General features: G+C 34.4%; 52 protein-coding genes and 1 pseudogene (1 of these 53 running past the window's edge). 41 read left to right on the plus strand and 12 right to left on the minus strand.

Annotated elements, in window-relative coordinates:
- From IR022_RS07125 to IR022_RS07165, 9 genes and pseudogenes are all read left to right on the plus strand, one after another.
- Window positions 1-236 (plus strand): annotated as a pseudogene (locus IR022_RS07125) (hypothetical protein); the annotation flags it as partial.
- Window positions 237-410: 174 nt separating this feature from the next.
- Complete coding sequence (locus tag IR022_RS19945) at window positions 411-665, plus strand: hypothetical protein (protein WP_242053124.1); 255 nt, start codon at window positions 411-413, stop codon at window positions 663-665.
- A gap of 21 nt (window positions 666-686) precedes the next feature.
- Entirely contained in the window at window positions 687-890 is a 204-nt protein-coding gene (locus tag IR022_RS07135; RefSeq protein WP_194203193.1) for a hypothetical protein, read from the plus strand.
- A gap of 145 nt (window positions 891-1,035) precedes the next feature.
- Window positions 1,036-1,317 (plus strand): HU family DNA-binding protein, encoded by a 282-nt coding sequence (locus tag IR022_RS07140; protein WP_194203194.1) that lies wholly within the window; start codon window positions 1,036-1,038, stop codon window positions 1,315-1,317.
- Between the two features lie 400 nt (window positions 1,318-1,717).
- Entirely contained in the window at window positions 1,718-2,575 is an 858-nt protein-coding gene (lipA, locus tag IR022_RS07145) for a lipoyl synthase (RefSeq protein WP_194203195.1), read from the plus strand.
- A gap of 4 nt (window positions 2,576-2,579) precedes the next feature.
- Window positions 2,580-3,251: a lipoyl(octanoyl) transferase LipB gene (lipB, locus tag IR022_RS07150; protein ID WP_194203196.1), complete on the plus strand. Its 672-nt coding sequence runs from the start codon at window positions 2,580-2,582 to the stop codon at window positions 3,249-3,251.
- 176 nt (window positions 3,252-3,427) lie between these two features.
- Window positions 3,428-4,204: a carbonic anhydrase family protein gene (locus IR022_RS07155; RefSeq protein WP_050710637.1), complete on the plus strand. Its 777-nt coding sequence runs from the start codon at window positions 3,428-3,430 to the stop codon at window positions 4,202-4,204.
- Window positions 4,205-4,450: 246 nt separating this feature from the next.
- A complete protein-coding gene (locus IR022_RS07160; protein WP_157258296.1) occupies window positions 4,451-4,660 on the plus strand; it encodes a hypothetical protein in 210 nt (69 codons plus the stop codon).
- 316 nt (window positions 4,661-4,976) lie between these two features.
- The gene (locus tag IR022_RS07165) at window positions 4,977-5,405 is read left to right on the plus strand and encodes an Hsp20/alpha crystallin family protein (RefSeq protein ID WP_194203197.1); all 429 of its coding nucleotides are present in this window, start codon (window positions 4,977-4,979) and stop codon (window positions 5,403-5,405) included.
- Between the two features lie 89 nt (window positions 5,406-5,494).
- Here the strand turns inward: IR022_RS07165 and IR022_RS07170 are convergent, their stop codons facing one another.
- Window positions 5,495-6,232, minus strand: a complete 738-nt coding sequence (locus IR022_RS07170) for an HAD family hydrolase (RefSeq protein WP_194203198.1) — start codon at window positions 6,230-6,232, stop codon at window positions 5,495-5,497.
- 139 nt (window positions 6,233-6,371) lie between these two features.
- On the opposite strand from IR022_RS07170, the gene kdsA reads away from it, so the two are divergent.
- From kdsA to IR022_RS07205, 7 genes are all read left to right on the plus strand, one after another.
- Window positions 6,372-7,169 (plus strand): 3-deoxy-8-phosphooctulonate synthase, encoded by a 798-nt coding sequence (kdsA, locus tag IR022_RS07175; protein ID WP_050708790.1) that lies wholly within the window; start codon window positions 6,372-6,374, stop codon window positions 7,167-7,169.
- A gap of 97 nt (window positions 7,170-7,266) precedes the next feature.
- A complete protein-coding gene (locus tag IR022_RS07180) occupies window positions 7,267-7,839 on the plus strand; it encodes a Maf-like protein (protein WP_194203199.1) in 573 nt (190 codons plus the stop codon).
- A 28-nt stretch (window positions 7,840-7,867) separates the two neighbouring features.
- A complete protein-coding gene (locus IR022_RS07185; RefSeq protein WP_194203200.1) occupies window positions 7,868-9,094 on the plus strand; it encodes a CinA family nicotinamide mononucleotide deamidase-related protein in 1,227 nt (408 codons plus the stop codon).
- A gap of 80 nt (window positions 9,095-9,174) precedes the next feature.
- On the plus strand, window positions 9,175-9,771 hold the full coding sequence (locus IR022_RS07190; protein ID WP_194203201.1) for a hypothetical protein: 597 nt from the start codon (window positions 9,175-9,177) through the stop codon (window positions 9,769-9,771).
- 121 nt (window positions 9,772-9,892) lie between these two features.
- Window positions 9,893-10,435 (plus strand): glutathione peroxidase, encoded by a 543-nt coding sequence (locus IR022_RS07195; RefSeq protein ID WP_194203202.1) that lies wholly within the window; start codon window positions 9,893-9,895, stop codon window positions 10,433-10,435.
- Window positions 10,436-10,575: 140 nt separating this feature from the next.
- Window positions 10,576-11,703: an OmpA family protein gene (locus tag IR022_RS07200; RefSeq protein ID WP_194203203.1), complete on the plus strand. Its 1,128-nt coding sequence runs from the start codon at window positions 10,576-10,578 to the stop codon at window positions 11,701-11,703.
- Between the two features lie 436 nt (window positions 11,704-12,139).
- A complete protein-coding gene (locus IR022_RS07205) occupies window positions 12,140-14,509 on the plus strand; it encodes a DUF5686 family protein (protein WP_194203204.1) in 2,370 nt (789 codons plus the stop codon).
- A 160-nt stretch (window positions 14,510-14,669) separates the two neighbouring features.
- Here IR022_RS07205 and scpA read toward each other — a convergent pair whose 3' ends face one another.
- The 5 genes from scpA to IR022_RS07225 form a co-directional block, all read right to left on the minus strand.
- Window positions 14,670-16,820 (minus strand): methylmalonyl-CoA mutase, encoded by a 2,151-nt coding sequence (scpA, locus tag IR022_RS07210; protein ID WP_194203205.1) that lies wholly within the window; start codon window positions 16,818-16,820, stop codon window positions 14,670-14,672.
- 18 nt (window positions 16,821-16,838) lie between these two features.
- Window positions 16,839-18,734, minus strand: coding sequence for a methylmalonyl-CoA mutase small subunit (gene mutA / locus IR022_RS07215; RefSeq protein WP_194203206.1), 1,896 nt, complete (start codon window positions 18,732-18,734; stop codon window positions 16,839-16,841).
- Between the two features lie 231 nt (window positions 18,735-18,965).
- Window positions 18,966-19,889 carry a glycosyltransferase family 2 protein gene (locus tag IR022_RS07220; RefSeq protein WP_194203207.1) on the minus strand — a complete coding sequence of 308 codons (924 nt, stop codon included), beginning with the start codon at window positions 19,887-19,889 and terminating at the stop codon, window positions 18,966-18,968.
- A gap of 31 nt (window positions 19,890-19,920) precedes the next feature.
- Window positions 19,921-20,265 (minus strand): PDZ domain-containing protein, encoded by a 345-nt coding sequence (locus tag IR022_RS19950; protein WP_242053127.1) that lies wholly within the window; start codon window positions 20,263-20,265, stop codon window positions 19,921-19,923.
- A gap of 5 nt (window positions 20,266-20,270) precedes the next feature.
- Window positions 20,271-22,292, minus strand: a complete 2,022-nt coding sequence (locus IR022_RS07225; protein ID WP_242053130.1) for a right-handed parallel beta-helix repeat-containing protein — start codon at window positions 22,290-22,292, stop codon at window positions 20,271-20,273.
- 233 nt (window positions 22,293-22,525) lie between these two features.
- Between IR022_RS07225 and IR022_RS07230 the strand changes: the two genes are divergently transcribed.
- From IR022_RS07230 to IR022_RS07270, 9 genes are all read left to right on the plus strand, one after another.
- Complete coding sequence (locus IR022_RS07230; RefSeq protein WP_194203208.1) at window positions 22,526-25,213, plus strand: DNA gyrase/topoisomerase IV subunit A; 2,688 nt, start codon at window positions 22,526-22,528, stop codon at window positions 25,211-25,213.
- Between the two features lie 17 nt (window positions 25,214-25,230).
- The gene (locus IR022_RS07235; protein ID WP_194203209.1) at window positions 25,231-26,076 is read left to right on the plus strand and encodes a DUF3316 domain-containing protein; all 846 of its coding nucleotides are present in this window, start codon (window positions 25,231-25,233) and stop codon (window positions 26,074-26,076) included.
- Between the two features lie 56 nt (window positions 26,077-26,132).
- On the plus strand, window positions 26,133-26,630 hold the full coding sequence (locus IR022_RS07240; RefSeq protein ID WP_050708849.1) for a DUF7000 family protein: 498 nt from the start codon (window positions 26,133-26,135) through the stop codon (window positions 26,628-26,630).
- Window positions 26,627-28,387 (plus strand): hypothetical protein, encoded by a 1,761-nt coding sequence (locus tag IR022_RS07245; protein ID WP_194203210.1) that lies wholly within the window; start codon window positions 26,627-26,629, stop codon window positions 28,385-28,387. The genes IR022_RS07240 and IR022_RS07245 overlap by 4 nt, the downstream gene beginning before the upstream one ends.
- A gap of 7 nt (window positions 28,388-28,394) precedes the next feature.
- Window positions 28,395-28,685 (plus strand): putative quinol monooxygenase, encoded by a 291-nt coding sequence (locus tag IR022_RS07250; RefSeq protein ID WP_194203211.1) that lies wholly within the window; start codon window positions 28,395-28,397, stop codon window positions 28,683-28,685.
- Window positions 28,686-28,688: 3 nt separating this feature from the next.
- Window positions 28,689-29,165 carry a pyridoxamine 5'-phosphate oxidase family protein gene (locus IR022_RS07255; RefSeq protein ID WP_050708852.1) on the plus strand — a complete coding sequence of 159 codons (477 nt, stop codon included), beginning with the start codon at window positions 28,689-28,691 and terminating at the stop codon, window positions 29,163-29,165.
- Between the two features lie 75 nt (window positions 29,166-29,240).
- On the plus strand, window positions 29,241-30,560 hold the full coding sequence (locus IR022_RS07260; RefSeq protein WP_194203212.1) for a hemolysin family protein: 1,320 nt from the start codon (window positions 29,241-29,243) through the stop codon (window positions 30,558-30,560).
- A gap of 31 nt (window positions 30,561-30,591) precedes the next feature.
- Entirely contained in the window at window positions 30,592-31,722 is a 1,131-nt protein-coding gene (tgt, locus tag IR022_RS07265) for a tRNA guanosine(34) transglycosylase Tgt (RefSeq protein ID WP_194203213.1), read from the plus strand.
- A 12-nt stretch (window positions 31,723-31,734) separates the two neighbouring features.
- The gene (locus IR022_RS07270) at window positions 31,735-32,811 is read left to right on the plus strand and encodes an LptF/LptG family permease (protein ID WP_050708855.1); all 1,077 of its coding nucleotides are present in this window, start codon (window positions 31,735-31,737) and stop codon (window positions 32,809-32,811) included.
- Between the two features lie 72 nt (window positions 32,812-32,883).
- On the opposite strand, the gene IR022_RS07275 is transcribed toward IR022_RS07270, so the two are convergent.
- The 4 genes from IR022_RS07275 to ileS all read right to left on the minus strand — a co-directional run bounded on the left by IR022_RS07275 (window position 32,884) and on the right by ileS (window position 38,281).
- On the minus strand, window positions 32,884-33,648 hold the full coding sequence (locus IR022_RS07275; RefSeq protein ID WP_194203214.1) for a DUF4296 domain-containing protein: 765 nt from the start codon (window positions 33,646-33,648) through the stop codon (window positions 32,884-32,886).
- The gene (locus IR022_RS07280; RefSeq protein WP_050708857.1) at window positions 33,645-34,274 is read right to left on the minus strand and encodes a lipoprotein signal peptidase; all 630 of its coding nucleotides are present in this window, start codon (window positions 34,272-34,274) and stop codon (window positions 33,645-33,647) included. Before IR022_RS07280 ends, IR022_RS07275 begins: the two co-directional genes overlap by 4 nt.
- Window positions 34,275-34,451: 177 nt before the next feature.
- Window positions 34,452-34,832: a TraR/DksA family transcriptional regulator gene (locus IR022_RS07285; RefSeq protein ID WP_050708858.1), complete on the minus strand. Its 381-nt coding sequence runs from the start codon at window positions 34,830-34,832 to the stop codon at window positions 34,452-34,454.
- A gap of 38 nt (window positions 34,833-34,870) precedes the next feature.
- Window positions 34,871-38,281, minus strand: a complete 3,411-nt coding sequence (gene ileS / locus IR022_RS07290; protein WP_194203215.1) for an isoleucine--tRNA ligase — start codon at window positions 38,279-38,281, stop codon at window positions 34,871-34,873.
- Window positions 38,282-38,471: 190 nt separating this feature from the next.
- Between ileS and IR022_RS07295 the strand changes: the two genes are divergently transcribed.
- From IR022_RS07295 to IR022_RS07325, 7 genes are all read left to right on the plus strand, one after another.
- A complete protein-coding gene (locus IR022_RS07295; RefSeq protein WP_194203216.1) occupies window positions 38,472-39,938 on the plus strand; it encodes a capsule assembly Wzi family protein in 1,467 nt (488 codons plus the stop codon).
- Between the two features lie 123 nt (window positions 39,939-40,061).
- On the plus strand, window positions 40,062-41,198 hold the full coding sequence (rfbB, locus tag IR022_RS07300; protein ID WP_194203217.1) for a dTDP-glucose 4,6-dehydratase: 1,137 nt from the start codon (window positions 40,062-40,064) through the stop codon (window positions 41,196-41,198).
- Window positions 41,199-41,294: 96 nt separating this feature from the next.
- Window positions 41,295-42,041 (plus strand): hypothetical protein, encoded by a 747-nt coding sequence (locus IR022_RS07305; protein WP_194203218.1) that lies wholly within the window; start codon window positions 41,295-41,297, stop codon window positions 42,039-42,041.
- 69 nt (window positions 42,042-42,110) lie between these two features.
- Window positions 42,111-43,115, plus strand: a complete 1,005-nt coding sequence (gene murB, locus IR022_RS07310; protein ID WP_194203219.1) for a UDP-N-acetylmuramate dehydrogenase — start codon at window positions 42,111-42,113, stop codon at window positions 43,113-43,115.
- Between the two features lie 97 nt (window positions 43,116-43,212).
- On the plus strand, window positions 43,213-44,517 hold the full coding sequence (gene murA / locus IR022_RS07315; RefSeq protein WP_194203220.1) for a UDP-N-acetylglucosamine 1-carboxyvinyltransferase: 1,305 nt from the start codon (window positions 43,213-43,215) through the stop codon (window positions 44,515-44,517).
- Window positions 44,518-44,560: 43 nt separating this feature from the next.
- Window positions 44,561-45,718 (plus strand): iron-containing alcohol dehydrogenase, encoded by a 1,158-nt coding sequence (locus IR022_RS07320; RefSeq protein WP_194203221.1) that lies wholly within the window; start codon window positions 44,561-44,563, stop codon window positions 45,716-45,718.
- A gap of 41 nt (window positions 45,719-45,759) precedes the next feature.
- Window positions 45,760-46,893, plus strand: a complete 1,134-nt coding sequence (locus tag IR022_RS07325) for an adenylyltransferase/cytidyltransferase family protein (protein ID WP_194203222.1) — start codon at window positions 45,760-45,762, stop codon at window positions 46,891-46,893.
- Window positions 46,894-46,957: 64 nt separating this feature from the next.
- Here IR022_RS07325 and IR022_RS07330 read toward each other — a convergent pair whose 3' ends face one another.
- Window positions 46,958-47,779 carry a tetratricopeptide repeat protein gene (locus tag IR022_RS07330; RefSeq protein ID WP_194203223.1) on the minus strand — a complete coding sequence of 274 codons (822 nt, stop codon included), beginning with the start codon at window positions 47,777-47,779 and terminating at the stop codon, window positions 46,958-46,960.
- A gap of 271 nt (window positions 47,780-48,050) precedes the next feature.
- Here IR022_RS07330 and IR022_RS07335 point away from each other — a divergent pair, with 271 nt between their 5' ends.
- The 4 genes from IR022_RS07335 (at window position 48,051) to rpiB (ending at window position 53,164) form a co-directional block, all read left to right on the plus strand.
- Window positions 48,051-49,136, plus strand: coding sequence for an aldose epimerase family protein (locus tag IR022_RS07335; protein WP_194203224.1), 1,086 nt, complete (start codon window positions 48,051-48,053; stop codon window positions 49,134-49,136).
- A gap of 45 nt (window positions 49,137-49,181) precedes the next feature.
- A complete protein-coding gene (locus IR022_RS07340) occupies window positions 49,182-50,477 on the plus strand; it encodes an MFS transporter (RefSeq protein ID WP_050708954.1) in 1,296 nt (431 codons plus the stop codon).
- Between the two features lie 173 nt (window positions 50,478-50,650).
- Entirely contained in the window at window positions 50,651-52,681 is a 2,031-nt protein-coding gene (locus IR022_RS07345; RefSeq protein ID WP_194203225.1) for a transketolase family protein, read from the plus strand.
- A 12-nt stretch (window positions 52,682-52,693) separates the two neighbouring features.
- Complete coding sequence (rpiB, locus tag IR022_RS07350; RefSeq protein WP_050708956.1) at window positions 52,694-53,164, plus strand: ribose 5-phosphate isomerase B; 471 nt, start codon at window positions 52,694-52,696, stop codon at window positions 53,162-53,164.
- A gap of 69 nt (window positions 53,165-53,233) precedes the next feature.
- Here rpiB and IR022_RS07355 read toward each other — a convergent pair whose 3' ends face one another.
- On the minus strand, window positions 53,234-53,977 hold the full coding sequence (locus IR022_RS07355; protein ID WP_194203226.1) for a hypothetical protein: 744 nt from the start codon (window positions 53,975-53,977) through the stop codon (window positions 53,234-53,236).
- A gap of 136 nt (window positions 53,978-54,113) precedes the next feature.
- Between IR022_RS07355 and rfbA the strand changes: the two genes are divergently transcribed.
- The 5 genes from rfbA to IR022_RS07380 all read left to right on the plus strand — a co-directional run.
- Window positions 54,114-54,974 carry a glucose-1-phosphate thymidylyltransferase RfbA gene (rfbA, locus tag IR022_RS07360; RefSeq protein WP_194203227.1) on the plus strand — a complete coding sequence of 287 codons (861 nt, stop codon included), beginning with the start codon at window positions 54,114-54,116 and terminating at the stop codon, window positions 54,972-54,974.
- A gap of 4 nt (window positions 54,975-54,978) precedes the next feature.
- Complete coding sequence (gene rfbC, locus IR022_RS07365; RefSeq protein ID WP_194203228.1) at window positions 54,979-55,527, plus strand: dTDP-4-dehydrorhamnose 3,5-epimerase; 549 nt, start codon at window positions 54,979-54,981, stop codon at window positions 55,525-55,527.
- Between the two features lie 3 nt (window positions 55,528-55,530).
- Window positions 55,531-56,292: a glycoside hydrolase family 25 protein gene (locus tag IR022_RS07370; protein WP_194203229.1), complete on the plus strand. Its 762-nt coding sequence runs from the start codon at window positions 55,531-55,533 to the stop codon at window positions 56,290-56,292.
- A gap of 117 nt (window positions 56,293-56,409) precedes the next feature.
- The gene (locus IR022_RS07375) at window positions 56,410-57,411 is read left to right on the plus strand and encodes a S41 family peptidase (protein WP_194203230.1); all 1,002 of its coding nucleotides are present in this window, start codon (window positions 56,410-56,412) and stop codon (window positions 57,409-57,411) included.
- A 161-nt stretch (window positions 57,412-57,572) separates the two neighbouring features.
- On the plus strand, window positions 57,573-57,671 hold the 5' portion of the coding sequence (locus IR022_RS07380) for a 30S ribosomal protein S16 (RefSeq protein ID WP_050708962.1). Its footprint extends 450 nt past the window's final position; 99 of the gene's 549 nt are visible here — the first part of the coding sequence; it begins with the start codon at window positions 57,573-57,575; the stop codon falls past the right edge of the window.

Raw genomic sequence — 57,671 nt, forward strand, 5'->3', positions numbered from 1 at the left:
AGACAGTATTAGTGTCAAAGGACATATATCAGGTCAAAATATCATTCGGCAATAAAACAATCTACTTTGACCCTAAAGATGGTAAATCTCCTTCTAGCCGTACCATTGACGGGGTAATCAGGGCATTGGCCATTCGAAAGGATATTGATGATTTAGAGAATCTTATTCTGGAATTCGGAGTACTGGCTAAAGAGGTAATCCGTAGGATGAAATCAGACGGGTATGATTTCGAATGAAATGGACAACTCCAGGAATCGCCACAGATACAGAACTCTCTACAATCACGGCGTACATCATACAGGGGAATAGACCTTAAAACGGGTGACCGCCTCTTCATGGAACATATAGGAAAACAAACTATAAATATTGGAGAATTTCCGGGTGTTACGCTAGCAATTAAATATATAATAGTGTATGACCTCCAGCCCAGAGTTGTTTATACTGACTGTATAACTGCAATTGATTGGCTAAGGAATAAGAAAACAGCATCCATGAAAAAAAATCCGGTGTTGAAAAAAGCGGAAGTATTCCTGAAAGCTATGGGATGTGAAGTCGATCAGATCAAAATTGTTTATTGGAATAATGACGTATGGGGGGAAATCCCGGTCGATTTCGAAAATATTATTATTAGATCAGTGCCTTTCTGTGAGGTTAGAAGGCGCTGATATTAACACCTGTGATATATTATGGCAAAACTAAAAACTGAACTTAATCAATTTGTCTGTTTAACTGAAAAAGATTACCTGACATTACTTGAAGATCATATGACTTTGAAGGCTTTAAAAATAGCCGGAATTGAGAATTTACCGATGTATAAAAGCCTGGTTAGCATTATTAACGATGGTAGAATTGAAATTCATATTAAACCCATAAAGCAGAAATACAGATAATATATATTTTGTATATTTCAACAAAGATGTATCAAATTAGTCAGGGGTATCTGCTTGATTGTATTTCTAGCTGTTCAGAATGGTATATAACAAGAACAAAAACAGGATAAGATACTAAATTCTACACTTACCTAAAATTTAAACAATGAACAAAAGAGACTTAATCAAAGCTGCTGCGCAAAGGAGTGGATTAACACAGAGTATTATTCAATCAAGCCTGGAAATGATTCTGGAAACGATTCGGGTGGCTTTATCTAAAGGTGATAAAATATCAATCCATAATTTTGGTACTTTTTCGATAAAGCAATTACCGGAACGTCAATCCAGAAATCCGAAAAGTGGTCAAACCATTATGGCCAGACCTAAAAAAGTGGTCAAATTTAAAGCTACACCTTTAATCGGAAGCGATAAATACATAAAGAAATAAGCTTTATTGATGTTATATAGATACCATGTTTGCCCATATGAATAGCCTTCATATGGGGCTTTTATTTATATATATTGTATATTCAAAAAAGAGTCTATTAATAGACTCTTTTATAAAAATAATCTATATATATTTGTTAGTGTTTAAATATTACTATAAACCCTGTCCATGTCGCGCTATATGTTGGTTTAGGCTTATTCAACAAAAACATACATTGATTTACAGATAGTTATATCTCAAACAGGGAGTGTCGGGATGACAACCATTTCTTTTGTGCATCAACTACTACTATTTTATAGAAGGAGGTTTTAATACAATACAATTCTTAGTTAAGAGAAAAACTATAAATAGTTCCTCTTATATTTGTTACTAATAATACTTTAAATAACGATTAAAATACATGGAAAGAGTAAAAAAACCAGAATGGTTAAAGATTAAACTTGGTGGAGGAAAAGGATATTCTCATACACAAAAATTAATTCATGACAACAGTCTAAATACTATATGCGTAAGTGGGAAGTGCCCAAATTTAGGACATTGCTGGAGTATGGGAACAGCTACATTTATGATATTAGGTGATATTTGTACGCGTTCTTGTAAATTTTGTGCAACTAAAAGTGGAAGACCTTTGCCTTTGGATGAGTCTGAAATTGGAAAAGTAGCTGACAGTATTCAAAAAATGAATTTGAGATATTGCGTAATAACTTCTGTTGACAGAGACGATTTAGCAGATCAGGGAGCTAATTATTGGGCTAGAATGATTAACGAAGTAAAGAGACGAAACCCAAATACTAAACTTGAGGTATTGATCCCTGACTTTGATGCTAAAACCGAGTTACTAGATATAGTATTCGAAGCTAAGCCTGATGTTCTAAGTCACAATATGGAGACTGTAAAGAGACTAACATCTCAAATCAGAAGCCGTGCACGATACGACAGAAGCTTAGAAGTACAAAAATATGCAGCTAGCAAAGGCTTCTTTACGAAATCGGGAATTATGCTTGGATTAGGTGAAACCGAAGAAGAGGTAATTGAGCTAATGCATGATTTACGAGACTCAGGTTGTCAACTACTCACTATCGGACAATATTTACAGCCAACCTTAAAACATATTCCTGTAAAAGAATATATACATCCCGATCAATTTGCCAAATACAAAACATTAGGTCTAGAAATTGGATTTAAATTTGTAGAAAGTGGTCCACTTGTTAGATCATCTTATATGGCAGAAACAACATTCAACCAAATTATACAATAATACTATGAAGTTTATAGATTGGGGTGTTATTGATTATAAAGAAGCTTGGGATAAGCAGAATGAAATCTTCACTCATTTGATCAATATAAAAAATACACCTGCCTATTTGGAGAATAAAGACCAATTACAACAAGTTATATTTTGTGAGCATCCACATGTATATACTCTGGGCAGGAATGGTAATGAAGGTAATATGCTTATTCAAAAAGATCGTTTAGATGCTTTAGGTGCCACCTACTATAAAACGGATAGAGGTGGTGATATTACATATCATGGTTACGGACAAATTGTTGTTTACCCGATTGTAGATTTAGATGCCTTAGGCTTATCTCTAAAACAATATGTATGTAATTTAGAAGAGGCTGTAATACAAACCTTGGCACACTATAATATAAAAGCTGGGCGAGCAGAAGGTGCTACCGGCGTGTGGTTTGACTATAATACCTCTACTGCCCGAAAGATTTGTGCAATTGGAGTACGTGCCTCACGTTATGTAACAATGCATGGTCTTGCATTTAATGTATCCACCGATTTATCGTATTATAACCATATAAATCCATGTGGATTTGTAGATAAGGGAGTTACTTCTCTGGAAAAAGAAATGAGAAAATCTGTAAATATAGAAGAAGTTAAAAATATCTTAAAAAAAGAGATAGAAAAGCTATTACACACGTAAAGTACTTGTTTTTGATCTAATTAGACATTCTTCTGATTGGTATTATATTGTATCAAATTCATAAATTTTATCCAAATATTACCTTCAGATTAAATAAAGCTTAATCTTATTCGAAAACTATTTTATTAGATGTTTGTTAATCTATATGTATTTAACTATATAAACTTTGATTATTTATGAAAAAGAAAGCTTTATTAGGATTACTATCCTTATGTTTAGTATTAGTATCAACTTCGTGTAAAGACAAGGCCAAAGTAGAAGAGAAACCTGCTACAACTACCGAAGGCACTGTTCAGATCCCAGAAGCCGAAGTTTTGACCAACACCGTTCTAACAGCAGCAGAACAAGCAGCTTTAACTCCTGCAGATGTACTTAATCTTCTTAAAGAAGGAAACAAAGAGTTTACAGAAGACAACCTTACAGTTCGTAACAACTCTCAACGTGTTAGAGATGCTGCAACAGGTCAATTTCCTAAAGCTGCTATCCTATCTTGTTTAGATTCTCGTGTACCTGTTGAAGATGTTTTCCATAGAGGTATCGGTGATCTTTTTGTTGCTCGTATCGCTGGTAATATCGTTAACGAAGATGTATTAGGTAGTTTCGAGTTTGCAACTAAAGTATCTGGCGCAAAAGTTATCGTTGTATTAGGTCACGAATATTGCGGTGCTGTTATGTCTGCAATCGATGATGTAAAACTAGGTAACATTACTGCTTTATTAGCAAAAATCAAACCTGCTGTTGCATCTGCTGGTAAAACATTTGAAGGCGAAAAAACTGCTGCAAACCCTGCATTCGTAGAAGCAGTTTGTGATCACAACGTTGAACTAGCTATCGAACAACTTCGCACTAAAAGTCCAATTTTGAAAGAAATGGAAGATAAAGGTGAATTATTAATCGTTGGTGGTGTATACGACATGAAAACTGGAAAGGTTAATTTCTTTGACAAGAAATAATTTAAACGACCTCCTTTTTGATACATCTAAAAATCAAAACATTACATTTTTTTCATAATTAAAGAACGTAAAACAAAATACTAACAAGCTACTAATAAGAGAATTATAGCTCAACACCATCACTTAACAATCATTACACTTAGAGCGTTTTTATTTAAACCAAATTAACGGTGAAATTCTCTAAAACCAGTATATATTTGATGCGTGTTTAACAAGTATGTTTCACTTATTTAATTGAAAAAAATTATGAAAAAAGTAGTTCTTTCATGCGTTATGATGTTTGCTCTTTTAGCATCTGTCAGTGTTATGGCTCAAGATTCAAAAAAAACTGCTGCTCCCGCTAAAGTGAAAACTGAAGCCAAAGCTACAACAGCTACAAAACCCGAATCGAAAAAGGATTCGAAGAAAGCTGAGGTAAAGACGGAGAAAAAAAGCAATTCGAGCATGAAGAAATAATTTTCAGAGAATTTTATAAAAGAAGATCGATACAACTTTGTATCGATCTTCTTCTTTTTTGAGATTATACGAAAATAAATTATGGAAAAAAGGACGACAAGAAAATGTCAAAATGTCATTAACTAAATATCAAGCGACAAAATGACTGTTATTTATAAGAATGAAATATAAAACAGTAATAAGCTGATTATAAACTAAATAAATAAAAAAAATCTATTCTTCTATAAATTTATAAGCTATAAAAACTGAATTGCACATTATTTGTACTTTTTCATATGAAAATTATGTAGAACTAAAATAATAGGAGGATTTTGAAATGAATAATAGATTAATGAAATTCGATTCTAGAAAAAGTTTTTTACCATCAATTTTTAATGATGATTTTTTCACAAATTTCTTTGAAGGTAGTGGTTTACCTGCTGCTAATGTTATAGAGAACAAAGATGAATTCAGAGTGGAGTTATCTGTACCCGGATTCAACAAAGACGATTTTAATGTTGAAGTTGAAAAGAATGTTTTAATCATTTCAGCTAAACAAGAAAGTAAACAAGAAGAAAAAGACAAAGAAGAGAAACTTATTCGTCAAGAATTCAGATCTTCATCATTTTCGAGAAGTTTTGTTTTACCAGAGAACGTTGATATGGAACAAATATCAGCTCAGTATAAAGATGGAGTACTAAAATTGTCTATTCCAAAACTAAATAAAACTCCAGAAGATAAAATTAAAAGAATTGAAATTGAATAAAACCCTTTCTTAATAATGAAAGCCTACTCTTGTTGAGTAGGCTTTCATTTTATATTCAATATAAGTAGGTAAATACAACTTAATCTCTTTTAGCCATTTATTCCTAAAAGAGAACAATAATCTGTCCAATTATCTAATAATGCCTTCATCGAAGGTAGTACAATATTAGCTCCCGCATTCCATAAAACCTGTTCATCTAAAGGCCCCGTATTTATAGCTATAGTGAAAATTCCGGCAGCCACAGCAGACTCTACCCCCATTGGCGCATTTTCTACAACAATTGCCTGATTAGGCTTTAAACCTTGTCCTTTCTCTAGTCCCATTAGATAAGGTTCGGGATGTGGTTTTCCATGCTTTACATCAAAAGCAGTCACCATTTTATCTTTTTGAAATATATCTGGGAAATTTTCATCCAGTTTTCCTAATAAAGAAGGCTGCCCTGATCCTGTAACAAGAATACAATCCAACCCTTTTTCCTTTACTGCACGAAGCATATCATAAGCATAAGGAATAGTATCTCCGTCATTATAGAGAGTAAATAGTTCCGATTTTCTTTTATAAATCCGTTCCTTCTCTTCTTCCGTAGCTTGTCTACCATGAGATCTTTCAATTAATAAATTGATCGTGTTTCCTCCTGTGCGCCCTTCATGTAAATAGAACTCTTCTGGAGTACAATCAAGTCCCTCTTCATTCATTGTTTGGTACCATGAGCGTGAATGGTATTTCATTGAATCATAGAGAACTCCATCCATATCGAAAAGGACGGCTTTAATATCAAAATTGTTATACTTATGCTTTGTTAAATATTCTTGGAATGCAGTAATCATCTTTTTTCTTTTTTGCAAAGGTACAGCTTTTATTCAAGCAATACAATTGACTCTATTTTTAGATATAAGCCACTCCTCTTTCGTTACATTTTTTCGTAACTTGCGAATCTTTTTGAATAACATAAAAAATAAATACGAAATGAATATATCTGAATTAAAAAGCGATAATTTTTTCCTTCTAGCAGGTCCTTGTGTTATCGAAGGAGAGGAAATGGCATTAAACATTGCCGAAAAGATATTGAATATTACATCAAAATTAAATATACCTTATGTATTTAAGGGCTCTTATCGCAAAGCAAATCGTTCACGCGTTGATTCTTTTACAGGAATTGGTGACGAAAAGGCTCTAAAGATTCTTAGAAAAGTACGTGAAACATTTGGTGTACCCGTAGTTACAGATATACACGAAGCACACGAAGCTGCTATGGCTGCCGAATATGTAGATGTGCTACAAATACCTGCATTTCTATGCCGCCAAACTGATCTTTTGATCGCAGCAGCAGAAACAGGCAAAATGGTTAACATCAAGAAAGGTCAGTTTCTAGCTCCGGGAGCAATGAAATTTGCAGCTCAAAAAATTATAGACTCGGGTAACAATAATGTAACACTCACCGAACGTGGTGTTTCGTATGGTTATGGCGATTTAGTTGTTGATTTTAGAGGTATCCCCGAAATGCAAGAATTTGGATTTCCTGTTGTTTTAGACGCTACCCATTGTCTACAAAAGCCTAACCAAGCTTCGGGCGTAACAGGAGGTCAACCACAATTGATCGAAACAATGTGCAAAGCAGCAATAGCTGTTGGTGTAGATGGTCTATTCATCGAAACTCATCCTAATACAGCAGAAGCAAAGTCTGATGGGGCAAATATGCTACCATTAGATCAACTAGAAGGATTACTGACCAAGCTAGTTCGAATAAGAGAAGCAATCAGATAAGATCACACACCTATATTATATACTTTGGGGAAAGTAATAGCTATAGGCTATTACTTTCCTTAAGGCAGATCATTAAATACTTTTGTTTATAATAATTATGGAGTTCAACTATAAAATCATTCTTGCATCCAATTCACCTCGCAGAAAAGAACTCTTATCAGGTCTTGACTTAGATTATGATATTGTAGTATTGCCCGATATAGATGAATCTTATCCTCAGGATATAAATAAGGAAGAGGTTGCCTTGTATATTGCTAAAAAGAAGGCTAACGCGTATAAATCATTACTAACTGAAAACACCTTAGTAATAACAGCCGATACCGTAGTTGTTTTAGAAGAAAAAGTATTTGGTAAACCTATCAATGAATCAGAAGCAAAAGATATGCTTCGCCAATTATCGGGTAAAACACATCAGGTTATAACAGGTGCTTGCCTTACAACACACGACAAACAGAAAACTTTCAGTGTAATCTCTGACGTTCGGTTTTCGAATCTTGAAAATTCTGAGATTGAATATTACGTTTCTAAATACAAACCACTAGACAAAGCCGGAGCATACGGCATACAAGAATGGATTGGGTATGTAGGTGTAGAATACATTGGAGGATCGTATTTTAATGTAATGGGATTACCTATACAACGACTCTATCAGGAATTAAAAAAATTCTAAGAATACAATCATTTTCACATATTAATAAATGAAAACAGCAATAATAACTATTGGAGATGAAATTCTGATAGGACAAATAGTGGACACAAACTCGGCATGGATGTCCAAAAAGCTAACTGAAGCAGGCTTTGAAGTAGAAGAGAAAATTTCTATTGCCGATAATGCACAACAAATAAAAGACACTATAAAAGAAGTTTTTCAACGTGTAGATGTTATATTGACTACCGGAGGAATAGGTCCTACTAAAGATGATATTACAAAGAAAACTTTGTGTGAGTATTTTGATACAGAGCTTGTTTTTGATGAATCGGTTCTTGAAAATATCAATAACGTAATTTCAAATTTCACAACTCTCAATGGTTTAACTCGCGATCAAGCATATGTGCCTAAAGATTGTACGGTTATTCAAAATAGAGTTGGCACTGCTCCTATTACATGGTTTGAAAGAGGTGACAAGGTATTAGCTTCTATGCCGGGAGTTCCATATGAGATGAAATACAATATGGAAAATGAAATTATACCTCGCCTACAATCGAAGTACAATGCAGAAGCCTACGTCTCTCGAGTATTGATAGTGGGAGGATATACTGAGTCCAATTTGGCAATACATTTAACTGATTTTGAAAATAATCTTCCTGAAGGATTTGGATTAGCATACCTTCCCTCCCCTCGTTTGATGAAATTGAGGCTCTTTGTAAAAGGAGAATATCGTACTTCTGAATTGGAAAATGAAGTTCAGAAACTAAGAATTCTATTGGGAAATGCTATTCTTACCGAAAAAGACATTCCTCTTGAAAAAATAATCGGAGAACTTTTATCGGAGCAAAAATTGACTCTAGGAACAGCTGAAAGCTGCACTGGAGGGTATATAGCCCATTTAATTACATCTATTTCGGGATCTTCTCAATACTTTAAAGGTAGTATTGTTTCATATTCAAATGAAATCAAATGCAGCATTTTGAATGTTTCTCAGTCTAATCTTGATGAATACGGAGCCGTTAGCGAATCGGTTGTTATTGAAATGGTGAGAGGTGCCCAAAAGGCGTTGAATGTAGATTGTGCAATTGCTGTTTCAGGAATAGCTGGACCTGATGGAGGAACTCCAGAAAAACCTGTTGGTACTGTATGGATTGCTACGGCAATTAAAGACAGAATAGAATCAAAAAAATACCAATTGGGAAAATATCGCGAAGCAAATATTGTAGGAGCCTCTAACACAGCCATGTTACAATTATTGCGAATGATAAATGAATAAAATCACTTTGAAAAGAATAATATTATTATACTTTTGTGCGTGCTAAAAATTAACTAACATTTTTAATTTATTAATAATTTATGAAAGCAATCAGTAAAATTTTCGGACTAATGCTTACTATAGCAGTCGCTTTTAGTTCTTGTAGCAGTGATGATGATGGACCTAGCCCCGTACGTCAAGAAAAAGATACAACATATGTTTATACAGCAGTAATTAAAGGTTTGGCCCCTTCTAATGGGGGAAAGATTGAATACAATCTGCCTGATATAACACTAGCTCAAATATTAGGAGAAACCAATGCTAAAAATTTCCTTAGTGGAGAATTCCAAAATACAGGTGGTTATCTTGAAGTTTCTGGATTAAAAAATATGACTACATCTCCTTCTCTGCAAAATTTCACTTTACAAGTAAATTCAAATACTCCAGTAAATTTTGGTACATGCAAAGTAAATGGAAGTGGCAATAATGAGTTTTCATCTGACACACAGCAATCTGGAAATAAATATATAACATTTATTAATCCTATTTTCAACAGTGTTGTGAGTAATTCGCGTAAAGCTTCTTTAAAGATATTCTTTACTCCAAGTGAAGATATACAAGAGTCAGATAAAATACTCTTAAAAATTGCTATAAGAGGAATATATAAATACAATACATATCCAACAACAGCGAAATAATATTTATCGTATAAATATCTAAATATCAAAGAGAGAATTGTCGAATTCTCTCTTTTTTTACAACTACTAAGAACTAAAAACCTTTTGATGTTGTTATATAACAGACTAAATAAATACTATTATGCATAAAATTATACTCACAATACTCCTTACTTTAATTATAAACTCTGCTATGGCACAACAAAAATCGTTATATGATTTTAAGGTAAAAGATATAGATGAAAAAGAGTTTGACATGTCTTCCTTAAAAGGGAAAAAAGTTTTAATCGTAAATGTGGCCTCTAAATGTGGTTTTACACCCCAATACGCTCAACTAGAAGAGCTATACAAAAAATATAAAGACCAGAATTTTATAGTTATCGGTTTTCCTTCTAATGACTTTAAAGGACAAGAACCAGGTACAAATGAAGAAATCAAAGAATTCTGTTCACTTAATTATGGAGTAACATTCCCTATAATGGACAAAGTGACTGTAATAGGTGATAATAAGGCTCCAATCTATAAATGGTTAACCGAGAAATCTGAAAACTCTAAATTTGATGCTGAAGTGCAATGGAATTTCCAAAAGTTCATGATAGATGAAAATGGTCAGTTAGTAGATTTTGCATTATCTAAAGAAAGCCCGCTTTCAGAGAGAATCGTTAATTGGATAGAGAAAAAATAAATCCCACACAAAGAATTAAACTCAATACATATAAAATACATTCAAAAAAGTTTCGATAATTTAACTTAAAATCGTAACATTGCAGTCTGGAATAGAGCACTCTATTCTGCATTAATGTAAACTTAATAGAAATTACAAATATGAAAAAGATTATTTTAGTAGTCGCAACAGCATTATTATCAATGACTGGATTTGCACAAGAAAAAGCAATAAAACAATACGGATTTTGGGATAACTGGTTCCTTCAAGGACAAGTTGGAGTTTCTCACACATTTAGTGAAAACTTCAAAAGAACAGATATGACCAACCTACTAAGCCCACACGTTGCTGTATCTGCTGGTAAATACTTTTCTCCAGAATTAGGAGCTCGTTTACAAGTGGGTGGATGGGATGCTAAAAGCTTTAATCCTGCACTGGACAGAACTTATAAAATAAATTATATTCAAGCTAGTGTTGACGGATTATTGAATCTTACAAATGTATTCTCAACTTATACTGAAGATCGTTTCTTCAACCTAACAGGTATATTAGGAGTTGGAGTAATGCATGGTTTTAAAAATGAAGATCACGACGTTCGCGTTACTAATAGTGTAGTTCCTCGTGTAGGTTTACAAGCCGATTTCAGACTGAATCAAGATATCAGCCTAAATATTGAAGGTATTGGTAATTTAATGAATGACGACTTCAACGGAGTTGTTGGAGGTACTAAATACGATGCAACATTGAATGTTCTTGCTGGTATCACATATCGATTCAACAATAAAGGATTTGAAGTGGTTGATATTATAGATCCTGCACAAATTCAATCTCTAAACGATCAGATTAATGCACAAAGATCTCAATTGAGAGACAAAGACAGAGACATTCAAAAATATCAATCAGAAATAGCTCGTCTAGCTGCTCAACCAGTAGTTGTAGAAGAAGTAAGAGGTGAAACTGAAGTATTGATGAATGCTGTAGTTGTATTCCGTTTAGGAAGTGCTAAACTTGAACAAAATCAAGATATTAACATCTACAATGCTGCTAAATATTTACAAGACAATCCTAAAGTAAATATCACAGTTACTGGATATGCTGATAAAGCAACAGGTACACCTGCTATCAACCAAAGATTATCAGAACAACGCGCTCAAGCAGTAGCTGATATCTTAACCAACAAATATGGTATTGCATCAAGCCGTATCAATGTACAAGCTAGTGGTGATAGAGAACAACCATTCGAAATCGATGCTTGGAATCGTGTAGTAATTTTTACTGCTAACAATTAATAAGCTCTATTCATTATAGAAAAGGAGTTGCTATAATAGCAACTCCTTTTTATTTCCCTATTTTCCTCGAAAAAACAGGTTAACACAAAACTTACAACTGAAAATAAGTATATTAAGTCAGATATATTCACTTATAGAGCTCTGATCTTAATAATAAAGACTTGTCTCCGAACTTTATGCTTTAGATGATTGTTTTTTAACAAGTGGTAGAAAAGAGTAAATTTTAGCCGAATACAAAATACGTAGACACTCTCTTGTAAAGAAATTAGAGCACTATAGAACTTTATACTAAACAGAGCTTAACGGTTAGAAAAATACAATTATATTTATACGAAATTGCTATAAATAAATTTCTGTTTTATTGCACTCATTATGAAGCTCCAATTACATACATATATTCAAAAATATATTAAGCACTTATAGCATTAAAAACAGGATGAAAGGAAAGATAAAAGACCGCTGGGCAATACATTGTCGCTGTTTGCTGATTACATGCCTACTACTATCAAGCCCACTTATTACAGCTCAGGAAGCAGAGGAAAGCAAACAGATAATAAAAGCAATCCAAGGCTTATCAGATAAGGACAACTTACCCGATGCACGTGAGATTGTACTAAAAATGATAGAAGGATATAACGAAAACAGTTATAAAAAAGAAGCTTTCTATTATTATAATCTCTATAGAAGAACATCTGTTGATGCAGTCTTACATCGAGATTCTATTCAAGCTCAGCTTAATCACATAAAAAACAGCTCCGATCTTATATCCAAGTTTGTAATACGTCCATTTGATTTCTCATTTAATTTTGCACGTCCTAACGGCGAATCCGATGAAGCAAATGTGACTATGTTATTATTTGAGGATTATAAATCTATTTTTACCGATAATCTCAATAAAAAAAGAGGGCAAACCATTCGTGCCTCACAGAATAATGGCATTTTCGAAACCATTGGACATAAGAATATTTCTTCTTTTTTAGACGAAATATTAGGAGATATCAATCTTTTTAAAGAAAACAGTAACATCATGTTACTTTCTTTTAAAGGACCGCTATACAAATCGAATACAAAAACTTACACTTACAAACTAATCGGACAAAAACAAGTAGATGGTATTCTATGCGATGAAATAGCTTTCTTTTGCAACAACATGAAAGAAAATGCATTTGCGGGAAACTTATATATTTCTATTGAAAAGAATCCCAAACTCATAAAGGCACAATTCACCTTCAATAATAGCGAAAGCACTAATTTCCTAAAAGACATACTTTTAGTTCATTCTTTTGGTTCTGAAGGCTCAATCGTTATGCCAATAAAGCAAGAGAGTATATTACTAGTAGGAGACGATGCAAACAGAATGATGGCTGTCAGGCGTACCGATATTTTTCTCAATTACAGCTTTAATGAATCGGACAATAATTTAAGATGGAGAATTCATAGAGAAAGAGACTACTTCAAAAGAGATTCAACTTACTGGACAGCCATAAGACCCATTCCTCTGACCGAATCGCAGATGCAAATAGGTAATTTAGAACAAGCTGCCGATAGTAGCAAAAGATTTAAACGTCTGGAAAGGATTATTTCCCTTGCTCTCAATGGCTCTTATAGTCTGGCTGGCATAGATGGTCCGGTAGAATTAGGTCCATTAACTCACTTTTTGAGTTACAATGATATGGAGGGATTAAGAGTTAGAGTTGGAGGAAATACTACTATCAGATTCTCTGATCAGCTTCAATTAGGAGGATACCTTGCTTATGGAACTAAAGATAATAGAGTTAAACATCAGGCAAATTTAGTATATTCTATTTACCCTAAACAAAAATATCTCTGGGAATATCCTAAAAAACTTGTCTCTTTTACATATGCATCTGATTTGAATATCCCCGGACAAGATATGTTACTAATGAACAGAGACCATTTTGCCCAATCGTTTACACATGCTCCAACAAACAACATGTCATTACAAAGAATCGGATTATTGACATTCGAAAGTGAAAATAGCCATAATCTAACTTATAAAATAGGAGGAAAAATCACTTATGACAGACCTATGGGTGTAGTTAAATATGCGCAGGCTATAAGTCCATCAGATACTACAATCATAGATAATATAACAAGTAGCGACCTTATATTATCTTTACGTTTTGCTCCGGGTGAAAGGTTTATTCAGAGAAAAGAAAAACGAACTGCTATCCGCAGGGCTACTTTTGAGCTTGATGTTACTTATCGCAAAGGGATGAAAGGTGTATTTGGAGCTGATTATGGATATGATGTTATTAATTTTGAGCTTTTTAAAAGATTTGATGTAACAAGAAATATTGCACAAATAGACACCTATTTATCTGGAGGTAAGATATGGGGGCGTGTACCATTCCCTTTACTATTTATACCTGAGGGGAATCAGAGTTATGTATTTAATAGCAGGGCATATAATGTTATGAACTTCTATGAATTTGCTACAGACCGATTTGTAGCGGGTAGTGTTAATACTACATTCGACTGGTCGCCCATTCGACTATTTAATAAAGACAATAATATAAAAATAGGAGTAGGATCAAAAATAATATATGGACCTCTTTCGAGAGCAAACGATCCTACATACCATCCCGATCTTTTTGTATTCAATAACGGTATTACACCTTTAGGCAACATCCCTTATGCAGAAGTCAACATTGGGCTGTCGAATATTTTCAATATGCTACGGATTGATTATGCACGTAGACTTACTTATACAAGTACCGACAATACGGAAGGTAATCCAATTACAAACGGAACTATTCTTTTCTCTGGGAGCTTCTCTTTTTAGCTTTCCCCTACCCTATATTAATAACTTATTTCTATTAATAAGGGTAATTAATACAGATGGGTTTCTATTGATAATAAAGAGCTACTAGCAGGACTCTAAAAAACAAAAAGTCGTTTCTCGTAAGGGAAACGACTTTTAATATTATTTGATGTATTATAAATTACTCAGCTAAGAGTATTTCCATCATTTGAACTGCAGCCTTAGCAACAGACGTTCCAGGTCCAAAAATCGCAGCTACACCTGCTTTATAAAGGAAATCATAGTCTTGAGCTGGAATAACTCCACCTGCAATAACAATGATATCTTCACGACCTAGTTTCTTAAGTTCTTCCATTACCTGAGGTATAAGAGTCTTATGACCGGCAGCAAGAGAAGATACTCCAAGAACGTTTACATCGTTTTCTACAGCTTGACGGGCAGCTTCTTCTGGAGTTTGGAACAAAGGTCCCATATCCACGTCAAAACCACAGTCAGCATAACCAGTTGCAACAACTTTTGCACCACGGTCGTGTCCGTCTTGTCCCATCTTTGCAATCATGATACGAGGTTGACGACCTTCTTTCTTCGCAAATTTTTCTACTAGTTCGCAAGCTTCTTGGAACGTTGGATCTTTTTTAGTTTCTGATGAATACACGCCTGATATAGTTCTAATTATAGCTTTATAACGACCTACTACTTCTTCACAAGCATCCGAAATTTCACCTAATGTTGCACGAAGACGAGCAGCCTCAACAGCTAATTCTAACAAGTTACCTTTTTGAGTTTTCACACATTCGGTAATTGCAGCAAGAGCTTTTGCAACAGCAGCATTGTCACGTTTTGATTTCAGATCATTCAAACGCTCAATTTGCTGACGACGTACTTCTGTATTATCAACATCAAGAATATCAATTGGATCTTCTTTTTCCAAACGATATTGGTTAACACCAATAATTGTTTGTTGTTTAGAGTCAATCTTAGCTTGAGTACGTGCAGAAGCTTCTTCGATACGCATCTTAGGAAGACCTGTTTCGATAGCTTTAGCCATACCCCCTAATTTCTCAACTTCTTGAATTAGATCCCATGCTTTGTGAACTAGTTCATTTGTAAGAGTTTCAACATAGTAAGAACCTCCCCATGGATCGATTTCTTTACATATTTGAGTTTCTTCTTGTATATATATCTGAGTATTACGAGCAATACGAGCAGAGAAGTCAGTTGGTAACGCAATAGCCTCATCCAATGCATTGGTGTGAAGAGATTGTGTATGACCTAGTGCCGCTGCCATAGCTTCGATACAAGTACGACCAATATTATTAAATGGATCTTGTTCTGTTAATGACCAACCCGAAGTTTGAGAGTGAGTACGAAGTGCCAATGATTTTGGGTTTTTAGCACCAAAGCTCTTAACAATCTTAGCCCACAATAAACGACCTGCACGCATCTTAGCAATTTCCATGAAGTGATTCATACCGATTGCCCAGAAGAATGATAAACGAGGTGCAAAAGCATCTACATCTATACCTGCATTGATACCAGCACGAAGATATTCCATACCATCAGCCAATGTATAAGCTAATTCGATATCTGCGGTAGCACCTGCTTCTTGCATGTGATATCCCGAAATAGATATAGAGTTAAACTTAGGCATCTTTTGAGATGTATATTCAAAAATATCAGCGATAATTTTCATTGAGAATGCAGGTGGGTAAATATATGTATTACGCACCATAAATTCTTTCAAAATATCATTTTGAATAGTACCTGCCATTTCTTCTAGCTTAGCACCTTGTTCTAATCCTGCATTGATATAAAATGCCAAAATAGGAAGTACAGCACCATTCATAGTCATAGATACTGACATTTGATTTAATGGAATACCATCAAACAAAACTTTCATATCTTCAACTGAACAGATCGAAACCCCTGCTTTACCAACATCACCTACTACACGACTATGATCTGCATCATATCCACGGTGAGTAGCCAAGTCAAAAGCAACAGATAGACCTTTTTGCCCTGAAGCTAAGTTACGGCGATAGAATGCATTTGATTCACTCGCTGTAGAAAAACCTGCATACTGACGGATAGTCCAAGGACGCATTGCATACATACCCGAATATGGTCCGCGAACGAATGGAGGTAACCCTGAAGCATAGTTCAAATGTTCCATTCCTTCCAGGTCTTCTTTTGTATAAACCGGTTTTACAGGAATAAGCTCCGGTGTAACCCAATCAGCTTCGGCATTCCTATTAGTTGCAGCCCATTCCGCAGCATTAGTTGCTGCAAAACCTGCATTCTTAATATCTATATTCTTAAAATTTGGTTTCATTATTTTCCTTCTTTAGCATTAATTGATTCCTAATACAGCGTTAAATTTCTTCAATGTTTCAAGAACATTGCTCTTAACGTTAACGAAGTTTTCAATGCCTATAGCTTTCAGGTCATCTGTACATGCAGGAGCTCCCGCAACTACAAACTGTTCTTTACCTTTCACTAAGTTATAAGCCTCAGGAGCCAGAGTAGCATATTCATCATCGCTGGAACAAAGCACAATTATATCGGCTTTTTTCTCACGTGCAGCTTTTACACCTTCTTCTACTGTTTGGAATCCTAGGTTATCAATTATTTTATAACCTGCACAACCAAAGAAGTTACCAGAGAACTGAGAACGAGCCAAACGCATTGCAAGACTACCTATTGTAAGCATAAATACAACCGGAGTTTTTCCTGATTTTTCAGTAGCAAGACGAAGTTTTTCAAAATCTGTAGCCAAACGAGTGCTTGGAAGCTGTTGTAATTGAGCCGAAGCACTATCTGTTGAACAACCACAGCCACAAGCGTCTTTGGTAATTTTATTACCTGCAGTTTCGGTAATGTTAGGATACTGGTTAGTTCCTAAAAGAACTTCACGGCGTGTTGCTAATGATTTGAAACGATTATCTGAAGAAGCTTTTATTGCAGCTTGTACAGTTCCAGCTTTAAGAACTTCATAGAAACCTTTCTCATCCACTTCCAGGAATAATTTCCACGCTTGATCAGCGATAGAAGCTGTAAGGTTTTCGATATAATATGAACCAGCAGAAGGATCACTTATCTTATCGAAGTGACATTCTTCTTTCAATAATAACTGTTGATTACGAGCAATTCTTTCTGAGAAATTATCAGAATCTTTAAATGACTCATCAAAAGGTAGTACAGTAAGAGAATTTACTCCTGCAAGAGATGCTGACATAGCTTCTGTTTGAGAACGAAGCAAGTTTACGTGAGCATCAAAAACAGTCATATTGTATGTAGAAGTTTCTGCGTGTGTATAAATTTTAGATGCACAACGACAAATACCATCTTCAGCTTTATTAGGACATTCGTGGTTACATGCAGGTTTGTATGCATCTACAATTTCAGCCCACAACCAACGTGCAGCTCTGAACTTTGCTATCTCCATGAAATAATTAGCACCAATACCAAAGTTAAATTTGATTTTCTTTGCAACTAATGCAGTGTCTAATCCAGCCTCAACTAACTTGCTTAAGATTTCATTTCCGTTTGCTAGAGCATATCCCAATTCTTGGTAAATATATGCTCCTGCATTATTAAGTTTGTTAGCATTTACATTCAATACTCTGAAACGAGGTAATGCAGCAGCAACAGTTACTATTTCAGCAGCTTGTTTTACCCATTCAGTATTATCAACACCCTTTTTCAAAATAGTTTTGAATGGATCGTAATTTACTGAACCAAAGCATTTCAATAAATCTACATCTTTCGATTTTAGATTGTCAACCAAAATCTTTACTAATTCTAAAGATTTTCTGTGACAAGTTGAGAAGTTCAATTCAACAGCTTCCGGACAAATATCTTTCAATAGAGTTTTGATGTTTTCTGCATTCACATCATCACCCTTGATAATAAATCCTAGAGAAGTAATTCCTTTATTTAAAACCTCCAATGCTTTTGCATTAGCTGCTTTAAAATCAACAACAGTAATGTCCTGACGAACATACCAGTCGTTATCTTTTTTTGTACCTCTTACATAAGGGAACTCTCCGGGTAAAGCATCAGCTGTTTTAAGCCCTTCAATGTTTTCATTTCTGTAAAAAGGATTTACTTTAAAGCCCTCGTCTGTTTTCCAAACAAGTTTTTTTTCGAAATCAGCGCCTTTCAGATCAGCAGTGATTTTTGCCATCCACTCTTCTGTAGATATGGCTGGAAAATCTGTAAAAAGCTTTTCTTTTAAATTTGCCATGGTTATAAATAATGTTTTAGTATATAGTTTATTCTATTGACAATGAACAATTTCCGATATATATTATCTATTAATCCATAGATAAATACTTATGCTATCTGAAAGTGACTTACTTATATATCGAAAAAGACTCACAAAAGTAAAATATTTTGTTTGGTTTATAAAGTTTTTAAGCGATAATTTGACTTAAACAATCGTTTACTACTCTATCAATATCATTTCCTTTAGAAATTATGACTTATTAGATAGATATTCTTGATATCTATTAAATGTGCCTTTTATGACATCCCGTTTTTGAGTCCAATAATTAATTTTAGTCTTATTCCGTTTCAAAGAGTAAAACAGAACTGCTAATTCTAATTTCGATATATGAAGAAAATAAATTACTCTCGTTAGAGTTTTTCCTTTTGTTTTCGAAAAATAAATAAACTTACTGTACCAATGTTCCTGATACGACCATTTATGTAAATCTTCATTTTTATTTTCGGCAGCACCACCTTCAAGATGAATAATCTTGGCTTCGGGCACTGACATTATTTTATATCCTGTTTTTCTTATCCTGTCGCAAAGCTCAACCTCTTCGAAATACATAAAGAAGTCTTCGTCAAAGCCATTATATTTAAGAAAAAGAGATTTTGAAATAAATAGATCGGCTCCCATTATTACTTTCACAGCTTGAGGTTGATCAGAATGATTAAAACCTTGTTTCCATTTCTTATTAAGAAGTATTCTTAGCTCTCTTTTATAGAAATCTAATATATGAAACGATACAGCAGGCTTCATATCACCTCTGTAAAGATTGCCTCCACAAATACCTACTTCCGAATGTTTTTTAAGATACTCGTATAGTATAAATATTGCATTATTTATCAATAGTGTATCAGGATTCAGAAAAAACAAGTATTCGCCTTTAGCAATGGATGCACCAATATTATTGGCTCTGCCAAACCCCTGATTTTCGTCTGATAAATGAAATCTGATAGTAGGATATTTCTCAGCAAGAGAAGAGAGGGAACCTTGCTCCGAATTATTATCAACTACAATTATTTCACAATTAACATTTCTAGTATGTTTACCTATTGATACTATGCAATCTTCAAGAAGCTGTTCCGTATTGTAGTTTACAATTATTATACTGACTAAATCCTCTATCATTATTTATCTATAATTTTTTGAGTAGGAAAACTTAAGGCAAAGTTATATTAATTATCTTTTCCTTCTGATCTCTGAAAACAGTTATTCTTATATTTTCTCCTTTATAAGATTTTGCAATCTCACGCTCCAAATCTGTCCATTTATCAATATCTCCCCTATTATATTTTAGAATGACATCATTCTCTTTCAATCCAAATCGTGCTAAAATAGAATTCTCCTCTAATTTACGAATAAGAACTCCTTTAATACCATCCATTCCTGTAGCCGATCGTTCGCCTTCGGTACTTAAGTTTTTAAACTTAGCATCCAACCAATCATATATTTCATCTACATTTCCTAAATCATTTGAGATTTTAAAATCGGGAAAGTCCGGCATTTTAGCTATTTTTTCAATTTATCATATTGCACTCCGAATTTATTCATCTCGAAGTTCTTAAAGCCAACTTCCAAAGCTGGAGAATTATCTTTAACCCTATAATCTCCTATTTCAGGATTAATAAACATTGGATTACCAGCCTTTGAATGATTATCTGTTCCGTTCTCCTGAGACGCTTTCAAAGACGCTAAATCAGGAAAGAAATTATAATCAATCTCATCACCCCAATCTTTTACCCGAATCGGCAAATAAGCCTTTGTAACAATGTTATATCTGAAAGTATCCTTAGAATTTGCGAACCAAACGTGCGGATGAAACGAGTTATTAACCATTATATTATTTTCAACTTTACGATGAAAACCTTCTCTTAACTTAATACCCCCATTGAAACACAAATTATTATAAATATGATAATTTGACGATCCATCATCTAAATCTATATCCCAACCATGATCACACCGCCAACGATTATTCCTTATAATTGTGGTTTCAATAGCATCCCAGAGCACAGCTTGAGGATATTTGGCACTTAAAGAATCCATCATTCCTCTATCTGCATACCAAAACCTATCGCGTCCCCACGAATTAAAGGATCCATGATCGCCCGTTTCCTGCACTGTATCAAAAACATCATTCCACTCTATAATATGTCCTCCCCATGTACCTTCGCTAATGTTTATTCCGGCACGAGGCATATCATAAATACTATTATGACTTACAGTTATATTTTTAGACATCGAAATTTGGACACCTGCACCCTGCTTCTCAACTGTACCAATATTGTATATTAGATTATTATCTACAACACACAAACTAGGATAATTATTATTGACTGGACCTTTTACAGTATCTACTTTATCCCATGATATAAATTCGTTATACTCAAAACGAGGAGAACGAACCGCCGTAGGAGATCCCACAAAACAAACCCCACTTGCTCCGATATTAGTTATATGATTATTTTCAACCCTATCATTTCTATTATAATTAGAAAAGAAGATTGCGCTACCACCTATCGAGTTTATAAAGCAGTTTTCAACCAAACAATTTTCGGTACCCTCCAATTTTATAGCACCACTGCGATAAATAGTCCAATCACTTCTAAGAAGAGGTTCTTTTGTTTCCATAAAGGTACGTAAAGTTTGCCTCAATTCCAGATTCTTTATTTCTATATATTTTACAGGAGATTCCTCCGTACCTTTCAATATAAAAATACTCTCAAGTTGTGGTATTTCAATTAGTGCAGTTTTCAAATCTAAATCTTTCGGAGGGTAAAAATACAATGTCTTATTTTCCTTATTATAATACCACTCATTTTCTGAATCCAACTCCTCAAATATATTCTCGACCATCCGATAACTATCGTGCATCCCCATTTGTCGGTTATTCTGAAAACCTCCTTCCAGAATCAAATTATCAGATTTATCTTTCCCCGTTATTAAGTATTGGTATCCTCCCCACTCGTGCTTATGCATTGCATGCACAAACCCTCCTGCAGGATTAGCCCACCTTTTTACTCTTTCAGATGAAATAGCATCTTTTGAAAAACCATTAAAATGACGCACCTCTTTATTATAGTTCGGGTATCTGGCCATATACTGCTTCTCTCCATTAACATATAGTTGATCAAAAAGCAACGGCTCATCAATCTTAGTCTCCCAAATACCGTCTTTATACTCTTTCCAATCTAAATTAGTTAAAGGCTTTGCTGTACTAATAACTGCATGCTCATCAGAGTAAGAACTGAAAACTATAGGGCAATCTTTTGTTCCCGAATTAGTAGACGTTAAAAGTATAGGTTCTGTAATATAATGCACTCCTTCTCTTAAATAAATAGTAATCGCTTCCTTTCCGGCAAAAGCAGAAGCCGTTTTTGTAGCTTTTTCCAAGGAGGCAAAAGGCCGTTCTTTTGTTCCCGGATTATCATCATTACCAGAAGTTGATACAAACAGAGTTATTTGAGATTGCTGACAGCCCGAAACTAAAATTACCAAAGTTGCAGCTAAAATAAAAAGTGTCTTTTTCATAGAATTAAATACTTAAAGGTGCAATATTCAAAAATAAGCAAATAACCTTAAAGATTGGCTCATCTATATAAAATTATAACAAGCAATTACTATTTATAATCCAATTAGTAATTATTCTCACATTAGGGATTCAATTGTCAATTATACGAAGACAAACCGCTTTGTTATCAAAGTAAAAAAAATTATCTTTGAGTAATTTTTGATTTATCAGATCTGTTTATTAAACTACTTATATGCTTCCTGAAGATATTATTGAAGACGAGACTAACGACTTAGATGAAGGTGTAACTTCTAATCAATCGGATGATGAGAATGAAACATCATCCCGTTCTGAGTACAAAATCCCAACAAAAGATGGTGAAAACCAGCTACACCTATCGGGGATGTACCAAAACTGGTTTTTAGATTATGCCTCGTATGTAATATTGGAACGTGCCGTTCCACATATAGCAGATGGACTAAAGCCTGTACAACGCCGTATACTGCATTCGATGAAAAGAATGGATGACGGACGCTACAATAAAGTAGCCAACGTTATAGGTCATACGATGCAATTTCACCCTCACGGTGATGCATCTATTGGTGATGCCTTAGTACAACTCGGACAAAAAGATCTTTTAGTGGATTGTCAGGGTAACTGGGGTAATATTTTAACTGGCGACGGAGCTGCTGCACCTCGTTATATTGAGGCACGTTTATCTAAATTTGCTCTTGAAATAGCGTTTAATAACAAAACAACTGAGTGGAAATCGTCTTATGATGGTCGAAATAAAGAACCAATTACATTACCCGTAAAATTCCCGTTATTATTAGCACAAGGGGTTGAAGGTATTGCCGTTGGTTTAGCATCTAAAATACTACCTCACAACTTCAATGATTTATGTGATGCTTCTATAGCTTGCTTAAGAGGTAAAGAGTTTATTCTATATCCTGATTTTCAAACAGGAGGTTATATAGATGTAAGCCGCTATAATGATGGAGAAAGAGGAGGAGCAGTAAAGGTAAGAGCCAAAATATCAAAGCTTGATAATAAAACTCTTGTTATTACAGATATTCCTTATGGTAGAACCACAAGTTCGGTCGTAGAATCGATATTGAAAGCCAATGATAAAGGAAAAATAAAAATTCGTAAGGTTGATGACATAACAGCTCTGAATGTAGAAATACATATCCATTTAGCAGCAGGAGTATCGTCAGACAAAACGATTGATGCACTATATGCTTTTACTGATTGCGAAATCAGTATTTCGCCCAACTGTTGTGTAATCTCTGAGAATAAGCCTCACTTCTTAACTGTAAGTAGTATTCTTCGTGACAACACGGACAATACACTTAATTTGTTACGTTGGGAACTTGAAATTCATAAAGGTGAACTCGAAGAAACATTACACTTCTCATCTCTTGAAAAAATATTTATAGAAGAACGTATATATAAGGATAAAGGATTCGAAGATTCGGCTGATATAGATGCTGCAATAGAACATATCAGCAAACGCTTAATTCCCTTTACTAAGCTCTTTATCCGAGAAATTACACGTGAGGATATTCTCAGATTGATGGAAATCAAAATGGGACGTATCCTAAAATTCAACTCAGATAAAGCTGATGAGCTTATTGCCAGATACAAATCGGAAATTGAAGAGATTGAACGTAATTTAGCCGACATTGTAAATTATACGATTGATTGGTTTATAATGCTCAAAGAAAAATACGGCAAGAATCACCCTCGTATGACTGAGATTCGCAACTTCGATACTATTGAAGCATCTAAAGTTGTTGAAGCCAACGAAAAGCTATACATAAACCGCGAAGAAGGATTTATAGGTACATCACTCAAAAAAGACGAATTTATCTGTAACTGTTCTGACATTGACGATGTTATTATCTTCTTTAAAGATGGTAAATACAAGGTGGTGAAGGTTAGCGATAAAATGTTCGTCGGAAAGAATGTATTGTATGTTAACGTTTTCAAGAAGAACGACAAGCGTACCATCTATAATGCAATATACAAACAAGGAAAAGTCGGACCGCATTATATAAAACGTTTTGCTGTAACGGGCGTTACCCGAGACAAAGAATATGATGTTACTATGGGCGACGAAGGTTCACGCATTGTATATTTCAGCGCAAACCCTAATGGTGAAGCCGAGACTGTGCGTATCCTATTGAAACCTAAGGCTAGACAAAAAGTACAATTATTCGAAAAAGACTTTAGCCAGATAGCAATAAAAGGACGTCAATCGATGGGTAACCTACTTACTAAAGCCGAAGTGCATAAGATTACTTTAAAACAAAAGGGTAAATCGACTTTAGGTGGACGAAAAGTATGGTTCGATCCAGATGTTTTACGTCTCAATTATGACGAAAGAGGTAATTATCTGGGAGAATTCCAAAGCGAGGAGCAAATTCTTGTGGTGAAAGAGAACGGCGATTTCTATACTACCAATTTTGACTTAAGTAATCACTACGAAAGTGGTATTCTTAAGATTGAAAAATTTGATGAAAGTAAAGTCTGGACTGCTGTTTTATTTGATGCCGACCAAGAATATATATATTTGAAACGTTTCTCTTTCGAAGCATCAAGTAAGGTTCAAAATTTCTTGGGAGACAACAATGCTTCTAAACTATATTTACTTACTGATATTGTTTATCCTCGAATAGAAGTTGTATTTGGAGGAAATGACAGTTACAGAGGCACACTAATTATTGATGCTGAAGAATTTATATCCGAAAAAAGCTTCAAAGCCAAAGGAAAACGTGTTTCTACTTATGAGATAAGTAAAGTAAGAGAACTTGAGCCTACACGATTCCCTGAGAAAAAAGAGGTTGAGGAAGAAGAGGAAGGCTCTTTTGCAGTAGAAATTGATGACGAGGATGCATTGGATGAGTTAACGGGACAGAAGAAGATTGATTTTGAATAAAAATAAAATTCATCAACATGAGTATATATCGAATTCTTTTAAGCCTTTGTATGGCGTATTGCTTATTCAGTACAAACTCATTGTATGCCCAAGATGTTAACGAAAAAATCAGGTCGACCAATAATGCTACTCTCATAGGAGTAGGTAGTAGTAATTTGTATGACACCTATCTATCGCCTCTCAAATATACAGGAACGTCTTTTCGTTTAATGAATGAACGAATGAGAAAAACATCGTGGTTCAATAATAATTTCACTAAACAACAACTCATAGACCTAGAGGTAACCACAACTAAAAATCCAATAGGAAATGCCGATCAGTATTCGGTACTGTTGGGATATACTCTTGGAGGACACTATAATCTCATTAAAACTGACAAATTCAGATTTTCGGCCGGAGGTCTATGGAATATTAGCGGAGGTGTACTATACAATCAGCGAAATTCAAACAATCCGGCTTCAGCCAGAGCTTATAGTAATATAAACCTATCTGCAATTGCTTTTTATAGTTGGAAGAACATCACTTTCCGTGGGCAAATAGATGCACCGGTATTGGGTATTTTATTCTCACCACATTACGGACAGTCTTATTATGAAATATCTTTAGGTAACAGTGTTGATGTAATTAATTTTGCATCATTACACAATCAAATAGCCTTAAGAACGTACTTTACCGCAGACATACCTGTTTCTAAAGTGACATTACGGGTGGGATATTTAGGTTCATTCTACCAAACTAAAATTCATAATTTACAGACCCATAACTACTCTAATAGTATTGTTATAGGTTTAGTTTCCGAATCAGTAAATCTCAGTGGGAATAAGATTAAATCAAATAAGATCATAGATAGTAGCTTTTATTGAGTATTCTTGTTTTCTTAATGATCGAAATTATTAGATAATACTAAAAGTTATTAGAAATGAAGAATTTTAGTGATTACATTACTGTTTACAAGGAACAATTACAAAAAGAAGATATTCAAAAGGCTTACGAAGGATTGGTAAAATATGTGATGGCTTTAAAGTCTCATTTTTCAAAAAGATTATCAGATGAGTTTCTTTTTGGAAATATTTCTCCTGGTTATATGGACTTTACCTATTTCCCTTTTTTTAATGACTTTCTAAGAGAGCAAAAGTTAAGGTTTGGAATTGTACTAAATCATAAAAAAGTTAGATTCGAACTTTGGCTGATGGGACAAAATTTAGAAATTCAAAAAAACTATTGGAATTTATTAAAAACAAGCCCATGGAATAAAGAGCAAATAGCCATGCCCAAATATTCAGTTCTCGAGGTAATATTGGTTGAAAACCCCGACTTTAACGAACTCGATATCTTGACTTCAAAAATTGAACAAGAAGCAATTATTCTTGTTCATGAAATAATAGACTATATCAAACATTCCAGCACATTCAAATGAACCTTCTCAAATTAAAAGATAATATTTCAAGTTTCTATAACAAGACATCTAACTTCATCGGGAATAATCAACGATATCAGTTTATATTATTCATTGCTGTTTTAGTTCTATTGTCAATAGCAATGATGGCTTGGTATTTCCCTGACGAAACAGTTACGGCAGGAGGTACTGATCTGATGTTTCATGCGAATAGATTTTATGCTATTATTCAGTCTATTGAATTTGGAACATTTCCATTTTACATCAATGCACATACTTTAAACGAATATGGGTATGCAGCAAATCTGTTTTATCCCGATTTTATGCTTATCCCTTTTGCCTTTTTCATCCCTCTAATAGGATTGGCATCATCTTATAAGCTTATTATATTTACCCATACAATTCTCTGTGGAATCTTATCCTATTGGTGCATTCGAAAAGTAACTAAGGATAATGCAATGGCTTTTCTCTTTTCTCTTCTCTACACCTTTGCATTATATCGAATTATCGATTTTTCATATAGAGGAGCACTAGGCGAATTTATCTCATTTACTTTTTTGCCTATTATCTTCTGGGGATTGTATGAAATTCTCTACGGAGACTTTAAACGAAAATGGTACATTATAACTATTGGTTTCACATGTCTCATATATACACATCTACTATCAGCTTTTCTTATTTTCTTGGTGGTGTGTATCACTTTACTTATCTGCTATAAAACGATTATAAAAACACCTGCCAGATTAATTTACTTAGGCATAGCGGGATTTGTTTCTCTTCTACTTTCTTTATTCTTTCTCCTCCCTATGTTTGAGCAGTTAGCAGACAATTCGTTTTACTTCCAAACACATCCGCTAGCCACAGAAATAGGTCCACAGTCTTTTGCTGTACGCCGCATTCTCTGGGGTATGTTTAGCGGATTAACAGACCAGAAATTAAGAATAGAAAGTATTGGAATATTATTAATTATACCTCTTCTATTCCGCATAGGAATCAAAGGGAAACATCCCTTCCTTAAATTTGCCGATATATCAATGATTTGCGGATTCATTCTTATTTTTGCAGTCTCAGATCAATTTCCTTGGTATACATTCCCATTCAACAAATTAGCTATTCTACAATTTCCGTTCAGACTTTTACAACCTGCCAGTTTCTTGTTAGCTTGCTCAGGGGCAATTTATATGACTATCATTGTTAGACAAACAAATAGAACTTTATTATTTATATTCTTAATTATTGGGGGGATAACCTTATCTTTAAAGACATCAGGAGGAGTTTATCAAGGTTATAACATATATAAAATAAGCAATACGGGAGATTATAATTTGGATGATTTAGAAATAGTTGGTGCTGAATATCTACCTAGTTCAATACCCTCAGTGGAAACAGAAGATATAAGATACAGAATAGAATTTATTATAGATAGAGGACAGACAATTAATGTTGTAGATACTATCAATAGCACAATTACGAATATCAATAAATTAAAATCCAAATTGAGTTTCGACATTGAACTAAATAAGTCCGAAAGAGTAACGCTTCCCCTGCTCTATTATAAAGGCTATAAAGCAACTTTAGATGGAAAGAAACTAGAGGTTAAACAGGGCGGAGATGGATTACTTGAAGTAACAATACCAACATCGGGAAAAATAGAGGTGTGGTATAACGGAACTTTTCTACAACGCATTTCTCTTATTCTATCAATCGTTTCTCTATTAAGCTTAGTTATATATTTATATAAAATCGGAAAACGAAAAGAGAAAAACACAATAAATTAAAGATAAAATGACTGAATTAAAGATCGTTGCAACTATTACTATTAAATCAGATAATAAAGAAGAGGTATTAGTCGCACTACAAAATGTAGTAAATGCTACTCGAAAAGAAGAAGGAAATGTTTCGTATGATTTACACCAAAATATTACAAACCCTTTGGAATATACGATTCTTGAAGTGTGGAAATCGCAGGAAGCTATTGACCTTCATAATGCCAGCACTCATTTTGAAGAATTCAAAAAAGCTATAGCCGGAAAAATAGAAGGACTCAAAGTAGACATAATCAAACAAATATACTAAGCTATGTTTCGAGAAATAAGACGACAAAACCGTGTATTAGAAGGAGATCGGATTACGGAACTACTTAACACATCCGAATTTGGATTCTTATCATTAGGCACATCCGAGAATGGCTATGCATATGGTATACCAATTAGCTATGCTTATGAGGAGGAAACTAATTCTTTATTCTTTCATTGTGCGCTTGAAGGACAGAAACTCGATGAAATAAAAAAGAACAATAAGATTTCGTTTTGTGTAGTTGGAAAAACAAACCCCATAGCAAATGAATTTACTACGCTTTACGAAAGTGTTATAGCCTTTGGTGATGCTCATATAGATTTATCGGATGATGAAAAGAGAAAAGCTCTACGTCTTCTGGTAAAGAAATATTCTGCAGGGTTTGAGGAAATTGCAGAAAAGTACATGGATAAGTCGTGGAACAGAACAGCAGTATTCAAGATCGAAATCAAACATATCACCGCTAAAGCAAAATATTAATCCGAAATTATAATCAATCCTTTTGGTGAAACCACAATTGTATTATCTTTGTAATATCATCATTTTAATAGATATATGATATCTAACATTCTTATTACTCTTCTTTTTGTATTCTTCAATGGTTTTTTTGTGGCTGCCGAATTTGCTATAGTCAAAGTAAGAAGCTCACAATTAGAACTTAAAGCGCAAGAAGGCAATCGTTTTGCGATTCTTTCAAAACATATTGTCAGCCATCTGGATGCATATCTGGCCGCTACACAATTAGGTATTACATTATCCAGTCTTGCATTAGGTTGGATAGGAGAACCCGTAGTTTCCAAAATGATAATCAGCTTTATGGAATTGGTTGGCGTAAACGTAAGCCCCGAATTAGCACACGGCATAGCATTACCTGTAGCTTTCCTTATCATCACTATTCTTCATATAGTGTTCGGTGAGCTTGCTCCTAAATCGTTGGCTATACTAAGACCTGAGCAAACAACTTTGTTTATCTCATATCCGCTACAAGGCTTTTACTGGATCTGTCGTCCATTTATTTGGTTACTAAACGGATTTGCAAATCTGATACTTAAAATGTTCGGACTACATACTGCTTCAGAAACTGAATCATATAGTAGCGACGAGTTAAAATATTTGGTTGATCAAGTACGCGAAAGTGGTAATATAGAAGATTCCAATTATGATATTATCAAAAACGCTTTTGATTTCTCTGAGCGTACAGCCCGACAAGTAATGGTTCCTCGTACACAAGTTTTAGCAATTGATGTTAACGACTACGATGCCGAGACTTTAGAGACTGTCATTGAAGATGGTTTCTCGCGTATACCTTGTTACGAAGACAGTATCGATAATATTATAGGGATAGTTCACCTCAAAGATATCCTTAAGAAAATGCGTCAAAACGGAGAGGTTGATATTCGCCCTATCGTTAGACCTGTATCTTTTGTTCCTGAGACTAAACGCATCGGACAAATACTAAAAGAATTTCAAATAAAGCACCAACAAATTGCTATGGTGTTGAACGAATATGGAGGTATCGAAGGTATCATTACGATGGAGGATATTCTTGAAGAATTGGTAGGTGAAATACAAGACGAATACGACAATGAAATTCCATTTGTTGAAAAAATATCCGATAATATTTACTCAGTAATCGCTACCGCTGCTATAAGTGATATAAATAATCAGCTACCCCACTCTATCGATAAAGCTAAACAATACGATACCCTTGCAGGATATTTAATTGATAAGTTTGGTAGAATCCCCAATACTCACGACAAACTGGAAGCAGAAGGATACGAATTTTCTGTTTTAAAGAAAAACAAGACTTCAATAGTTCTTGTACAATTAGTTGATTTAGAAAGTCAACAAGAAGATTCTACGTCTTACAAATAATGAAAATCCTGAATACTCAGAGAAATTAAGAATGAAATTTGAACTTCAACATACCGATGTTCAATCTAAAGCTCGTGCAGGGTTAATTACCACCGATCACGGACAGATTGAAACTCCTATTTTTATGCCCGTAGGCACACAAGGTGCAGTGAAAGCAGTACATATGCCCGAACTCGAAAATGATATTAAAGCACAAATCATATTGGGCAATACATATCATTTATACCTGCGTCCGGGGTTAGAAATACTAGAGCAAGCAGGTGGATTGCATAAATTTAATAGTTGGAATAAACCTATTCTTACAGATAGCGGAGGTTTTCAGGTATTCTCTTTAGCCCATAATCGTAAACTGACAGAAGAAGGAGCAATCTTTCGTTCTCATATAGATGGCTCTAAGCACATGTTCACACCAGAAAGGGTTATGGACATAGAAAGAACCATAGGTGCTGATATTATGATGGCATTTGACGAGTGTACACCCGGAGATGCTGAATATAGCTATGCAAAGAAATCTCTTGATCTTACGGAGAGATGGCTCGATCGATGCATTACAAGATTTAACGAAACAGAATGTACTTATGGATATAAACAAGCTTTATTTCCGATTGTACAAGGTTGCGTTTATCCTGATCTAAGAAAACGTGCTGCCGAAAATGTAGCATCGAAAGGAGCAGAAGGTAATGCCATAGGTGGTCTGGCAGTGGGAGAACCTACTGAGAAAATGTACGAGATGATTGAGATTGTCAATGAAATATTACCACAAGACAAACCTCGTTATTTGATGGGAGTTGGTACTCCTGCTAATCTTTTGGAAGCCATAGAACGTGGAGTAGATATGTTTGACTGTATTATGCCAACTAGAAATGGACGTAATGGTCAAATTTTCACCCGTCATGGTATTATGAATATGAAGAACAAGAGATGGGCTAATGACTTTTCGCCAATAGACCCCGAAGGTGCTTCATTCGTAGATACACTATATAGCAAAGCATATCTAAGACATTTATTTATTGTTAACGAAATTCTTGCTCTACAAATCGCATCTATACATAACTTAGCTTTCTATTTATGGTTGGTTAAAGAGGCTCGCAAACACATTATTGCAGGAGACTTTATCAGCTGGAAAGCTTCCATTATAGAAGACGTTACACGACGATTATAACACTTTGAGTTAATGCTTACTATATTAGACAGATATATTATTAAAAACTTTTTGGGGACTTATGTATTCTCCATTGTGCTTATCATATCTATTGCCGTAGTATTTGACTTTAACGAACAACTTGATAAATTTCTAAAAAACGATGCACCCGTAAAAGCTATAATATTCAGTTATTATCTGAATTTTATCCCCTATTACATAAATCTATTCAGTGCATTATTCGTTTTTATCTCTGTTATATTTTTCACATCCAAACTTGCTGATAATTCAGAGATAATAGCGATGTTAGCCTCAGGGATGAGCTTTAAAAGGCTCATGAAACCTTACCTTATATCAGCAGGTGTTATTGCCCTTATAAGCTTTGCTCTTAGTAGTTTTATTATTCCTCCTGCAAATGTGGTGCGGATAAACTTCATGAATAAATACATCAAGAATAAAGCTGTTACATATGCTGAGCGTATCCAAATTCAAATAGAACCGGGAGTTATAGCTTACTTCAACAGATACGACAATAATGATAAAATGGGATTCTACTTTTCATTAGATAAATTCGAAGGTAAAGAATTAGCCTCACGTCTTACAGCTAATCGTATTCAATACGATTCATTATATAATTGGACTATTTACGACTACTCTATTCGTGAATTTGATGGAATGAGAGAACATATTACAACAGGTAGTAAAATTGATACAGTACTGACTATTGTACCTAGTGATTTCCTTATCTCCAGCAATGACTTTGAGCAAATGACTACGCCTGCTCTACATAAGCATATTCAACGCCAAAAAGACAGAGGAATCGGCAACATACAAGCATTCGAGATAGAGTATCATAAAAGATTCGCTTCTATAGCTTCAGCATTCATATTAACCATTATTGGAGCTTCGCTATCGTCACGAAAAGTAAAAGGAGGCATGGGGTTAAATATTGGGATAGGGCTTCTTCTTAGTGTATCATACATTCTATTCTTAACTCTAAGTTCTACCTTTGCTGTATCGGGAGCTGTTAGCCCTTTAATCGCTGCTTGGATACCTAACGTTATATTCGTAGGTATAGCAGCATACTTATATAACAGAGCTCCAAATTAAGAAGATATTCCTTTTTAGATTTAATCTAATCTACTTTCTCCCAATAGAGAAATAGAAAATTTCCTATAAAGCTTATTTAATCGCTAAAGAATCAACTTTATTAACAGTTGTGCTATCTTTTGGAGTTTCAATATTCTTCAAAACAATATTGTAAAGTAAGACTTTTTTGTCAATTGAATTTCGAGCGTCTATATGAATATATCCCGAAATATTTTTGAGAGGAAGAGTATCACCTAATACCTTAAATTGGGCATCTTTATTCAAAGACTGATACTTAGTGATAGTAGTATCCTTATATTCAAACACTACCTCTAACTCAGCTTTCGTTTGCTCTTGAAGACCTAGTGTATTAAACTCTAATGAGAAATTAGGATAATTATGAATACGAACAGAATCAATATCAAAAGTTAGTGTTGGCACATAGCCTGATAAATAAAAGAAAGAAGGTAATATCGAATTATTTACATTTGAGGCACCTAAACCTCGAGAGAATGTTTTACTTAGATGCTCTACTTCTGTTTTTAATGAAGAGATAACGGAATCATTTACTTTCATATATATTTCCGCATTATCAGCATACCAAACCAATGAAGAGTCTAATTCAGCCTGAGTTATACCATGCTTATTGAGAATGCCTTGTATCAAAGCATCCTTTTGCTCTTTGTCTCTAAAATCGTTATATTTATTTTGATAGATGGCTTCAGCTAATTGAATATCATGCAGAACTTCAACCATTTTGTCACGAGATAAGGCATCTTTACCGTCCCTGCAAGAGATCACACTTACAGAACTAATAAAAAAGGACAATAGATAACATGTCAACTTACGTTTTCTCATGCTGCATTTTCTGGTTTTTGCATTGTTTCTAGCAATGTTTTACGGTAAAAGATTAGTAACAAAACAATACCAACTGTTATAGCTGAATCTGCTAGATTGAATATAGGACGGAAGAAGATAAAATCCTCACCACCCCATACAGGCACCCACTGAGGAAATACTCCTTGTATCAGAGGAAAGTAAAACATATCTACTACTTTACCATGCAACATGCTCGAATATCCTTGTCCAAAAGGAACTAATGATGCTACATGACCCGGATAACTAGCTGTAAATATCTCACCATAAAATACACTGTCTATAATATTACCTAAAGCTCCGGCTAATATCAATGCAATACAAGCAATATACCCATTAGCGTAATTTCTCTTCACTAATTGATATAAGTAATATCCTATAAAACAAACCGCTACAATACGAAATAGTGACAAGAATAATTTACCTATGACTTCAATACCAAACGCCATACCATTATTTTCCACAAAGTATATTTTAAACCAACTGGCAATATCAATACTATCATAGAGTGCCATATTAGTTTTCACCCAAATTTTTAGAACCTGATCTGCTATTATAACGAGTAAAACAACTAAGATGGCTGTTAGCCCTTTTGGTAATTTATTCATATTCTTTTTATAAGTACAGTAAACTATCTCTGTTATATCATGAATAAAGCTGACAAAATATAAAGCTCTAATAAATAAGCTTGAAGTCTAAACTATAAACATGAGAAGAAAAAGCAGTAAAACTATAAAATAATCTTACTACTTTTCCTTTATAAATATTCTAATTATTGATATTTATTATTTAACTCCTCCATTTTTTGCTTCGATGCTCAATGTTGCATGAGGCACTGCACGTAAACGCTCTTTAGGAATTAATTTCCCTGTTTCGCGGCAAATACCATATGTCTTATTTTCGATGCGAATAAGAGCTGCTTGCAAGTTCTGGATAAATTTCATTTGACGTTGCGCCAATCTTCCAGCCTCTTCTTTTGACAAAGTAGAAGCGCCTTCTTCCAAAACTTTAAATGTTGGAGATGTATCTGTAACATCATTGCCATCAGAGTTTGTTATAGATGCTTTTAGAGCTTCGTACTCTTCTTTGGCTTTTACTAATTTCCCCAAAATCAGATCGCGGAATTCTTCTAATTCCTCATCTGTGTATCGTGTTTTTTCTCCCATAATGTTCACCTTTTAGAGTTTAATATTAATTTTTAGTATTATACCTTATCAACAGATATGTTTAATACAAAATCATCCATATCTATTTCTATTCCGTCGACTGTATCTTCCAAGGAAATTTCATCAGCTAGAACCTGTCCTGCAATATAATCATAATATTCTTTAACTGCATTACTGATTTCTTGAGAATCTGATAATTTTACCTTTATACGGTCTACAATATCAAAACCATTCGATTTTCGAATATTTTGTATACGATTTACCAATTCGCGGGCAACTCCTTCCTTACGTAAATCGTCTGTAATAGTAATATCCAATGCTACTGTTAAGCGTCCTTCATTAGCTACCAACCATCCTTCTATATCCTCTGAGATAATTTCTACATCTGCCAATTCAATAGTAGCCAATTGACCTTCTATATCAAACGTATATGAACCTGTAGACTCTAGCTGAGAAATAGCATTCTGATCCATCACCTGAACTACTGCTGCAAGTTGTTTCATTATCTTGCCATAGCGTGGTCCTAGTTTCTTAAAATCAGGCTTAACCTTCTTAACCAATATACCGGCTGCATTATCTACATATTTGAGCTCTTTTACATTAACTTCGTTCAGTATAAGATCACGCACAGCCTCAATAGCATCTTGTTGATGCTGATCCAATACAGGAATCATTATCTGCATCAATGGCTGACGTACTTTTATACTTACTTTTCTACGTAAAGCTAATATCATAGAAGATATGCTTTGAGCTATTTGCATACGCTCTTCCAATGCCTTATCAATAACTGAAGTATCATATTTCGGAAAGCCTGCAAGGTGAATCGATATTTCACTATCAAGTTCACAAGCAACTGTCAGATCATGATATAACTTATCAGCATAGAAAGGAGCTATAGGCGCCATCAGTTTGGCTACAGTTTTTAAACAAGTGTAAAGGGTCTGGTATGCTGACAATTTATCTGCAGTCATGCTGCCACCCCAAAAGCGTTTCCTGTTTAAACGAACGTACCAATTACTCAAGTTATCGTTTACAAAATCAGATATAGCACGTCCTGCTTTTGTAGGCTCATAGGTTTCATAATATTCATCTACTTCTTTCACCAATGTATTGAGCAGAGACATAACCCAACGGTCTATCTCTGGACGCTCTCCTATTGGTATTTGAGGTTGAGAGTTATTAAAGCCATCCACATTAGCATACAATGCAAAGAACGAATAAGTATTGTATAATGTTCCGAAAAACTTACGACGAACCTCATCTATACCTTCTGTATCGAATTTCAGATTATCCCAAGGCGAAGCATTTGTTATCATATACCAACGCAATGGGTCTGAACCATATTTTTCTATCGTTTCGAACGGATCAACTCCATTGCCTAAACGCTTAGACATTTTGTTTCCGTTTTTATCTAAAACCAAACCATTCGATATAACATTCTTAAATGCAACACGACCATTTATCATGGTTGATATAGCATGCATTGTAAAGAACCAACCCCTGGTTTGATCTACACCCTCTGCAATAAAATCAGCAGGATATATTTTCTCGAATTCCTCAGCACTGATATTTGGATAAAACACCTGAGCAAAAGGCATAGCACCCGAATCGAACCAAACATCGATCAAATCGGTTTCACGCTTCATCGGTTTTCCCGAAGGCGATACCAATATAATATTATCAACATAAGGACGATGAAGATCTATCTTCTCGTAATTCTCTTTATCTAAGTTGCCTATTTCAAAACCAGCCCAAGGCTCTTCGGACATGAATCCAGCCTTGATTGATTTAGCTATCTCTTCATACAATTCTTTAACCGAACCAATACAAAGTTCCTCTTTACCATCTTCTGATCTCCAGATAGGTAACGGAGTACCCCAGTAACGGCTACGGCTTAAATTCCAATCTTGTAGATTTTCTAACCATTTACCAAAACGACCTGTACCTGTTGATTGAGGTTTCCAGTTAATTGTTTGATTTAGCTCTATCAATTGATCTTTACAAGCAGTTGTACGTATAAACCAGCTATCCAAAGGATAATATAATACAGGCTTATCTGTACGCCAACAATGAGGGTAATTATGCACATGTTTTTCTATACGGAATGCTTTATTCTCTTGTTTAAGCATCACACATATATCTATATCTAAAGTAGCATCTACCTCGGTTAAAGAGTTATCATAAGCATTTTTCACATAACGCCCTGCATATTCTTTATATAGGTCAACATTCACCGATTGCTTTACATAATTAGCATCAAGGTCATCCAATTTGAAATACTTACCAGTAAGGTCAACCATTGGACGCAGATTACCATCTTTATCCGTCAACATCAGTGCAGGAACATTGTTAGCCTTAGCAACTTTAGCATCATCTGCACCAAAAGTTGGCGCTATATGTACAATACCTGTACCATCTTCTGTTGTAACAAAGTCTCCGGTTATTACTTTAAATGCACCCTCTCCCGGATTTACCCAAGGGATAAGCTGCTCGTATTTCATTCCTGCTAATTCAGAACCTTTCCACTCTCCTACTATTTTATAAGGTATCAGTTTATCACCTTGCTTATAATCATCAAGTTGTAAATCTGCTGCTTTAGGATTAAAAAGACTTGCTATAAGAGATTTTGCTGCAATAGCAGTCATCTTATCACCTGTATATGGATTGTATGTCTGTACAGCAACATATTCTATTTCTCCACCCACAGCCAAAGCTGTATTTGAAGGAAGAGTCCAAGGAGTAGTTGTCCAAGCCAAAAAGTATGGAGTACCAAAACCATTCATCTCTGGTTTAGTATCAATCGCTTTAAACTGGGCAACACATGTAGTATCTTTTACATCACGATATGTACCAGGTTGATTCAATTCGTGAGAACTAAGTCCTGTACCCGCTGCCGGAGAATAAGGTTGTATAGTATATCCTTTATATAAATATCCTTTACTATAAAGATCCTTAAGTAAATACCACAGAGTTTCAATATAACGATTATCATATGTGATATAAGGATCGTTCATATCCACCCAATATCCCATTTTAGTCGTCAAATCTTCCCACTCTTTCGTATACTTCATAACCTCCTTGCGGCAGGCATCATTATATTCTTGTACGGATATTTTCTTACCTATATCCTCTTTTGTTATTCCCAACGATTTTTCAACACCTAACTCTACAGGCAAACCATGAGTATCCCATCCGGCTTTACGATTCACTAAGAAACCTTTCATCGTTTTGAAACGACAAAATATATCTTTAATAGTACGAGCCATTACGTGGTGAATACCGGGCATACCATTCGCTGAAGGGGGGCCTTCATAAAACACAAACGTTGGAGCACCGTCACGTATCTCCAAGCTTTTTTGAAATATGTTATGCTGATTCCATTTATCTAATATTTCTTTATTTATATCAGACAAATTGAAATTATTGTATTCTGTAAACTTATGGCTCATAGCAAATACTTTATTCTGGTAAAAAAATTGTCGCAAATATAATAAAAAAACGAATATAAATCCCCAAAATTGACAGCATCTCGCTTCATTATATCATACTGCCAAAAACAAAAAAGAGCCCCAACACCTTATCTCTCTTTTTTTATTACATTTGTCTCTTATTTATTTGTGAAAACAGGATACGCTAAACATGAAACAATATTCGATACTTTTTCTTCTTTACATTGCCTCATCTGCTATTTGTATTGCACAAGAAACAGATGAAAATTTATCAGAAAGAACAGCTATAGATGTAAATATAGGAACTTTAGGCACTTTTTCGGGTGGTGATAATACTCCTTTTTGGCTTACCAACAATATGTATGGCTTAGGAGCTACAGATAACAATAGTGGCTACCTTAGAGTACAAACTTTTGCAAAGAAAAAATTAGCAGACCAACTAAAACTTCAACTGGGAGTAGACATTGTTGCTGCACACAATTTAAACTCCGATTTTCACTTTCAACAATTATATACAGATTTTGCTTACAAAAATGTAAAACTTTCTATAGGTTCGAAAGAACGTGCACCTCTATTCAAGAACGAATTGCTTAGTACTGGAGGTTTAACCCTGTCCAATAATGCAAGGCCAATTCCTCAGGTAGAAGCCAGTCTTCCTAACTTTGTATCCATACCATATACCAAAGGACTCCTCGAAGTAATGGGAGGAATCTCGTATGGTCGATTTATGGATGATAAATTTAAACGAAACAATGCAGCAGACGGTTCTTATGCCGAAGAAATTCTATATCATAGAAAATACGGATTTCTGAAATTTGAAAATAATTCTGTATGGAACTTTATTATGGGGCTAGAAATGGATACTCAATGGGGAGGTCAATTTTATAAAGACGGAAAGTACAAATGGAGTAGTCCTGCAGGGTTCAAAGATTTTTTCAGAGTTTTATTACCAATGTCAGGAGGTAGCGACTCTAATATGACAGATCAAGCTAGTATATTAGGTAATGTCTATGGAAGTTTGCATTTTATAACCAATTACAGAAAAGAAGACTACACCGTTAAAGCATATGTAGAACGTTTTTTTGAAGACCATTCAGGACTATTTTTCAAAAGTGTCCCAGACGGATTATACGGTATAGAGCTTAATCTGACTAAAAAAGGATGGATAACAGGATTATTATTTGAATACCTACACACAAAAGATCAATCGGGTCCATTCTTATGGGACAAAAGCGAAGAAATACCTGTTCAAGTAAGCGGTGGTGACAATTATTATAATCACGTTGACTATATATCCCTGAGTAATTATGGATTTGTTATGGGAAATCCATTACTTACATCTCCCATATACAATAATGGTAGCTCTTTAACCGTTTATAATACTCGCTTGTCTTCTTTTCATGGAGGAATAACAGGTTATATATGTGATAATTTAAAATACAGAGCGCTGATTACTTACTCACAAAGTTGGGGAACACCTTTGATTCCATCCAGAAGTATTCGCGATCAGTTCTCAACAATGCTTGAGACAACTTATAGTAATGATAAACTTCAAGGATGGCTATTTTCCGGAGCTTTTTCTTATGATAAGTCAGATATGATTGGAGACAACACGGGTGTTCAATTCAAAATATCTAAAGCATTTCATGCTCAATAAGCTTCCTTAAGTATCAATAACAAAGTTTATTGTCACTAAATTCAAGCAGTGATATTATTTACGGCATTTAATTTATAATTTTGTACTTTTATATAAATAGAATTTAATTAAACATACAACGAAATGACTTACTTAGTAACAGGAGGAGCAGGCTTTATTGGAGCTAACTTTGTAAAATACATGTTAGCCAAATATTCAGATATACAAATTATTATATTGGATTCATTAACCTATGCAGGGAATCTAGGAACTTTATCTGAAGAGCTAAAAGATGCCAGAATTAAATTTGTAAAAGGAGACATCTGTGACAGTACTGTTACTGACAAAATATTCAGCGAGAATACTATTGATTATGTTGTAAATTTTGCAGCGGAAAGTCATGTAGACCGCAGCATCGAAAATCCTCAAATATTTCTTCAAACAAATATATTAGGAACACAAAACCTATTAGATACAGCAAAAAAATACTGGACTAATGGTAAAGATGACAACAACTACCCCATCTGGAAAGAAGGCGTTAAGTATTTGCAAGTATCAACCGACGAAGTATATGGATCTTTAGGCGATGAAGGCTATTTTACAGAAACAACACCTCTTGACCCTAGTTCGCCATATAGTGCAGCTAAAACAGGAGGAGACCTTATAGTTAAAGCATATGGCGAAACTTATAAGATGCCAATAAATATTACACGTTGTTCTAACAATTACGGACCATACCACTTCCCTGAAAAACTTATACCACTCATTATCCGCAATATTCTTGAAGGTAAAAAACTTCCTGTATATGGAGATGGTAGTAATGTTCGTGACTGGTTATATGTAGAAGATCATTGCAAAGCTATTGACATTGTAGTCAATAAAGGCCGCATCTACGAAGTATATAATATTGGTGGACATAATGAGAAAAAGAACATTGATATAGTAAAGCTTGTTATATCAACAATACACGATATTATGGAAAAAGAACCACAATATCGCTCTGTCCTTAAGAAAAAAGAACTTCTTTCGGATGGAACAATAGATATATCATGGATGAATAATGATCTTATAACATTTGTAAAAGACCGTCAAGGACACGACCAACGTTATGCTATTGATCCTGCTAAAATTTCAACAGAATTGGGCTGGACACCCGAAACAATGTTTGACAAAGGCATTGTAAAAACAATTCGCTGGTATTTGGATAACCAAGAATGGGTTGAAGAAGTTACTTCTGGTGACTATATGAAGTACTATGATCAAATGTATTCAAACAGATAAATGGGTCTACGGGCAATTTATTGCTTTTTATATGTCAAAAAACTCACGAGAGTTAATTAAATATAGTAACATAATTATTTACAGTATATAACTGTTATGGACAATCTAAAGTCTGCTATTGCCGATAAGATACTAGATCTATCTACCTCAGGTGGAGATGAAATGAGAGCAAAACTTGAAAAGATCAATCGTTTTCGTGATTTTGCTGATGCCTGTCGATCTCTGATACAAAAGTATCCTGCTATTGAGAATGAATTATTGAGAATGGTTGAGAATAATGATTTCGATACAAAAATTGCATCTTCGAGGGTTGATACAATTATTAGATTGTCTGAAAGCAACACTCCAACTAATCAGATTCACAATAATATTGAAAAAGATATTATAGAATTGGAGGATATAAAGGAGCATCTCCCTACCCCTACAACTGATATTCAAGAACAAATTACAGAGCAAAACCAACCAATACAAGAAATTATATCTTCTGTTCAAGAAAACAGTGAGCCACAAAAGCTCCTACCCGAAGATATTGACTATGAAGAAGTAGCCATTACTCCCGAAACAGAAAAAGAATATGTTGATTTTGAAGAAGTAGCTACTATTAATAATAAGCCAGCAAACACTATTCAAAATGAAGAGAGTACTATAAAGGAAATAGAAGCCCAATCGAACAAAGAGACTATAAAAAAGGGACTGTTGATCTGTGGTGTAATTGCTGTAATTATAGCTCTTATATTTATTATAAAATTCGTTATCAATAACTGGGAAATCATACTGTGGATAATCGGAGGAATTATTGTAGTAGGTATAGCAGGAATTGTAATAAAAAGAAATAGAAAATAATCTATCCAAACAAGCTCTATCTTTAAATTAAAACAAAATAGCAATATTTTACAGTATCCCATATAAGACATGTATCAATACAATACGCAGTTAAAACCATATAATTCATTTCGCACAGAAGCTCTAGCAAAAATATTTTGTGAGCCTACAGATATTAAGCAACTCCGACAGTGTTTGAGTGACCATCCGTTAGAAACAAAGTTAATCTTAGGAGGAGGATGTAATTTATTCTTCACTAAAAATTTTGAAGGATTGGTTATCAAACCCACTATGCTTGGCATTAGAGAGGTATCCGATGAATCAGACGACTCTGAGCATGTATTTCTAGAAGTGATGGGATCAGAGGACTGGGATAACCTTGTCGAATACTGCGTAGATAAAGGTTATGCAGGTTTAGAAAATCTATCTTATATACCAGGTACTGTAGGAGCTTCACCTGTTCAAAACATAGGTGCATACGGAGCTGAAGTTAAGGACTGCATACATGAAGTGGTTGCCCTTAATATGGAAACATTAGAAGTGGTTTCCTTTTCAAATGCAGAATGTGAGTTTGCTTATAGGGATAGTATCTTTAAGAAACAAGATAATTATATAATCATATCTGTTGTATTTCTTTTAAACAGATCATATACTTATACACCAAAATATGCAGATCTGAATAAAGAATTAGAAGATGTTTCAGAACCTACAATCAGAGAGGTAAGGGATGCAGTTATTCGTATCAGACAACGAAAACTTCCAAATGAAAAAGAATTACCTAACTGTGGTAGTTTTTTTAAAAACCCTTATATTACAGAACAAGTAGCAGAAAGTATATCAAAAGAATACCCAGATCTACCTCTTTATCCATTGCCCAATGGTTTAATCAAAACATCTGCGGCATTTCTGATAGACAGAGCCGGATATAAAGGGAAACAAATCGGACAAATAGGTACATATCCTAAACAAGCTCTTATTATTGTAAATTACGGTTCTACGGATGGTAACGATATTGTTTTTTTCATGAAAGAAATACAACAAGCCGTTGCTGACAAATTCAATATCAATTTAGAACCCGAAGTGAGAATACTATAAGGTTTTAGTCCTAATTTTATCACTTTGCAAGTATAACAGCCATAAACTATTATACCTTCAATATATCATTAAATATTTTACTTAAAAAGAAGATACCATGGCATCATTTATTATAGAAGGCGGTTGTCGCCTAAATGGAGAAATTACACCACAAGGCGCAAAAAACGAAGCGCTACAAATTATTTGTGCTGTACTATTAACTCCTGAAGAAGTAATTATAGAAAACATACCCGATATATTAGATGTAAACAATCTTATTTCTCTTTTGGGAGATATGGGTGTTACAACAAAACGAATAAATGAAAACACATGGTCGTTTAAAGCCGACAGTGTAGACTTGGCATACCTTGAAAGCCCTGAATTTTTAAAGAAGAGTGCATCATTAAGAGGTTCTGTTATGATAATAGGACCATTAGTTACACGATTCGGAAAGGCTTTACTACCTAAACCCGGAGGTGATAAAATTGGACGTCGCCGTTTAGATACCCATTTTGAAGGAATACAAAAACTAGGAGCTGAATTCAATTATGACAATGAGAAGCAAATGTATTCTATTACCGCCGATAAACTAAAAGGAGCATACATGCTTTTGGATGAAGCTTCGGTTACAGGTACTGCCAACATAATAATGGCAGCAGTTTTAGCGGAAGGCGAAACCACTATATATAATGCAGCTTGCGAACCATACTTACAGCAACTTTGTAAAATGCTGAATCGCATGGGAGCTAAAATAACTGGAATAGCATCTAATTTGATCAGAATAGAAGGTGTTGAATCTTTGGGAGGAACAACTCATCGAATACTACCTGATATGATTGAAATTGGCAGTTTTATTGGAATGGCTGCTATGACAGGATCCGAGATTACGATAAAAGACGTAGCATATGATGAGCTAGGTATTATACCAGATACGTTTCGCCGTTTAGGAATAACATTAGAGCGCAGAGGCGATGACATTCATATTCCAAGACACAAAGATTATACGATTGATACATTCATCGATGGATCTATCCTTACAATTGCTGATGCACCATGGCCAGGACTAACTCCTGACCTTATCAGTGTTCTGCTTGTTGTAGCCACACAAGCACAAGGTAGTGTTTTGATACATCAAAAAATGTTCGAAAGCCGCTTATTCTTCGTTGATAAGCTTATAGATATGGGAGCACAAATTATTCTATGTGACCCTCACCGAGCAACGGTTATTGGCACAGGTAGACGATCAATGCGCGCTACAACTATGACATCGCCCGATATCCGCGCAGGTATTGCCCTCCTTATTGCAGCAATGTGTGCAGAAGGTAAAAGCACAATCCATAATATTGACCAAATAGACAGAGGGTATCAAAACATTGATGCTCGCCTAAATCAACTTGGTGCTAATATAATGAGAATGGATTAAGGTAAGAGACCTTCTTTATTACTTTACTAAACAAAAATAAAACATGAATAACTTCAGTTTTGTCAATCCTGTAAAAATTATCTTCGGAAAAGATACCATAAAAGACCTTACTCAGGAAATTCCTGCGGACAGCAAAGTTCTTATCATTTATGGTGGAGGCAGCATCAAATCAAACGGAGTATACGACCAAGTAACAAAGGCTCTAGCATCCTTCGAATGGTTCGAGTATTCAGGTATTGAAGCAAATCCCCATTATGAAACTTGTATGGAGGTTGTTTCATATATAAAAGAAAAAAAGGTTGATTATCTACTTGCTGTAGGTGGTGGCTCAGTTGTTGATGCGACCAAATTTATTGCCGCAGCTGCTTGCTTTGAAGGCAATGACCCATGGGATATTCTAAGTAAGCATGCTAAAATAAAAGCTGCTATTCCTTTTGGTGTTGTACTTACTCTTTCAGCAACAGGATCAGAAATGAATGCAGGTGCTGTAATCACTAAAGTTGCTACACAAGACAAGTTAGCATTTGGATCACCACATGTATATCCTAAATTTTCGATACTTGATCCAGAAGTTACCTACTCATTACCTCCCCGACAAGTAAGCAATGGTATTGCTGATGCTTTCGTACACGTTATTGAGCAATATCTAACTTATCCAGTTAGAGCAATGATACAAGATAAATTTGCCGAAGCAATCCTTGCAACTCTAATTGTAGAAGGTCCCAAAGCACTCGAAACACCAAATGATTATGATGTAAGAGCTAACCTTATGTGGGCTTCAACGTGGGCTTTAAATGGCTGGATTGGATGTGGTGTACCCGAAGATTGGGCTACCCATCAAATAGGACATGAACTCACTGCATTATATGGTCTAGATCATGCTCAAACACTAGCAATCGTATTACCTGGAGTTATGACTATTCTAAAAGAACAAAAAGCAGAGAAAATACTTCAATTGGGTCAAGAAGTATTCGGGATATATAATAATCTCTCTAGAGAGGAACGCATTGAAAACACAATCAAAGCAGTAGAATTTTTTTTCGAAGGGATAAATATTAAAACTCATTTATCCGATTACGGGTTAAATAAAGCTTCTATTGATAACGTATGTTCTAAATTACTAGGTCGTGGATGGACTTTAGGTGAAAAATCGAATATTACACCCGACGTTGTAAGAGATATATTAACTTGTCGATTATAATCTGACACGTTTTCTTTAAGATTATACACTAAACTGAAAATATGAAGAAGGTATTTGTAAGTGGATGTTATGACATGCTCCATAGTGGACACGTGGCATTCTTTGAAGAAGCTGCTGCACTTGGAGATTTATACGTGGGCATTGGTTCAGACAAAACCATTAATGAACTTAAAGCTCGAAAAACCATTAATAATGATCAGGAACGATTATACATGGTGAAATCTCTAAAGGCAGTAAAAGATGCTTGGATTAATCAAGGTAGTGGAATCATTGATTTCTTAGAAGAAGTAAAAACACTTAAACCTGATATATTCTTTGTCAATACAGATGGGCATAGTTCTGTTAAAGAAGAATTATGTAAAAAACTTGGTATTGAATATGTTGTAAGCAAAAGAGTTCCTCATGGAAATTTACCAAGCAGATCAACAACAGCTTTAAGAGAGGAATGTAGAATCCCATACCGTATAGATTTAGCAGGAGGTTGGCTTGATCAACCCAATGTTAGTGAACTATATTCAGGACCTGTACTAACTATCTGCATAGAACCAGACTATGAGTTTAATGATAGAAGCGGAATGTCAACCAGCTCTAGAAAAAAGGCTATTGAATTATGGCAAGTGGATATACCTTCTGGAGATAAAGAAAAATTAGCGAAAACATTATTTTGCTTTGAGAACCCTCCCGGTACTAAATATGTTAGCGGTTCACAAGATGCATTAGGAGTAACAATGCCCGGATTGAATAGGTTTCATTATACTGGTAACTTTTGGCCATCTGAAATAGAAAATGTTCTGGACAATAATACTCTTGATTGGATCGAAGAACACTTATGGCTAGTACCTCTATATCCTCGTCATGAAGATTATGATGTATTAAGTGATACTAACATAAACACGGAGAATGTTAAAAGACTAAGTGATGCAGCTACTAATTGTTGGCAGGCTATCAAGAATAAAGATGCTCAAGCATTCGGTAAAGCGATGATCCAAAGTTTTGATGCACAAATTGCAATGTATCCTAATATGATTTCGAATGACATCTTAGAAATTATAGATACATACAAGAATGAAGTTAATGGCTGGAAGATCAGTGGTGCTGGTGGTGGTGGCTATCTTATTTTTGTAAGCGAAAAACCTATAAACAATGCTATTCAGATAAGAATAAGAAGAAGCTAAATATAAAATTGGTAATATATTGACATAAATAAAGAGGATTATTAATAATCCTCTTTATTTTATTCTACTTACATAATAGTAGATATTGCTTTATTATTTCTTCATCAGCACCAAGCTCCAGTGCCTTTTCAAAATTACGCTTCGCACTAAATTTATCAAACTGATGCAACTCAAACTGTCCTTTTAATATATATAATAATGGATCATTATATCCTAATTCTTGTGCTTTATCCAAATCACTCTTAGCCCTACCCTTTTTATTCAGTTGTAAATAACATTCAGCTCTATTTACATAAAATTCAGGTTGATTCTTATATTTATATATAAGATCAGTATATTTCTCTTCTGCCCCAACCCAGTCATTTCGACTCTTTAGCGCAAAAGCCAGGCTACTTAGAGCTAATATATTATCAGGTTTAATTTCTAGGATTTGTTCAAAATCACTTTCAGCCCCTAGTAAATTCTTTTCTGTCATATGTATTAAACCTCTTCTATAAAGAGCTTCTACATTATTTTCATCTAAAGATAAGATAATATTATAATCCTTCATCGCAGCATTCAAACTGTCCAATTCACAATATAAAGCTGCTCTATTTTGAAGTACAAAAATATTATTAGGATATTTACTCAGAGCTGAACTATATGAAATTAAAGCTTCCTCGGGTTTCCCTAACTGGCGTTGAATAGTACCAAGATTAGATAGTAATAAAATATTACCCTCATTACCAGGCTCCTTACGCATAGCCTCTTTCAACATCAACTCGGCAGCAGCATATTCTTTCGCATCAAGATAATCGAGAGATTTTGCAACCATTTCTTCGTAGGTTTGAGCCGAAGAAACAAAGCTCACTAAAAAAAAGGCCGCAATAAAGAAATATTTATTCATTTTAAAATATTATTTGTACATTTACTATGAACTTAGATGCAAATGTATACTTAATATATTAAATCTGTTTTTTGAATACTCTATAAAGATTTAGAAATTGTGTTTATAGATGTTATTCTGATTGAAATATATTTGGCATTTACAACAACATGCAAGTTTTAAATATATGTTTTAGAACACCTATTTTTTTTAGGTATAGAAAGATAGTCATAATAATTTTACGTACGAAAGCAGGTCTTTATTCTGTAATATAATTTTAAAACTAATAAGCATGAATAATCGTATAGAAACAACTAAGTCGGGTTTGTTATGTGCAAATTTTGAGAAAGTTGTTGATGGAAAACACACCTCACTTTTCATACTTCAGAATACACAAGGATCAGAACTTACAATATCCAATTACGGAGCCAGAATAGTATCTTTAATGGTACCTGACAATACAGGAACATTGATAGATATAGTAACTGGGCATAATTCAATCGATGAATTTATCAATTCGGAAGAACCTTATTTCGGCGCAATTTGCGGGAGAACAGGAAACCGTATCGCAAAAGGAAAATTTACGCTTGAAGGAAAAGAATATACTTTAGCTATCAATAATGGACCTAATAGTCTACATGGTGGGCTAAAAGGATTTAATTCTGTTGTTTGGGATGTTAAACAGATTGACCACCAAACGCTGGCTCTCTCTTATTTATCTAAAGATGGAGAAGAAGGTTTCCCTGGAAACTTATCGGTAACAGTCACTTACACGTTAAACAATGACGATTCAGTAGAGATTAAATATGAAGCAACTACTGATAAAACTACTATATTGAATTTAACAAATCATGCATATTTTAATCTTTCAGGAGCAGGAGATGCCAATGTAGGAGATCACGTCCTAAGGATTAATGCCGATTATTACCTACCTACAGATGAAACTGCTATACCCTACGGAAAACCTGAGAAAGTGGAAGGTACTCCTATGGATTTCAGCACTCCTCATGAGATAGACTTGAATATCAATGAGAAAACAGATCAGTTAGTATGGGCTAGAGGATATGACCATACCTATATTCTAAATAAAAAAGATGCGACTGAGTATGTTCAGGCATTAGAATGCTATTCTCCAAAAACTGGTATTGAAATGATTGTTTATACAGATCAACCTGGTGTACAATTATATACTGGCAACTGGATGACAGGCAACTTTGTTGGTAAAAACGGACAGCGTTATCCTGCTCAAAGTGCAGTATGCTTCGAAACACAACATTACCCTGACAGCATACACAACCCTGAGTATCCAACTATAATACTAAAACCCGAAGATAAATTTGAAAGTAAAACTGTATTTAAATTTTCAACTCGAAAATAAATATAAATAAATAATAACTAGATAACTATATAAATAACAAAAACTATGAGTTCTACAACTTCTTCCGAGAAAAAAAATTATGCGTTGCCTATTGCGATGATGATTGCTCTCTTTGCAATGATCTCTTTCGTAACAGGGCTTCCAAACCCAATGGGTGTCATCGTAAAAGACCAATTTGGTGCATCCAACTTTATGTCACAGCTGGGTAATGCTGCCAACTTTATTGCATACCTATTTATGGGTATCCCTGCAGGTCTGTTATTACAGAAAATAGGATATAAGAAAACAGCTTTATTAGCTATTGTTATCGGTTTCACAGGAGTAGGAATACAATTCCTTTCGGGTGTTGCAGGTAGTTTCTTAGTGTACCTTATCGGTGCTTTTGTTTCTGGTTTTTCTATGTGTATGCTAAATACAGTAGTGAACCCTATGTTGAATACTCTTGGAGGTGGAGGTAAAAAAGGAAACCAATTAATTCAAATTGGAGGAACTTTTAATTCTCTTAGTGCAACAATAGTTCCTGTATTAATAGGATATCTTATTGGAAATGCTGTTAGCCCATCAATTAAAGATGCAAACCCTGCTCTATTTATAGCTATGGGGATTTTCGCAGTAGCATTTATCGTATTGTTCTTAATGGACATTCCAGAACCACACTTAGTTACTAAAACAAAAGAGGTTGTAAAAGAAAAATACAGTGCTTTATCATTCCGTCACTTTATATTCGGTACTATAGCTATCTTCGTATATGTAGGTATTGAAGTAGGTATTCCTAACTTCACAAACTTATTTATGACATCTGGCGTAGATGATGGAGGATTAGGTATAAATAAAACCGTTGCAGGAACAGTAGTTGGTACTTATTGGTTCTTAATGCTTATCGGTCGTTTTGTTGGAGCTTCTGTAGCTTCTAAATTTTCTAGTAAAGCAATGCTTACCTTTGCTTCGTCTCTTGGATTAGCATTTATCCTATTGGCAGTTTTCAGTTCTACTGAAACAACAGTAAGTATGCCTGTATTCCAATCAGATATTTCTTTTGGTCTAGCTGAAGTGCCTATTGGTGTTATGTTCTTTATCCTTTGTGGACTTTGTACTTCTATCATGTGGGGTGGTATTTTCAACCTTGCAGTAGAAGGTCTAGGAAAATACACAGCAACAGCTTCAGGTATTTTTATGGTAATGGTTTGTGGTGGAGGTATATTACCTCTTATCCAAGGAGTTGTAGCAGATTCATTCGGATTCATCAATAGCTATTGGGTAATTATCATGGGCTTAATATACTTATTATATTATGCTTTGATCGGTTCTAAAAATGTTAATACAGATATTCCAGTGGAATAAACTTATTATAATTTACAATGAAAGCCCACTTGATATATACAAAACAAGTGGGCTTTCGCTTTTCTATAGATAGCATTTATATATAATCAATAAAATGGGTAGAAGTATATTTCTAATCTATCCTATTTTTTCTTACTTTTGTAGGAAACGAAATAATGATATATTAATTTACCATGAATGATATAAAAGTTCTTAACAAATCTGCGGATAATATCCGTATTCTAGCTGCATCGATGGTTGAAAAAGCAAAATCCGGACATCCTGGAGGAGCAATGGGTGGAGCCGATTTTATCAATGTTTTATTTTCTGAATTTCTGGTTTATAATCCAGAAAATCCACGTTGGGAAAACAGAGATCGTTTTTTCCTAGATCCCGGACATATGTCTCCAATGTTGTATTCAACATTAACATTGGCAGGTAAATATACATTAGACGATTTAAAACAATTTCGTCAATGGGGAAGTATTACACCAGGTCACCCAGAACTAGATTTAGATCATGGTGTAGAAAACACTTCGGGTCCATTAGGTCAAGGTCATACATTTGCCGTAGGTGCTGCAATTGCTGCTAAATTTTTGAAATCTCGTTTTGGAGAACAAATGGATCATACTATATATTCATTTATTTCAGACGGTGGTATTCAAGAAGAAATATCTCAAGGTGCAGGTCGTATTGCGGGAAACCTAGGACTAGATAACTTAATCATGTTCTATGATTCAAACGGAATACAATTATCTACAAAAACATCTGAGGTTACATCTGAGGATGTTGTAGCAAAATATAATGCTTGGGGATGGAATGTTATTTCTATCAATGGAAATGACGCAGCTGAGATAAGATCAGCTTTAACTCTGGCTAAACAAGAAAAATCAAAACCAACCCTTATAGTAGGTCATACTATTATGGGTAAAGGAGCCGTTAAAGAAGATAACTCAAGCTTTGAAGGACAAACTGCTACTCACGGTATGCCTCTAGGCGAAAGTGGTGCTTGTTTCGATAAATCTATAGCTAATTTGGGTGGAGATTGTAAAGATCCATTTCAAATATTTCCTGAGGCTAAGGAACTATATGCAAAGCGAGCAAAAGAATTAAAGGAAATTGTAGCTAAACATAACGAGCAAAAAGCTAAATGGGCGAAAGAAAACCCTCAATTAGCTGATAAAATGAAACGTTGGTTTGCAGGAGAAGTTCCTCAAATTGATTGGGCTGGAATCGAACAAAAAAATAACATTGCCTCTCGTGCTGCTTCTGCTGCTGTATTGTCAGTATTAGCTCAAAATGTAGAAAACATGATCGTTTCATCTGCCGATTTATCGAACTCTGATAAAACAGATGGTTTCTTAAAATATACAACAAGCTTTAAGAAAAACGATTTTTCAGGAGCATTCCTACAAGCAGGTGTTAGCGAATTAACTATGGCTTGTATATCAATAGGAATAAGCTTACATGGAGGTCTTATCGCAGCTTGTGCTACATTCTTTGTATTCTCTGATTACATGAAGCCAGCTATTCGTATGGCAGCCATAATGCAACAACCTGTCAAATTTATTTGGACACACGATGCATTCCGTGTAGGTGAAGATGGTCCTACTCATGAGCCTGTGGAACAAGAAGCACAAATACGATTGATGGAAAAATTAAAAAATCACCACAACCAAAATTCTATGTTAGTACTTCGTCCTGCAGATGCTGTAGAAACTACTGTTGCATGGAAACTTGCAATGGAAAACACTTCTACTCCTACTGGATTGATTTTCTCTCGTCAGAATATAAAAGATCTTCCAGCTAAAGCTTCTCGCTATGATGAAGCACTTCAAGCGGCTAAAGGAGCTTATGTAGTTACGGATCATGACAATTATGATGTAATTCTTTTAGCTTCGGGTTCTGAGGTTGCAACTTTAGTAGAAGGTTCTAAACTCTTAGAAGCTGATGGCATAAAATCAAGAATTGTATCTGTACCTTCTGAAGGATTGTTTAGAAATCAAAATAAAGAATATCAAGATTCTGTTATTCCTTCTGGTAAGAAAATATTTGGTCTGACTGCTGGTCTACCTGTAAATCTTCTTGGCTTAGTTGGTGATAATGGAAAAGTATGGGGACTTGAAACTTTTGGATTCTCTGCACCTTATACAGTACTCGATGAGAAACTAGGTTTTACTGCTGACAATGTATACAAACAAGTAAAAGAATATTTGAAAAAATAAAAGTCCATAAAAATGACTACTACACAATCGCAATCATTATTCTCTCAATCAGAGAAGCCAGTTGGTCTCTGTAGCGACCATGCTGGATTTGAACTAAAATCTTACCTTATTTCTCTTTTCGAAGAGAAAGGTATAGCGTATAAAGATTTTGGAACTTATACTTCTGAAAGTTGTGACTATCCAGATTTTGCACATCCGATGGCTATTGCTATTGAAAAGGGAGAGTGCTATCCGGGAATTGGAATATGTGGAACTGGTAACGGTATTAATATTACTTTGAATAAACATCAGGGTATTAGATCGGTATTATGCTGGAATCCCGAAATTGCAAAACTGACCCGAGCACATAATGATGCCAATGTATTAGTCATACCAGGACGTTATGTTTCTAACGAAGAAGCTTACAATATTGTGGTAGCATTTTTTAATACTCCTTTTGAGGGAGGACGTCATATAAGACGTATTGAAAAGATACCCGTATAAATAAAAATAAAAAAGGACTTCAATATTGAAGTCCTTTTTTATTTTTAGCAATTGGAGCTACCATTGCCTTTATTTTATGAAAATAATAAATAGCACTTGTATAATTATGTTTAGTGGTAAAAACCATAACATCCATTTCATGGAATTACCTCTAAAAAAAGTATTGACAATATATTCATCTAATTGAAAGTAGAGCATCTCGCTTAAAGTTTTACTATCTTTTCTTCCACTTCTCAGATCATCCTGCATCTTAAATAAGAAATCGCTAAAAGGGACTCGGCTCAAAATAAATATTACTGATTTTCTTACATAACTAGGTAGTTGCTTTCCATAAACTTCAATCATAAGACTCCCTATATTCAACATTTTTTCAATATCTCGTTTTCCGATTAACTTGTTTCCTCCAGATATTACTTTATCAATAATTTTGACACAGACTTTTTTAAATAGAGGAGTCAAATATTTATATGCTATACTTAGTGTATCTATTAATAAATACTTATAAGTAATGTATAATGATAAAAAAATAGAGAGAAGTCCTATAAGTAATACGCCAAATATACATAAGCTTGATTCAGCAAAAGGCTTACTTCCATATTTAAAAAGAGATAATATAAAGAAAATAATATTCGGCAAACCAAAAGAAATCAATACAATAATAAACCACTTTAGAGCTTTTAAACTCTGCTTGCCTGCATCTTTAAATAATTGATTGATTGAAAATGAAGTCTCAGATTGCTGTTCTTCACAAATACCATCACCTAATTCATTTAATTTAGTGTTCTCATTATTTTCAGTGTTCTTAATGTCCATTTTTTTGATTTTGATATAACTAATTACTCAAATATATGTTTTTTATTTAACATATTCGAATCAGGTCTATTTTTACATCTATTTTTTTGTACACTACAAAATAGTATCTTTGCCCTAACATATAATACAATTAACCATGAAAGGAATTATTCTTGCAGGAGGAAGTGCAACCAGACTCTATCCTTTATCAAAGGCAATCTCGAAGCAGATAATGCCCGTCTATGACAAACCAATGATCTATTATCCTCTTTCTACTCTTATGTTAGCTGGAATTAAGGAAATATTAATAATATCAACCCCTCGTGATTTACCTATGTTTCAGGATTTACTGGGAACAGGAGATGAATTAGGAATGCACTTTGAATATATTATTCAAGAAAAACCGGATGGACTAGCTCAGGCTTTTGTACTTGGTGCGGATTTTTTAAATGGAGAACCAGGATGTCTTATACTTGGTGATAATATGTTTTATGGACAAGGATTTTCCACTATGTTAAAACGTGCTGCATCTATAGATAAAGGAGCGTGTATTTTTGGGTATTATGTAAAAGATCCTAGAGCATATGGGGTGGTAGAATTTGATGAAAATGGAAAAGTTCTTTCTCTAGAAGAAAAACCAGAAACTCCGAAGTCTAATTATGCTGTTCCTGGGCTTTATTTCTATGATAATACTGTTTCAGAAAAAGCAAGAAACTTAAAGCCATCACCTAGGGGTGAATATGAAATTACCGATCTTAATAAAGTCTACCAATCTGAGGGAACATTACAAGTTGAACTTTTCGGACGAGGCTTTGCATGGCTGGATACAGGCAATTGTGATAGTTTATTAGAAGCTGGAAACTTTGTTGAAACAATTCAGAGCAGACAAGGCTTTTATATCGCTTGTATAGAAGAAATTGCATGGCGTAATAAATGGATTGATAATGATCAATTAGAAACACTAGGTAAAAAGTTAGATAAAACGGCATATGGCCAATATATTTTAAGTTTATTATAAGAATATGAAATTTATAGAACAAAGTATACAAGGAGTTTGGGTAATAGAACCTAGCGTTTTTAGCGATGACCGAGGTTATTTTATGGAATCGTTTAAGCAATTGGAATTTGAAAAGTTTGTTGGAAAAACAAATTTCATTCAAGATAATGAGTCAAAATCATCAAGAGGTGTCCTTAGAGGTTTACATTATCAAACAGGAGAGCATGCTCAAGCTAAGTTAGTTAGAGTTATAGAAGGAAGTGTATTGGATGTAGCTGTGGATATACGCAAATCCTCTCCTACTTTTGGAAAATATGTAGCAGTGGAACTAACTGCTGAAAACAAAAAACAATTATTTGTACCTAGAGGCTTCGCCCATGGCTTTGTAGTATTGAGTGAGACTGCCATATTTACATATAAGGTTGATAATATTTATGCTCCAAACCATGAAGCTTCAATTATATGGAGCGACCCTACAATAGGTATAAATTGGGGGATAGCTGAAGAAGAAATACTTCTCTCAGGAAAAGATAAAACAGGTAAACTTCTTTCAGAAGCAATCTTGTTTGAATAAAAGATGGCAAAAAAGTCTAGAAAGAAGAATAAAATAAATAAATTAAAGTCGATCACAATAGTGTCGACTTTAATTATATTACTACTTGCTCTTGGATATCACTTCTACAAAAGAAATGTAACAGCAAATACATTTAAAGAAAGCAATAAATACCAAGTAAAAGGTATAGATGTATCACATCATAATCCAATACTTGACTGGGCAGAAGTAAAAAGGCAAAATATTACATTCACTTATTTAAAAGCTACCGAGGGTATAACTCACGATGACCGTAATTATATCTATAACTACAAATTAGCAAAAGAAAATAATATAAAAACGGGCTCATACCACTTTTACAATTTCGGAGTTTCAGGAAGAGAGCAAGCTAAACATTTTATTCGTGTTGCCAAATGTAAATCTGGAGATCTAATTCCAGCTATTGATGTAGAACATTCTCCAGCAAACTCATATAGTAAAGATCCTTCTTTTGTGAAGAATGTCATAAAAGAACTTTCTATTATGGAAAATGAGCTCTATGAATATTACGGTTTCCATCCTGTTATTTACACCAATATTGATTGCTACAAATTATATATTAATAATTCTTTCCCTAACAATCCAATATGGATAAGTAGCTTAAATAAAGAACCAAATAACGATATAAAAAATTGGGTTATATGGCAATTTTCTCACAAAGGTGAATTAAATGGAATTGTAGGAGATTTAGACCTTAATTATTTCAGATATTCATTTGATGATCTTCGCCAGCTACAACTTCCATAAAGGATACAGCTTTAAATATTAAACTTGCTCTTTACAAAATACAAACCATTCCTCACCTATATGCAAGAAATACAAAATAGAATTTATAAATTTGAAAAAACAATACATAATTAAGTAATGAAGTATACATTATCCATTATTTGCTTATTTCTAGTAACTCTTTTGTCATCATGTTTTCATGAAGATGAATACAATAATTCAAAACGAGATAATTTTGAGCTTCTATGGAAAACTCTGGATGAAAAGTATTGTTTCTTTGAATATAAGAATATAGATTGGGATGAGGTTCATACACGATACTCTGACCGTATCAGTGAAAACATGAGTAATGATGCCTTTTTTGATGTAATGGGCGAAATGTTAGCTGAGTTACAAGATGGTCACGTAAATCTTATTGCCACCCATAATGTTGCAAGGTATTGGAAGTGGTTTGAAGACTATCCCGATAATTTTGATGAGAAAATCCAAAAGAATTATCTTGGAACTGACTATTTAATTGCCTCCGGCATGAAATATAAAATACTGGAAGATAACATTGGATATATATATTATGGGAGTTTCTCCAGTGGTATTGGAGAAGGTAATCTTGATCAAATCATAAACCGTATGTCAATTTGTAACGGTATAATCCTAGACATACGAGACAATGGAGGAGGACTTCTAAGCAATGCTGACAAAATTGCTGCACGTTTCTTTAATGATAAAACGTTAGTAGGCTATATTATGCATAAAACAGGGAAAGGACATAATGATTTTTCGAATCCGTATGCCCGCTACATAGAGCCATCGAATCGACTTAGATATCAAAAAAAGGTAGTCGTTTTAACCAATAGAAGATGTTACAGTTCCTCTAATGATTTTGTAAATGCAATGAGCTATGCGCCTAATGTTACTATTATGGGTGATAAAACCGGAGGAGGAAGCGGTTTACCTTTTTCTTCGGAATTACCAAATGGTTGGTCTCTTCGTTTTTCTTCCTCACCTATGGTAAATGCAAATAAAGAACATATTGAATTTGGAATAGAACCTGATATATCTGTAGATATGAGCTACTCTGATATGCAAAGAGGAGTTGATACAATGATAGAAGCAGCTCGTAATTTTTTGAATAATAAATAATTTTCAATGAACGAGACTATTATAAATTATACCTGTCAATAGGTATATCTAAAACAGATAAATAGAAATATATTGAGTAACAGTCAATAAATACAAAACTTATCCTTATATTTGCACCCGCTAATAAATAATTATGTACTAATTAAAAATTACTTTAAGAAATGGCTACAAAGATCCGTTTACAAAGAAGAGGACGTAAAGACTATCCTTTTTATCAAATCATTATTGCAGATAGCAGAGCACCACGTGATGGTAAATTT

The sequence above is a fragment of the Dysgonomonas sp. GY617 genome (genome assembly GCF_015233815.1).
Taxonomy (GTDB): domain Bacteria; phylum Bacteroidota; class Bacteroidia; order Bacteroidales; family Dysgonomonadaceae; genus Dysgonomonas_A.

Bases quoted from the DNA above. Each gene is read 5' to 3' on its own strand.
- IR022_RS07135 (WP_194203193.1), top strand. From the start codon at position 687: ATGGCAAAACTAAAAACTGAACTTAATCAATTTGTCTGTTTAACTGAA.
- IR022_RS07140 (WP_194203194.1), top strand. From the start codon at position 1,036: ATGAACAAAAGAGACTTAATCAAAGCTGCTGCGCAAAGGAGTGGATTA.
- lipA (WP_194203195.1), top strand. From the start codon at position 1,718: ATGGAAAGAGTAAAAAAACCAGAATGGTTAAAGATTAAACTTGGTGGA.
- lipB (WP_194203196.1), top strand. From the start codon at position 2,580: ATGAAGTTTATAGATTGGGGTGTTATTGATTATAAAGAAGCTTGGGAT.
- IR022_RS07155 (WP_050710637.1), top strand. From the start codon at position 3,428: ATGAAAAAGAAAGCTTTATTAGGATTACTATCCTTATGTTTAGTATTA.
- IR022_RS07160 (WP_157258296.1), top strand. From the start codon at position 4,451: ATGAAAAAAGTAGTTCTTTCATGCGTTATGATGTTTGCTCTTTTAGCA.
- IR022_RS07165 (WP_194203197.1), top strand. From the start codon at position 4,977: ATGAATAATAGATTAATGAAATTCGATTCTAGAAAAAGTTTTTTACCA.
- IR022_RS07170 (WP_194203198.1), bottom strand. From the start codon at position 6,232: ATGATTACTGCATTCCAAGAATATTTAACAAAGCATAAGTATAACAAT.
- kdsA (WP_050708790.1), top strand. From the start codon at position 6,372: ATGAATATATCTGAATTAAAAAGCGATAATTTTTTCCTTCTAGCAGGT.
- IR022_RS07180 (WP_194203199.1), top strand. From the start codon at position 7,267: ATGGAGTTCAACTATAAAATCATTCTTGCATCCAATTCACCTCGCAGA.
- IR022_RS07185 (WP_194203200.1), top strand. From the start codon at position 7,868: ATGAAAACAGCAATAATAACTATTGGAGATGAAATTCTGATAGGACAA.
- IR022_RS07190 (WP_194203201.1), top strand. From the start codon at position 9,175: ATGAAAGCAATCAGTAAAATTTTCGGACTAATGCTTACTATAGCAGTC.
- IR022_RS07195 (WP_194203202.1), top strand. From the start codon at position 9,893: ATGCATAAAATTATACTCACAATACTCCTTACTTTAATTATAAACTCT.
- IR022_RS07200 (WP_194203203.1), top strand. From the start codon at position 10,576: ATGAAAAAGATTATTTTAGTAGTCGCAACAGCATTATTATCAATGACT.
- IR022_RS07205 (WP_194203204.1), top strand. From the start codon at position 12,140: ATGAAAGGAAAGATAAAAGACCGCTGGGCAATACATTGTCGCTGTTTG.
- scpA (WP_194203205.1), bottom strand. From the start codon at position 16,820: ATGAAACCAAATTTTAAGAATATAGATATTAAGAATGCAGGTTTTGCA.
- mutA (WP_194203206.1), bottom strand. From the start codon at position 18,734: ATGGCAAATTTAAAAGAAAAGCTTTTTACAGATTTTCCAGCCATATCT.
- IR022_RS07220 (WP_194203207.1), bottom strand. From the start codon at position 19,889: ATGATAGAGGATTTAGTCAGTATAATAATTGTAAACTACAATACGGAA.
- IR022_RS19950 (WP_242053127.1), bottom strand. From the start codon at position 20,265: ATGCCGGACTTTCCCGATTTTAAAATCTCAAATGATTTAGGAAATGTA.
- IR022_RS07225 (WP_242053130.1), bottom strand. From the start codon at position 22,292: ATGAAAAAGACACTTTTTATTTTAGCTGCAACTTTGGTAATTTTAGTT.
- IR022_RS07230 (WP_194203208.1), top strand. From the start codon at position 22,526: ATGCTTCCTGAAGATATTATTGAAGACGAGACTAACGACTTAGATGAA.
- IR022_RS07235 (WP_194203209.1), top strand. From the start codon at position 25,231: ATGAGTATATATCGAATTCTTTTAAGCCTTTGTATGGCGTATTGCTTA.
- IR022_RS07240 (WP_050708849.1), top strand. From the start codon at position 26,133: ATGAAGAATTTTAGTGATTACATTACTGTTTACAAGGAACAATTACAA.
- IR022_RS07245 (WP_194203210.1), top strand. From the start codon at position 26,627: ATGAACCTTCTCAAATTAAAAGATAATATTTCAAGTTTCTATAACAAG.
- IR022_RS07250 (WP_194203211.1), top strand. From the start codon at position 28,395: ATGACTGAATTAAAGATCGTTGCAACTATTACTATTAAATCAGATAAT.
- IR022_RS07255 (WP_050708852.1), top strand. From the start codon at position 28,689: ATGTTTCGAGAAATAAGACGACAAAACCGTGTATTAGAAGGAGATCGG.
- IR022_RS07260 (WP_194203212.1), top strand. From the start codon at position 29,241: ATGATATCTAACATTCTTATTACTCTTCTTTTTGTATTCTTCAATGGT.
- tgt (WP_194203213.1), top strand. From the start codon at position 30,592: ATGAAATTTGAACTTCAACATACCGATGTTCAATCTAAAGCTCGTGCA.
- IR022_RS07270 (WP_050708855.1), top strand. From the start codon at position 31,735: ATGCTTACTATATTAGACAGATATATTATTAAAAACTTTTTGGGGACT.
- IR022_RS07275 (WP_194203214.1), bottom strand. From the start codon at position 33,648: ATGAGAAAACGTAAGTTGACATGTTATCTATTGTCCTTTTTTATTAGT.
- IR022_RS07280 (WP_050708857.1), bottom strand. From the start codon at position 34,274: ATGAATAAATTACCAAAAGGGCTAACAGCCATCTTAGTTGTTTTACTC.
- IR022_RS07285 (WP_050708858.1), bottom strand. From the start codon at position 34,832: ATGGGAGAAAAAACACGATACACAGATGAGGAATTAGAAGAATTCCGC.
- ileS (WP_194203215.1), bottom strand. From the start codon at position 38,281: ATGAGCCATAAGTTTACAGAATACAATAATTTCAATTTGTCTGATATA.
- IR022_RS07295 (WP_194203216.1), top strand. From the start codon at position 38,472: ATGAAACAATATTCGATACTTTTTCTTCTTTACATTGCCTCATCTGCT.
- rfbB (WP_194203217.1), top strand. From the start codon at position 40,062: ATGACTTACTTAGTAACAGGAGGAGCAGGCTTTATTGGAGCTAACTTT.
- IR022_RS07305 (WP_194203218.1), top strand. From the start codon at position 41,295: ATGGACAATCTAAAGTCTGCTATTGCCGATAAGATACTAGATCTATCT.
- murB (WP_194203219.1), top strand. From the start codon at position 42,111: ATGTATCAATACAATACGCAGTTAAAACCATATAATTCATTTCGCACA.
- murA (WP_194203220.1), top strand. From the start codon at position 43,213: ATGGCATCATTTATTATAGAAGGCGGTTGTCGCCTAAATGGAGAAATT.
- IR022_RS07320 (WP_194203221.1), top strand. From the start codon at position 44,561: ATGAATAACTTCAGTTTTGTCAATCCTGTAAAAATTATCTTCGGAAAA.
- IR022_RS07325 (WP_194203222.1), top strand. From the start codon at position 45,760: ATGAAGAAGGTATTTGTAAGTGGATGTTATGACATGCTCCATAGTGGA.
- IR022_RS07330 (WP_194203223.1), bottom strand. From the start codon at position 47,779: ATGAATAAATATTTCTTTATTGCGGCCTTTTTTTTAGTGAGCTTTGTT.
- IR022_RS07335 (WP_194203224.1), top strand. From the start codon at position 48,051: ATGAATAATCGTATAGAAACAACTAAGTCGGGTTTGTTATGTGCAAAT.
- IR022_RS07340 (WP_050708954.1), top strand. From the start codon at position 49,182: ATGAGTTCTACAACTTCTTCCGAGAAAAAAAATTATGCGTTGCCTATT.
- IR022_RS07345 (WP_194203225.1), top strand. From the start codon at position 50,651: ATGAATGATATAAAAGTTCTTAACAAATCTGCGGATAATATCCGTATT.
- rpiB (WP_050708956.1), top strand. From the start codon at position 52,694: ATGACTACTACACAATCGCAATCATTATTCTCTCAATCAGAGAAGCCA.
- IR022_RS07355 (WP_194203226.1), bottom strand. From the start codon at position 53,977: ATGGACATTAAGAACACTGAAAATAATGAGAACACTAAATTAAATGAA.
- rfbA (WP_194203227.1), top strand. From the start codon at position 54,114: ATGAAAGGAATTATTCTTGCAGGAGGAAGTGCAACCAGACTCTATCCT.
- rfbC (WP_194203228.1), top strand. From the start codon at position 54,979: ATGAAATTTATAGAACAAAGTATACAAGGAGTTTGGGTAATAGAACCT.
- IR022_RS07370 (WP_194203229.1), top strand. From the start codon at position 55,531: ATGGCAAAAAAGTCTAGAAAGAAGAATAAAATAAATAAATTAAAGTCG.
- IR022_RS07375 (WP_194203230.1), top strand. From the start codon at position 56,410: ATGAAGTATACATTATCCATTATTTGCTTATTTCTAGTAACTCTTTTG.